This is a genomic window from Streptomyces sp. NPDC021224 (assembly GCF_044332905.1).
GTDB lineage: Bacteria > Actinomycetota > Actinomycetes > Streptomycetales > Streptomycetaceae > Actinacidiphila.
Window position 1 is genome coordinate 207,333 of sequence record NZ_JBIRPW010000007.1, and the last position, 54,283, is coordinate 261,615.

Annotated in this window: 57 protein-coding genes and 2 pseudogenes (2 of these 59 only partly in view); 17 read left to right on the forward strand and 42 right to left on the reverse strand. The window is 73.3% G+C overall.

All coding sequences use genetic code 11. The annotated features are described in order from the left end of the window. Together ACH4PY_RS19690 and ACH4PY_RS19695 are read right to left on the reverse strand one after the other, a co-directional pair. Positions 1-472 carry the 5' portion of a zinc-binding dehydrogenase gene (locus tag ACH4PY_RS19690; RefSeq protein WP_398183990.1) on the reverse strand. 467 nt of this gene lie to the left of the window's left edge, so 472 of the gene's 939 nt are visible here — the first part of the coding sequence; it begins with the start codon at positions 470-472; its stop codon lies beyond the left edge, outside the window. A gap of 41 nt (positions 473-513) precedes the next feature. Then, entirely contained in the window at positions 514-1,323 is an 810-nt protein-coding gene (locus tag ACH4PY_RS19695) for a nuclear transport factor 2 family protein (protein WP_398183992.1), read from the reverse strand. Between the two features lie 149 nt (positions 1,324-1,472). On the opposite strand from ACH4PY_RS19695, the gene ACH4PY_RS19700 reads away from it, so the two are divergent. Beyond that, positions 1,473-2,372: a LysR substrate-binding domain-containing protein gene (locus ACH4PY_RS19700; protein ID WP_398183995.1), complete on the forward strand. Its 900-nt coding sequence runs from the start codon at positions 1,473-1,475 to the stop codon at positions 2,370-2,372. Between the two features lie 839 nt (positions 2,373-3,211). Here ACH4PY_RS19700 and ACH4PY_RS19705 read toward each other — a convergent pair. From ACH4PY_RS19705 to ACH4PY_RS19720, 4 genes are all read right to left on the reverse strand, one after another. Beyond that, positions 3,212-3,841: a response regulator gene (locus tag ACH4PY_RS19705; RefSeq protein WP_398184655.1), complete on the reverse strand. Its 630-nt coding sequence runs from the start codon at positions 3,839-3,841 to the stop codon at positions 3,212-3,214. 125 nt (positions 3,842-3,966) lie between these two features. Beyond that, positions 3,967-5,292: a sensor histidine kinase gene (locus tag ACH4PY_RS19710; RefSeq protein ID WP_398183998.1), complete on the reverse strand. Its 1,326-nt coding sequence runs from the start codon at positions 5,290-5,292 to the stop codon at positions 3,967-3,969. A gap of 43 nt (positions 5,293-5,335) precedes the next feature. Further along, complete coding sequence (locus ACH4PY_RS19715; protein ID WP_398184000.1) at positions 5,336-6,082, reverse strand: ABC transporter permease subunit; 747 nt, start codon at positions 6,080-6,082, stop codon at positions 5,336-5,338. Continuing rightward, a complete protein-coding gene (locus ACH4PY_RS19720) occupies positions 6,079-6,972 on the reverse strand; it encodes an ATP-binding cassette domain-containing protein (RefSeq protein ID WP_398184003.1) in 894 nt (297 codons plus the stop codon). Before ACH4PY_RS19720 ends, ACH4PY_RS19715 begins: the two co-directional genes overlap by 4 nt. Positions 6,973-7,529: 557 nt before the next feature. On the opposite strand from ACH4PY_RS19720, the gene ACH4PY_RS19725 reads away from it, so the two are divergent. Next, a complete protein-coding gene (locus tag ACH4PY_RS19725) occupies positions 7,530-8,507 on the forward strand; it encodes a YihY/virulence factor BrkB family protein (RefSeq protein WP_398184006.1) in 978 nt (325 codons plus the stop codon). A gap of 108 nt (positions 8,508-8,615) precedes the next feature. Here the strand turns inward: ACH4PY_RS19725 and ACH4PY_RS19730 are convergent, their stop codons facing one another. From ACH4PY_RS19730 to ACH4PY_RS19745, 4 genes are all read right to left on the reverse strand, one after another. Beyond that, the gene (locus ACH4PY_RS19730) at positions 8,616-9,620 is read right to left on the reverse strand and encodes an iron-containing redox enzyme family protein (protein ID WP_398184009.1); all 1,005 of its coding nucleotides are present in this window, start codon (positions 9,618-9,620) and stop codon (positions 8,616-8,618) included. Continuing rightward, positions 9,617-9,814, reverse strand: a complete 198-nt coding sequence (locus tag ACH4PY_RS19735; RefSeq protein WP_398184012.1) for a CDGSH iron-sulfur domain-containing protein — start codon at positions 9,812-9,814, stop codon at positions 9,617-9,619. The genes ACH4PY_RS19730 and ACH4PY_RS19735 overlap by 4 nt, the downstream gene beginning before the upstream one ends. 37 nt (positions 9,815-9,851) lie before the next feature. Next, complete coding sequence (locus ACH4PY_RS19740) at positions 9,852-10,535, reverse strand: HemK2/MTQ2 family protein methyltransferase (RefSeq protein WP_398184014.1); 684 nt, start codon at positions 10,533-10,535, stop codon at positions 9,852-9,854. A 789-nt stretch (positions 10,536-11,324) separates the two neighbouring features. Next, a complete protein-coding gene (locus ACH4PY_RS19745) occupies positions 11,325-11,849 on the reverse strand; it encodes a hypothetical protein (RefSeq protein WP_398184699.1) in 525 nt (174 codons plus the stop codon). A 477-nt stretch (positions 11,850-12,326) separates the two neighbouring features. On the opposite strand from ACH4PY_RS19745, the gene ACH4PY_RS19750 reads away from it, so the two are divergent. From ACH4PY_RS19750 to ACH4PY_RS19760, 3 genes are all read left to right on the forward strand, one after another. After that, positions 12,327-12,455 carry an LPFR motif small protein gene (locus ACH4PY_RS19750; protein ID WP_398184017.1) on the forward strand — a complete coding sequence of 43 codons (129 nt, stop codon included), beginning with the start codon at positions 12,327-12,329 and terminating at the stop codon, positions 12,453-12,455. A gap of 71 nt (positions 12,456-12,526) precedes the next feature. Beyond that, on the forward strand, positions 12,527-13,696 hold the full coding sequence (locus ACH4PY_RS19755; protein WP_398184020.1) for a glutamate--cysteine ligase: 1,170 nt from the start codon (positions 12,527-12,529) through the stop codon (positions 13,694-13,696). 386 nt (positions 13,697-14,082) lie between these two features. Further along, positions 14,083-14,937: an SDR family oxidoreductase gene (locus ACH4PY_RS19760; protein WP_398184023.1), complete on the forward strand. Its 855-nt coding sequence runs from the start codon at positions 14,083-14,085 to the stop codon at positions 14,935-14,937. 363 nt (positions 14,938-15,300) lie between these two features. Here ACH4PY_RS19760 and ACH4PY_RS19765 read toward each other — a convergent pair whose 3' ends face one another. The 13 genes from ACH4PY_RS19765 to ACH4PY_RS19825 form a co-directional block, all read right to left on the reverse strand. Beyond that, complete coding sequence (locus tag ACH4PY_RS19765; RefSeq protein WP_398184026.1) at positions 15,301-15,747, reverse strand: hypothetical protein; 447 nt, start codon at positions 15,745-15,747, stop codon at positions 15,301-15,303. Positions 15,748-16,015: 268 nt separating this feature from the next. Beyond that, positions 16,016-16,300, reverse strand: coding sequence for a gas vesicle protein K (locus tag ACH4PY_RS19770; RefSeq protein ID WP_398184029.1), 285 nt, complete (start codon positions 16,298-16,300; stop codon positions 16,016-16,018). Beyond that, a complete protein-coding gene (locus ACH4PY_RS19775; RefSeq protein ID WP_398184032.1) occupies positions 16,297-16,527 on the reverse strand; it encodes a gas vesicle protein in 231 nt (76 codons plus the stop codon). The genes ACH4PY_RS19770 and ACH4PY_RS19775 overlap by 4 nt, the downstream gene beginning before the upstream one ends. Further along, positions 16,524-17,387: a GvpL/GvpF family gas vesicle protein gene (locus ACH4PY_RS19780; RefSeq protein ID WP_398184035.1), complete on the reverse strand. Its 864-nt coding sequence runs from the start codon at positions 17,385-17,387 to the stop codon at positions 16,524-16,526. Before ACH4PY_RS19780 ends, ACH4PY_RS19775 begins: the two co-directional genes overlap by 4 nt. Further along, positions 17,384-17,755, reverse strand: a complete 372-nt coding sequence (locus ACH4PY_RS19785; protein WP_398184038.1) for a gas vesicle protein — start codon at positions 17,753-17,755, stop codon at positions 17,384-17,386. The genes ACH4PY_RS19780 and ACH4PY_RS19785 overlap by 4 nt, the downstream gene beginning before the upstream one ends. Then, entirely contained in the window at positions 17,752-18,825 is a 1,074-nt protein-coding gene (locus ACH4PY_RS19790) for an SRPBCC family protein (RefSeq protein ID WP_398184041.1), read from the reverse strand. The genes ACH4PY_RS19785 and ACH4PY_RS19790 overlap by 4 nt, the downstream gene beginning before the upstream one ends. Positions 18,826-18,831: 6 nt before the next feature. Next, complete coding sequence (locus ACH4PY_RS19795) at positions 18,832-19,395, reverse strand: hypothetical protein (RefSeq protein ID WP_398184044.1); 564 nt, start codon at positions 19,393-19,395, stop codon at positions 18,832-18,834. After that, a complete protein-coding gene (locus ACH4PY_RS19800) occupies positions 19,395-19,664 on the reverse strand; it encodes a gas vesicle protein GvpG (protein ID WP_398184047.1) in 270 nt (89 codons plus the stop codon). The genes ACH4PY_RS19795 and ACH4PY_RS19800 overlap by 1 nt, the downstream gene beginning before the upstream one ends. A 1-nt stretch (position 19,665) precedes the next feature. Then, positions 19,666-20,400, reverse strand: coding sequence for a GvpL/GvpF family gas vesicle protein (locus ACH4PY_RS19805; RefSeq protein ID WP_398184050.1), 735 nt, complete (start codon positions 20,398-20,400; stop codon positions 19,666-19,668). A 6-nt stretch (positions 20,401-20,406) separates the two neighbouring features. Further along, a complete protein-coding gene (gene gvpJ, locus ACH4PY_RS19810; RefSeq protein ID WP_398184053.1) occupies positions 20,407-20,904 on the reverse strand; it encodes a gas vesicle protein GvpJ in 498 nt (165 codons plus the stop codon). Positions 20,905-20,969: 65 nt separating this feature from the next. Continuing rightward, the gene (gvpO, locus tag ACH4PY_RS19815; protein WP_398184056.1) at positions 20,970-21,293 is read right to left on the reverse strand and encodes a gas vesicle protein GvpO; all 324 of its coding nucleotides are present in this window, start codon (positions 21,291-21,293) and stop codon (positions 20,970-20,972) included. Positions 21,294-21,588: 295 nt separating this feature from the next. Next, the gene (locus tag ACH4PY_RS19820; RefSeq protein WP_398184059.1) at positions 21,589-21,777 is read right to left on the reverse strand and encodes a hypothetical protein; all 189 of its coding nucleotides are present in this window, start codon (positions 21,775-21,777) and stop codon (positions 21,589-21,591) included. 196 nt (positions 21,778-21,973) lie between these two features. Continuing rightward, the gene (locus tag ACH4PY_RS19825) at positions 21,974-22,201 is read right to left on the reverse strand and encodes a hypothetical protein (RefSeq protein ID WP_398184702.1); all 228 of its coding nucleotides are present in this window, start codon (positions 22,199-22,201) and stop codon (positions 21,974-21,976) included. On the opposite strand from ACH4PY_RS19825, the gene ACH4PY_RS19830 reads away from it, so the two are divergent. From ACH4PY_RS19830 to ACH4PY_RS19840, 3 genes and pseudogenes are all read left to right on the forward strand, one after another. After that, entirely contained in the window at positions 22,124-22,492 is a 369-nt protein-coding gene (locus ACH4PY_RS19830; RefSeq protein WP_398184658.1) for a glycoside hydrolase family 15 protein, read from the forward strand. The genes ACH4PY_RS19825 and ACH4PY_RS19830 overlap by 78 nt on opposite strands. A 386-nt stretch (positions 22,493-22,878) precedes the next feature. After that, a complete protein-coding gene (locus tag ACH4PY_RS19835) occupies positions 22,879-24,471 on the forward strand; it encodes an amidohydrolase family protein (protein WP_398184062.1) in 1,593 nt (530 codons plus the stop codon). Positions 24,472-24,539: 68 nt separating this feature from the next. Continuing rightward, positions 24,540-25,268: pseudogene (locus tag ACH4PY_RS19840) on the forward strand (IS5 family transposase). Between the two features lie 69 nt (positions 25,269-25,337). On the opposite strand, the gene ACH4PY_RS19845 reads toward ACH4PY_RS19840, so the two are convergent. Then, entirely contained in the window at positions 25,338-27,539 is a 2,202-nt protein-coding gene (locus ACH4PY_RS19845; RefSeq protein ID WP_398184065.1) for a catalase, read from the reverse strand. A 686-nt stretch (positions 27,540-28,225) separates the two neighbouring features. Further along, positions 28,226-28,936: an HAD family hydrolase gene (locus ACH4PY_RS19850; RefSeq protein WP_398184068.1), complete on the reverse strand. Its 711-nt coding sequence runs from the start codon at positions 28,934-28,936 to the stop codon at positions 28,226-28,228. Between the two features lie 286 nt (positions 28,937-29,222). Between ACH4PY_RS19850 and ACH4PY_RS19855 the strand changes: the two genes are divergently transcribed. Continuing rightward, on the forward strand, positions 29,223-30,311 hold the full coding sequence (locus ACH4PY_RS19855) for an SDR family oxidoreductase (RefSeq protein WP_398184069.1): 1,089 nt from the start codon (positions 29,223-29,225) through the stop codon (positions 30,309-30,311). 28 nt (positions 30,312-30,339) lie between these two features. Here the strand turns inward: ACH4PY_RS19855 and ACH4PY_RS19860 are convergent, their stop codons facing one another. Beyond that, positions 30,340-31,311, reverse strand: coding sequence for a TIGR03557 family F420-dependent LLM class oxidoreductase (locus tag ACH4PY_RS19860; RefSeq protein WP_398184072.1), 972 nt, complete (start codon positions 31,309-31,311; stop codon positions 30,340-30,342). Between the two features lie 152 nt (positions 31,312-31,463). Between ACH4PY_RS19860 and ACH4PY_RS19865 the strand changes: the two genes are divergently transcribed. The 3 genes from ACH4PY_RS19865 to ACH4PY_RS19875 are packed head-to-tail and all read left to right on the forward strand — an operon-like array spanning position 31,464 to position 37,564. Then, positions 31,464-34,547, forward strand: coding sequence for an FAD-binding and (Fe-S)-binding domain-containing protein (locus ACH4PY_RS19865; protein ID WP_398184074.1), 3,084 nt, complete (start codon positions 31,464-31,466; stop codon positions 34,545-34,547). 51 nt (positions 34,548-34,598) lie between these two features. Then, complete coding sequence (locus ACH4PY_RS19870; protein ID WP_398184661.1) at positions 34,599-36,416, forward strand: thiamine pyrophosphate-requiring protein; 1,818 nt, start codon at positions 34,599-34,601, stop codon at positions 36,414-36,416. Further along, positions 36,413-37,564: an enolase C-terminal domain-like protein gene (locus ACH4PY_RS19875; RefSeq protein WP_398184076.1), complete on the forward strand. Its 1,152-nt coding sequence runs from the start codon at positions 36,413-36,415 to the stop codon at positions 37,562-37,564. Before ACH4PY_RS19870 ends, ACH4PY_RS19875 begins: the two co-directional genes overlap by 4 nt. Before the next feature lie 612 nt (positions 37,565-38,176). On the opposite strand, the gene ACH4PY_RS19880 is transcribed toward ACH4PY_RS19875, so the two are convergent. Continuing rightward, complete coding sequence (locus ACH4PY_RS19880; protein ID WP_398184079.1) at positions 38,177-38,764, reverse strand: hypothetical protein; 588 nt, start codon at positions 38,762-38,764, stop codon at positions 38,177-38,179. A 213-nt stretch (positions 38,765-38,977) separates the two neighbouring features. Here ACH4PY_RS19880 and ACH4PY_RS19885 point away from each other — a divergent pair, with 213 nt between their 5' ends. Beyond that, complete coding sequence (locus ACH4PY_RS19885; protein WP_398184082.1) at positions 38,978-39,259, forward strand: hypothetical protein; 282 nt, start codon at positions 38,978-38,980, stop codon at positions 39,257-39,259. Positions 39,260-39,479: 220 nt separating this feature from the next. Here ACH4PY_RS19885 and ACH4PY_RS19890 read toward each other — a convergent pair whose 3' ends face one another. Genes ACH4PY_RS19890 through ACH4PY_RS19905 form a run of 4 tightly spaced genes read right to left on the reverse strand, consistent with a single transcriptional unit; the run spans position 39,480 to position 42,112 of the window. Continuing rightward, positions 39,480-40,475, reverse strand: a complete 996-nt coding sequence (locus ACH4PY_RS19890) for an iron-containing redox enzyme family protein (RefSeq protein ID WP_398184085.1) — start codon at positions 40,473-40,475, stop codon at positions 39,480-39,482. Further along, positions 40,472-40,756, reverse strand: a complete 285-nt coding sequence (locus tag ACH4PY_RS19895) for a CDGSH iron-sulfur domain-containing protein (protein ID WP_398184088.1) — start codon at positions 40,754-40,756, stop codon at positions 40,472-40,474. Before ACH4PY_RS19895 ends, ACH4PY_RS19890 begins: the two co-directional genes overlap by 4 nt. After that, entirely contained in the window at positions 40,740-41,453 is a 714-nt protein-coding gene (locus tag ACH4PY_RS19900) for a HemK2/MTQ2 family protein methyltransferase (RefSeq protein ID WP_398184091.1), read from the reverse strand. Before ACH4PY_RS19900 ends, ACH4PY_RS19895 begins: the two co-directional genes overlap by 17 nt. A gap of 41 nt (positions 41,454-41,494) precedes the next feature. Further along, positions 41,495-42,112, reverse strand: a complete 618-nt coding sequence (locus tag ACH4PY_RS19905; RefSeq protein ID WP_398184094.1) for a flavodoxin family protein — start codon at positions 42,110-42,112, stop codon at positions 41,495-41,497. Between the two features lie 328 nt (positions 42,113-42,440). On the opposite strand from ACH4PY_RS19905, the gene ACH4PY_RS19910 reads away from it, so the two are divergent. Then, positions 42,441-42,911, forward strand: a complete 471-nt coding sequence (locus ACH4PY_RS19910; protein WP_398184096.1) for a DUF5709 domain-containing protein — start codon at positions 42,441-42,443, stop codon at positions 42,909-42,911. Between the two features lie 16 nt (positions 42,912-42,927). Here the strand turns inward: ACH4PY_RS19910 and ACH4PY_RS19915 are convergent, their stop codons facing one another. The 11 genes and pseudogenes from ACH4PY_RS19915 to ACH4PY_RS19965 all read right to left on the reverse strand — a co-directional run bounded on the left by ACH4PY_RS19915 (position 42,928) and on the right by ACH4PY_RS19965 (position 51,827). After that, positions 42,928-43,434: a GNAT family N-acetyltransferase gene (locus ACH4PY_RS19915; protein ID WP_398184664.1), complete on the reverse strand. Its 507-nt coding sequence runs from the start codon at positions 43,432-43,434 to the stop codon at positions 42,928-42,930. A gap of 300 nt (positions 43,435-43,734) precedes the next feature. Beyond that, positions 43,735-44,253, reverse strand: a pseudogene (locus ACH4PY_RS19920) (LLM class flavin-dependent oxidoreductase); the annotation flags it as partial. A gap of 120 nt (positions 44,254-44,373) precedes the next feature. Then, entirely contained in the window at positions 44,374-45,639 is a 1,266-nt protein-coding gene (locus ACH4PY_RS19925) for an MFS transporter (RefSeq protein ID WP_398184099.1), read from the reverse strand. Positions 45,640-45,733: 94 nt separating this feature from the next. Further along, on the reverse strand, positions 45,734-47,479 hold the full coding sequence (locus ACH4PY_RS19930) for a complex I subunit 5 family protein (protein ID WP_398184667.1): 1,746 nt from the start codon (positions 47,477-47,479) through the stop codon (positions 45,734-45,736). 121 nt (positions 47,480-47,600) lie between these two features. Beyond that, complete coding sequence (locus ACH4PY_RS19935; RefSeq protein WP_398184102.1) at positions 47,601-47,945, reverse strand: sodium:proton antiporter; 345 nt, start codon at positions 47,943-47,945, stop codon at positions 47,601-47,603. Continuing rightward, positions 47,942-48,724: an MnhB domain-containing protein gene (locus ACH4PY_RS19940; protein ID WP_398184104.1), complete on the reverse strand. Its 783-nt coding sequence runs from the start codon at positions 48,722-48,724 to the stop codon at positions 47,942-47,944. The genes ACH4PY_RS19935 and ACH4PY_RS19940 overlap by 4 nt, the downstream gene beginning before the upstream one ends. Beyond that, positions 48,721-49,032 carry a Na(+)/H(+) antiporter subunit B gene (locus ACH4PY_RS19945; protein WP_398184106.1) on the reverse strand — a complete coding sequence of 104 codons (312 nt, stop codon included), beginning with the start codon at positions 49,030-49,032 and terminating at the stop codon, positions 48,721-48,723. The genes ACH4PY_RS19940 and ACH4PY_RS19945 overlap by 4 nt, the downstream gene beginning before the upstream one ends. Further along, a complete protein-coding gene (locus ACH4PY_RS19950; protein ID WP_398184108.1) occupies positions 49,029-49,379 on the reverse strand; it encodes a monovalent cation/H(+) antiporter subunit G in 351 nt (116 codons plus the stop codon). The genes ACH4PY_RS19945 and ACH4PY_RS19950 overlap by 4 nt, the downstream gene beginning before the upstream one ends. Next, positions 49,376-49,660: a monovalent cation/H+ antiporter complex subunit F gene (locus ACH4PY_RS19955; protein WP_398184111.1), complete on the reverse strand. Its 285-nt coding sequence runs from the start codon at positions 49,658-49,660 to the stop codon at positions 49,376-49,378. Before ACH4PY_RS19955 ends, ACH4PY_RS19950 begins: the two co-directional genes overlap by 4 nt. Next, on the reverse strand, positions 49,657-50,163 hold the full coding sequence (locus tag ACH4PY_RS19960) for a hypothetical protein (RefSeq protein WP_398184114.1): 507 nt from the start codon (positions 50,161-50,163) through the stop codon (positions 49,657-49,659). The genes ACH4PY_RS19955 and ACH4PY_RS19960 overlap by 4 nt, the downstream gene beginning before the upstream one ends. A gap of 530 nt (positions 50,164-50,693) precedes the next feature. Further along, the gene (locus ACH4PY_RS19965; RefSeq protein ID WP_398184117.1) at positions 50,694-51,827 is read right to left on the reverse strand and encodes a cation diffusion facilitator family transporter; all 1,134 of its coding nucleotides are present in this window, start codon (positions 51,825-51,827) and stop codon (positions 50,694-50,696) included. 134 nt (positions 51,828-51,961) lie between these two features. Between ACH4PY_RS19965 and ACH4PY_RS19970 the strand changes: the two genes are divergently transcribed. The 3 genes from ACH4PY_RS19970 to ACH4PY_RS19980 form a co-directional block, all read left to right on the forward strand. Then, positions 51,962-52,528, forward strand: coding sequence for a DJ-1/PfpI/YhbO family deglycase/protease (locus ACH4PY_RS19970; RefSeq protein WP_398184120.1), 567 nt, complete (start codon positions 51,962-51,964; stop codon positions 52,526-52,528). A 12-nt stretch (positions 52,529-52,540) separates the two neighbouring features. Continuing rightward, positions 52,541-54,124: an MFS transporter gene (locus ACH4PY_RS19975; RefSeq protein ID WP_398184123.1), complete on the forward strand. Its 1,584-nt coding sequence runs from the start codon at positions 52,541-52,543 to the stop codon at positions 54,122-54,124. A gap of 68 nt (positions 54,125-54,192) precedes the next feature. Next, positions 54,193-54,283: the start of an AAA family ATPase gene (locus ACH4PY_RS19980; RefSeq protein ID WP_398184126.1), read on the forward strand. 542 nt of this gene lie beyond the right edge of the window; only the first 91 of its 633 coding nucleotides appear in the window; it begins with the start codon at positions 54,193-54,195; its stop codon lies beyond the right edge, outside the window.

Sequence of the window (54,283 nt, forward strand, 5' to 3'; positions counted from 1 at the left end):
GCTCGGTGACGTAGTGCCCTACCCCGCCGCTGGCCCCGGTGATCAGCAGCCGGAGGCCTGCGAGCGGTCCGGCGGCGCGCAGCAGCCGCAGCGCGGTGATGCCGGCGAGCGGCAGTGCGGCGGCGGTGACTGCGTCGACGTTGTCGGGCAGTTCGGCGAGGTCGGCGGTCGGCACGGCGACCCGCTCGGCCCAACCGTAGGCGGGCGGGTGGCCGACCACGCGGGTGCCGGCGGCCGGCCCGCTGCCGTCGGCCGCGGCCCGCACCACAGTGCCGGCGACGTCCTTGCCGGGCCGCCATCCGTTCCAGCGGCGGGCCAGGCCGCCGTCGAGCTGGAAGGTCTCGCCGCGGTTGACCGAGAACGCCTCCACCGCGACCACCGCTTCGTCGTCGGCGGGTTCGGGCTCAGGGGCCTCACCGAGGGTGACTGGCTCGTCGGTGTCGCCGGCCGCGCCGGGCAGTATCGCCTTCATGTTCCTGCTGTCCTCTCAAGTGTGCTGACGGCGGGCCGGTTTCAGGCGACGAGCGCTTGGTGCCAGTGCTGGGTGTCGGCGTACTCGCGCATGTTCGTGATCTTGCCGTCGCGGACGGTGAAGACGCCGACGTTGTTCTCGCGGTACGGGCGGCCGGTCTTTCCGGTGGCCCAGGAGTCCCACTCGACCAGCACCTGCTCGCCGGCCCCGAAATGGTTGGTGACCTTGATGCCGATCTCCAGCTCCGGGTCGAGGTGGGCAAAGGCAGTGGCGAGGAAGCCGTCGATCACCTGGTCGCGGCCCTGCCAGGTTCCCGAGATCGGCAGATCGCCCCCGTACCAGCAGCTGCCGTCCGGGGCCCAGGAGTCACGGATGACATCCTGGTCACCGGCCGCCAGAGCCTCGAAGTAGCGCAGCACCACGGCGCTCGGATCAGGCTCGGCGAAGACGACGGTCTTGGCATGCAGGGTGTCGAAGTACTCCCGCACCGCCGCGATCTTGCCATCGCAGATGGTGAAGACGGCCAGGCAGTGCTGGTCGTAGCGGCCGCCCGTCCTGGCCTGGGCGACGGTGTTCCATTCGGCGAGCACCTTGTCGCCCTCGGCGATCACGCCGTCGAAGCTGAACTCCATCGTCTCCGGCCGCAGCCGGGCCACCATCTGCGGCACGAACTCCTCCAGGATCTCCACCGGCCCGGTCCAGGTGCCGGACAGGGGCAGGTCGCCGGCGAGCGTCCAGGTCGATTCGGCGGTGAAGAAGCCGCGCAGGGCGTCGATGTCGCCGGCCGTCAGGGTGTCCATGTATGCCTGGACGACGGCCTTGCTGGTGGCGGTCAGTTCCTGGGTGCTCATCGTTTTCTGCCTTCTGAGGAGGTGTTTCTTCCGTTGCCTCGAACTTAGGCCCGCCGCATTGCCGAGCGGAAAGACCTGTTTTGGCCGACCCGATACCAGGACGGCATAAGCCCAGTTCAAGCCGGGGCGTAGGGCGTAGGATGCGTCGCATGGCAGAACTTCGTCGTCTTCGCTACTTCCTGGCGGTGGCAGAGGAGCGGAGCTTCACCCGTGCCGCCGCCCGGCTGCTGACAGCCCAACCCGCTTTGAGCCGCCAAATACGCGAGCTGGAGAAGGAAATGGGTGTGCGGCTGCTGGAACGCACCACGCAGTACGTGGAGCCGACCGAGGCCGGTCGGATGCTGATGGAACGCGGCCAGGCCCTCGTCGACGAGGCGGACCGGCTGTGGCGCGAGGTGCGGGGTTTCGCCGCCGGCGCCCATGGGAGCTTGTCCTTCGGCTACAGCGCCGGCACCGGCTACGAGACCGCCCCGGCCCTCCTGGAGCGGCTGGCCGAGACCAACCCCGGCATCACCGTGGACGCCACGCTGTTGTCCACCGCGGAGCTCCTGGCGGCCGTCGCCGACGGCACCCTGGATGCCGCCCTGCTGCGCTGCCCGCCACCCACCCCGCAATTGGTACGCACCCTCGTGCGGCTGGAGCCGCAGGGCGTGCTGATGCACCAGGGACATCCACTCGCCGCCCGGAGCGATCTGCCGGTGGCCGCACTGGCCAACGAGGCGATCCTGCTGCACCCGCGGGAAGCCAATCCCGGCCACCACGACGCCATCACCGCCATCTTCCAGCGCGCCGGCATCAGCCCCGAGTTCCTGCCGCGTCGCCTCTTCGACACCGCGCACACCCCGGTGGCACAGGGCAAGGCCGTCACCGTCGTCGGCGCCTCCACCCTTCCCAGCCTGCCCACCGGCCTGGCCTGGCGCCCCCTCAGCCCCGCCGAGACGATTGAGATCTGCCTGCTGACCCGCGGCAACACCCCACGCCCCGCGGTGGCCCACCTGCTGCACGCCACGGCGGCAGTCGCCCGCGAGCGCGGCTGGCTGCGCGTCTGAGCCAGCTGAAGGTCCGCTCGACGGCCCGGCGTCGCGGGATCACCGTGAAGCCCTTTGGGCGGGGTCGCGGCACTTCTGACCCAGGTGCGGCGGGGCGGCTCGACGCGAGCGTGTCGGCTCTGGACTACCGGCGGATCATGAAGGCCCTTGGCGGGGCGGGCGGAGAAGCGATGGACTCCGGGCAGCTCGCGGCCGTACTCGGGCTCGTGCCGGTTCCGTAGCCGCCGTCCGCCCAAACCCGCGTGAGCCGTCGGTGCCGGTGCCGCAGCTGGGCCAGGAGCGTCCGGGCTGCGTCGCGGTCGGTTCCGTATCCCGGTCGGCTGCCTGCCGGACACGGCCACCCGGCCTGTCGTACAGTTCGCCGGTCAGTCCCGAGGACGACAACGCCACCGGCGACCAGGGCCGCGCACTCATGCAGCGCCCCGGCATCCCGCCGCTGATCACCCGGCCCGACGCCGCTGACACGGGGGACGCCGAAGGCGGCACCTCTGGCATATCGGTTCCGCCCGCCGTCCGCTCCGACCCGGGAGCGATGGGGCCGTCCGCTGAATCCTGACCGGCCATCCGTCGGGGGGCGGGCAGCACCTCCTGAACTGCCGTCCGCCCCCTTCCCCCCGCACCCCACCGGCAGGTCCGGCCACGCAGCCGCCTCGCGCGACCCCCACGCCCCCTAGAACCGCCGCCCCTCCCACGGATGGCCCGGCGACGCCGGGCGCCACACCGCGTCCAGCTTCATCGCCTGCGCCGCCGACAGCCGCGCCGTACGCCGCAGATACCGCAGCCGGCCTGCGGCATCCGCGGTGGTCGCGGAAGTGAGCGCGGATCGCGGGGCCCCGGTGTCAGGTTCCTTCGGGCTCGGTCAGGCCGGACTGGTACGCGACAATGGCTGCCTGCACGCGGTTGTCCGCCCCGAGCTTCATGAGGATCGCGCTGACGTGGATCTTCACGGTGCCCTCGACGAGGTGGAGGCGGCGGGCGATCTGGGCATTCGACAGACCGTGGCCGACCAGGACCAGCACGTCCCGCTCCCGCGCGGTCAGCGACTCGACGGCGCGGCGGGCCGCGGCATGCCGTTGCAGCCGACCGCGGTCGAGCGCGTTGAGGACGCGTCGGGCCACGGTCGGCGACAGGGCCGTGCCGCCGGCCACAGCCGCCTTGACGCCGCCGATCAGGTCGTGCGGGTCGGCTGACTTGAGCAGGAAGCCGTCGACGTTCAGCTCAACCGCTCGAGCGATGTAGCCGTCGTCGTCGAAGGTGGTGACCATCACGACGCGGACGTTCGGGTGCCCGGAGCGGACGTTTGCCGCTGCGGCGAGCCCGTCGGTGCCCGGCATCTGGATGTCGAGCAGCACCACGTCCGGCCGGTGCCGTGCCACGGCCTCCACCGCGGCGCGGCCGTCGCCCGCCTCGGCGACCACCTCGATCGTGCCGTCGGCCTGCAGGATCGTCCGAAGGCCGACGCGCACCATCGGCTCGTCGTCGGCCACCACGACCCGGATCGGCCGCCCGGGTGTGCCGGGCAGCGCACCGGCCGCACCGGCTGTGGAGGGCGCCGCGGCGCCCGGTCGGGCGGGGATCGATCCTGGCGTTGGCATCACGGGCTCTTCTCCTCAGGGCCGCTGATGGAGCTGATACGCCCGTCGCGGAAGCAGATGCGGTAGTTGCCGTAGGCCAGAGGGTAGTTGCCGTCCGTGTAGTACCTGCAGTCGCCGCCGGTCCGCTGCCCGAACCACACCGGGGACTGACGCTGCGGCAGGATCTCGTCGGCGGCACTCTCGCTCATTCCGACGTGGAGCCGGGCGAGGTCGCGGTACTCGATGGTCGCGCCGTGCACCGACCAGGCGTAGAAGCCGCTGGCCAGCACGACGAGCACCGCTGGTGGGGCGAGCACGCTCGCGAGCAGAGCCGTGCGCGCCCGCCGGCGGCGGAGCCGGTACTCAACGGCGACCTCCGGGTCCGCGCCGGCAGCGACCACCGGGGCCGCCTCGGCCCGGCGGGGCAGTCGGGCCTCCAGTTCGAACCGGCCCCCGCGCCGCTCGGTACGCAGCGAACCGCCGAGCAGGCGCAGCCGCTCCGCCATCGCCGCAAGGCCGGTCCCGGGTCGCGGCGACGGCGGCCTGAGCGGGCACGCGTTGGTCACCCGGACCGTCACGACGTCGCCCGGCGCCCGGCGACCGCGTGGCGTCGTGCGACCGCCCGTCACGGTGCCGTCCCGCTCCGCGCCGCCGCCCGGCGCCTCCAGTTCGATGCTGACCGCCTCGCCCGGCGCGTGCTGCGCGACGTTCGCGAGCGCCTGCTGCACGACGCCGTGGACGGCCCGACGTGCGGCGGCGGATGTGTCCGCCGGCAGGTCTCCATGAAGGGACACCGCCGTCCCGGCTGCGCGGTGCCGGGCCACCAGCTCCCCGAGGTCCGCTCCGGCGGAGGGGTCCTCCCCGAGCAGGTCGACGAGCCTGCGCACCTTCGTGATCGCCTCGGCGGCACCCGCCCGCAGCTCCGAAGCCTGCTCGCGGACCGCCGGGTCGGTCGCGGTGACCTGGATGCCCCCCGCGCGCAGCGCCAGCAGGCTCAACTCGTGGCCGAGGGTGTCGTGGATCTCGGCTGCGATCCGGGCCCGCTCCCGCAGCCGGGCCTCGGTCTGCGCCGCGCCCGCCCGGGACCAGCCCTGCGCGGTCAGTTCGTGGCGCAGCCGACGGTACGATCCGGCCAGCGCCCCGAACACCCCACAGGCCACGATCACGACCTGGTCGACCAGCCAGCCGAGCGTGTCGTGCGTGGTCGCCACGGCGACGGTGCTCGCCGCCTCGCACAGGGCAAGCAGCACCGTCACCGCCCAGGTCGCACCGCGCCGCCCGAGGACGTACGAGACGACCGCGAGGGCCGACGCAGGCAGCAGGTACCACTGCCCCCATCCGTGCATGCCGCCAGCCTAGTTCCGCCGCTCAGGGGCAGGCCAGCACACCTCAGGCGTCCCGTCGGCTGAGCAGCACCATCGCCGCGGTCTGCGCCACTGCCGCCCAGCCGAGCATGACCAGTGCGCCGACCCAGGACGGGTACTCCGAGGCGTCGCCTGCCACGAACGCCGTCGCGGCGCCCGCCGGCATGTACGCGCCCACCGGATTGCTGAGCACGCTGAGCCCCACCAGCAGTACGAACGCGACGGTCAGCGCGCCCGCGCCGCTGCGCACCACCGAGGAGATCGCGGTGGTCAGTACGCACCCGAGGGCCACCGTCACGGCGACCCGCGCGACGACCTCGGCAGCCGGCGAGGTGTTCGCTGCGTGGCTGCCGAGGGCGAGCTCCGTCGACGCCCAGCCGGCGGCACCGAGCGCCGCGCCCGCGACCAGGCCGACCAGGCCGGTCACGACCGTCTTGCCGGTGAGCACATCGGCGCGCTGCGGGCGGGCGAGCAGGGTCGAGCGGATCGTTCCGGTCGCGTACTCCGACGTCACGACGACCATCGCGAGCGCGAACAGGGCGAGCTGCCCAAGCTGCACGGCGGGTCCGAGCGCGTCGGTGACCTGCATCACCGCACCGGCCGAGTGGTGGCCGTTGCGGACGTCCAGGACGAAGTCGTTCCCGAGCGAGGAGGCTACGGCGGCCGTAAGCAGCACCGCGCTTGCCACGCACCACCAGGGGGCACGCAGCGACCACGTCTTGCCCCACTCCGCCCGGACGGCCTCGCTCCACCGGATCGGCAGCGCCGTCATACCGCCACCTCCTGCTGCCGGCTCGGTGCGACCGTCCGGAACTCGACGTCGTCGCGTACCAGGTCCATGTACGCCTCCTCCAGGCTCACCCGGTTGGTGTGCAGTTCGTGCAGGACCACTGCCGCCTCGTGCGCCTGCTGCCCGATCAACGCGGCGACCGCGCCGGGCACGCGCAGCCGGCGCGGTCCGAGGCGTATGACGCCTCGTGCTGCGACCACGGCCACCAGGCGGGCGCACCCGGCCTCGTCGGCGGCCTCGACCTCCACGTAGGAGTCGTGGCGGGCGGTCATCTCCTCCAAGGGGGCGTCGGCGAGCAGCTTGCCGCGGCCGATCACCACCACGTGGTCCGCAGACACCGCGATCTCGCTCATCAGGTGGCTGGAGATCAGCACCGTACGGCCTTCGGCGGCCCAGCGGCGTGTCAGGTCGCGGACCCAGCGCACGCCGTCCGCGTCGAGGCCGTTGACCGGTTCGTCCAGGATGAGCGTCTGCGGGTCGCCGAGCAGCGCCGCTGCGATGCCCAACCGCTGGCCCATGCCCAGCGAGAAGCCGCCGGCCCGGCGGCTGGACACCTCGGCGAGCCCGGTCTCGGCCAGCACCTCCTCGACCCGCCTGCGCCCGATACCGGAGTAGCGGGCGAGCGCGAGCAGGTTCGCGCGGGCGGTGCGCCGCGGGTGGAACGCCCGCGCGTCCAGGTGCGCGCCCACGGTGCGCAGCGGGTGGCGCAGCGAGCCGTACGGACGGCCGTCGATCAGCGCGGTGCCCGACGTGGGGTGGTCCAGGCCGAGGACCATCCGCATCACGGTGGACTTCCCTGCCCCGTTCGGGCCGAGCAGCGCCGTGACGCGCCCCGAGGCGATGGTCACCGACAGCTCGTCCACCGCTGTCATCGGGCCGAACCGTTTCGTAAGGCCTACGACTTCAATCATGTGACCAGCATCGACGCCCGGCGGCCGCGGTACATCGGTCGATGGCAAGCGGGTGGCTATGCCTTTGGGCATAGCCACCCGCCAGGTCGGGCTGCGCGGGGACGAACTCCATCCCGGTGGATTGGAAACGACGCATACAACTTGCTGACTTTTCCCGGAAGCATAAATTTACGGATACGCGGCAGCAGCTTCCATGCAGGTCAGGGTAGGGTAAACGGCGAATTGCCGCTTCTGTAGTGATTGCACCGGGGCGACCCATGCGAACCCCCGGGAGCGACGCGGCGGCGACCCGGGGCGCCTGCGCGGTCGGGCGGAAAGGGTCCAGCACACCTCCCCGCCGTCCGGGCTGCGGAGTCCCGGGGGGTGGCTCCGGTGGCCGACCGCGGTTGCGGGGGTTCGGTCCGCCACTGTCTGATGAGAAGGAGCGGCGTCGCCTGTGGGTCGACGCATGCAGCAAGTCGTCGGCCACCTGACGGCTCAGGTGGGCTCGGAATGCAGGTGCCCCAGGAGGGTGAACGATGCCCGAGGACAGCCCGGAGCACGGTGACGGTGCTCCCGAAGGTGCGCATCGTGCGGAGCCTGTACCCGCGAAGCCGTCAAATCTGCCGAAGGGGGCCTGGCGGGGGATCGTGCGTCGCACCCTCAAGGAGTACAAGGCCGACAACCTGGCCGACCTGGCCGCGGCGCTCACCTACTACGCGGTACTGGCGATCTTTCCGGCGACACTGGCGCTGGTGTCGATCGTGGGGTTGCTGGGCCCCTCGGCGGTCAGGTCGCTGACCGACAACATCGCCACCCTCGCGCCGGGGCCGGTTCGCACCGTCCTGACCAGCATCGTGAAACAGGTGCAGAACAACCAGGGGTCGGCAGTGATCGCCTTGGTCGTCGGCATCGTCGTCGCACTGTGGTCCGCCTCCGGTTATGTCGCGGCCTTCATGCGAGCCGGCAACGCCGTGTACGACATCGGCGAGGGGCGCCCGGTATGGAAGACGCTGCCGACTCGCTTCGCGATCACGGTGTTCATCGTCGTCATGCTGGCCGCCATCTCGGTGGGCATTGTCTTCACCGGAAAGCTGGCCCGCAGGACCGGAAGCGTCCTGGGCCTGGGCGACACCGCGGTCACCGTATGGAACGTCGCCAAATGGCCCGTGATGGTCGTCCTGTTCGCGCTCGTGGTCGCCGTCCTGCACTGGGCGGCACCGAACGTCCGGCACGGTTTCAGATGGGTGACCCGAGGCAGCCTGCTGAGCGTCGGCCTCTGGCTCGTCGCATCCGCTGCCTTCGCCGTCTATGTGGCCCATTTCAGCAGCTACAACAAGACGTACGGCACCTTCGCCGCCATCATCATCTTTCTCGTCTGGCTCTGGATCTCCAACATCGCACTGCTCCTGGGCCTGGAATTCAACGCGGAGATCGAACGCAGCCGGGCCATCGAGGGCGGCCACCCCTCCGGAAAGGAGCCGTACGTCGAGCCGCGTGACAACCGCGAAATCTGAGATCCGCGCCAGAGCGTCATCTTGTTCAGCCCGTACTGTGCCTGGGGCACTGCAGGTACCCCGGCTGGGGCCGGCACGGGCACCGCTTTCGGGCCGCCGCCCTGCGGATCAGGCGCCCCGAAAGGCGGACCGGCCCGCCCGCCAGGCGTTCAGCAGGTGGGCCCCGAGCCGGTCCTCCAGGAACACGGTGGCGTCCGCGCCGAAGGCGACGTCAGGCTCCAGGTGCGGTTCGTCGGCGAGCAGGCCGCCGATGACCTCTCGGCGTACGACCTGCTCGTGCACGGCGTCGGCCTCGACGTGCTCGGCGTAGAAGTGTTCGGCGGCAGCCCCTGCCCCGGTGCGCCGCATGGCCGCGGCAAGGCGCCGGGAGCCGGGCGATGAGGTGACCTCGACGCACGCGAAGTGCCCGACGAGCGCCCCGCGCAGCGCCCGCCGCAGCCCGAACAGCGTCATCATGTTGACGGTCGCGAGCGCGGCCGCGGGCGCTGCTTCCAGGTACTGCCCGTATTCGGCGTCCAGGCCCAGGTCGGTCATCAGGTCGGCGAAGAGCTGGGCGTGGATGTTCTCCGCCCTCCCGGCGCCGAACTCGTCGTACTCGATCGCCACCATGCCTGCCTTGGCCCGGCCGCGTAGCCGCGGGATCACCCAGGCGTGCGGGTCGGCCTCCTTGAGGTGGTAGAGGGAGCGCAGGGCCGCGTACTCGCGCAGTTGCCACAGCTCGCCGTGGTGCTCCAAGTAGTAGGCGACGCTGCCCTCGTGGTCGGTGGACTCGACCAGCAGCTCGCCGAAGGCCTCATCCGTGCTCCGGCCCGCGGGGACATCGGCTCGCAGGGCTCGCAGGAAGCGGTCCTCCATCTCTCGGCGCAGCGGCATCAGCGCGGGATCCCATTCGCGGTCCTCGGCCACTCCCGCGAAGCCGCGGTAGTGCAGCTCGTAGCACAGATAGAGGGCCAGCTGGAGGTCCTCGCCGTACGGATCCGCCGCGACGACTTCGAGCGGGTCGGGGGCGGGACAGCCCTCGGAGGTGAGGGCTGCCACGAGGCCCGCGGACAGCGGCCCGCGCGGCGCGGGCAGGACGGGGTCTGTGCGCAGGCCGGTGGCGGTCGTCGTCATGTCCGCTCCCCGGGCCGCGGCTCGCCGCCTCCATGGCGTTCAGCAGCCGAGGGCCTGGTGCGGGCGCGGTGGCTGGTGTCGCACCACGGGTAGGTGCGGCTGCGGCGGCAGGTGCACAGGGCGACCACGAACCGGTCGGAGGTGGTGACCGTGCCGTCGTCGGCGACGACCTCCACCGGCCCCTCGATCAGCACGGGGCCGTTTCGGTCGACGGTGACACGTCGGCGGCGATCAGCTTCGTTCGGCACGGATGACCACCAGCTCTTCCTTGTCCTCGTGGGCTCCTATCAGCCCCTGGGCACGCAGCCATGGCAGCCGCCCGGTGAGCACCCGGCCGAAGGGCACGTATGCCCGGTCCGTGATCGAGCAGGTCAGCCCGGCCGCGGTCAGATGCCGAAGGGTCGTGTCGGCGTCGCACAGGCCGGAGTGCACCATCAGCAGTACCCCGTGCGGCCGCAGAAGCGAGGGGGCGTGCGCGCAGATGCGGTCCACGACGTGCCTGCCGTCACGGCCTGCGTCCCAGGCCCGCGCCCGTCCCCACAGTGGGGGCCGGGTTCCGCGGGCGGGGATGTAGGGGGGATTGCTCACCACCATGTCGAAGGTCCGGCCGCCCCACGGAGCCGACAGGTCGCCGCGCCGCACCTGAACGCGTTGTCCGGCGCGGGCCGCGTTGAGCTGGGCAGTGATCACTGCGCGGCGGGAGATGTCGGTGGCCGAGACGCGGGCCCCCATGCGCGCGGCCAGCACAGCCAGCGCGCCGCTGCCCGTACAGACGTCCAGGACGTCCATGTCCGGCGCGATGCCTTCGGCGCGCAGGGCCCGGGCGAGCAGGCGGGTGTCCGCCTGGGGGGTGTACACCCCGGGCAGGGTCCACAGGGCACCCAGGTCGGGGGGCCGTCTGGCAGCAGTCGTCACGGGTACCTCCGGCGAGAAGCGCAGTTCAGCGGCGTGATCGTTCCGCCAGGCGCTGGACAGCCCCCCTCCAGCCTCGGTGCACCCGCGGTCCGCCGCCACTGGGGCGGCGATCACCGTGCCGCCTGCCCCCGGCTCGACCTTCCATGTCGCGCGACCCCACGGTGTGAGCCGACATGCGAAAACCGCCGCCCTTCCGGTACGCGATCCCCACCGAATCCGACGAATCAACCTATTGGCGCAAGTATCTACGCGCCCACGTATGGCTTCTCTCACGCTGGAGCCGCCACGGACGGGGCGCGGACGACTCCGGTGAGGGAGGTGGCAGCATTCGCAGGCCTGCTGGACATGGCGCGTCCTGGGGTGCTCCGGGCGGATGCTGCCTCCCGGGCGGGCGCGGAGACCGGCAGTCTCGAAGCGGCTCAGATGCTGGCACCGCTGGTGGACCTGAGCCGCGTTCTCTCTCGCCGGGGCCGAGGCACCACCCTCGTCTGCAGCGCCGACAGCACCTGGGGGGCCAGGACCTTGATCGTGGGGTTGGCCCAGGAGGCCGCGGGGCGGCTCGGGGACGTCAAGGCGGTCCAGCATGCGCATCCACAGCACGCCCTGCGTCTCGGCGACGTTGTGGCCGAACAGGGCCGGGGTGTCGGCTGGTCAGGTATCGACACGCGTCGGCCATCGCCGCCTACCCACCGCCCTTGCCTGGCGTGTGGCGGCCGACATCGGTGTGGTCGCTCAGGTCCTCGCCGGGCCGCGAGGTCCCGCTCTGCCTGGCTGACGGGCCGATGGCGGTCAGGTCGGCTCGACGTGCTGGACGTCGGTGATCACGAATCCGCTGTGCGGGCGGGCGGGAATGCGGCGCAGGGAGATGTCCGGACGCTGCTGTGGGACGCGGTCACCCAGGCCGGCCAGCCGGACCACCAGGGCTTGCGCGGCGAAGGCGACGAACCAGCTCACCGCGACGGTAGGCCGGATGATGTTGAGCAGTTCCACGGCAGCCGTGCGCTCGTCCAGCAGGCGGTCACGGTGGTCGAGGTGGCCGGCCACCACCGCCGACACGGCCCCCTCGGCCGCCTCGACGGTCCCGCCGCGCACCCCCTTCACCAGGTCCGTCAGCCGTGCCTCCTGGCGCCCCCGGGCCAGGCGCGCACGCCAGTGCCGTGGGCCGAGCGTGGCGAAAGCGTCCACCATCGCGACCAGGTCATGGGCGACCTTGCCGAACGGCGTGCCCACCACGGGTTCGGGAACAGCCTGGTGGCGGCGCACATACTTCTCGTCGTAGAAGAAATCCACCGCATCCGGGCCCCGCAGTCCCACCGCCCTCCTGCCCATGAGCCGCGCCTGCGCCGGCGAGCCGCCGTCGGACCCGGCATCAGCGCGGTCACGCTCACGCCTGTGTCCTTGAGGTCGTTGTCCAACGCGAGTGCGAAGGACTGCAGGAACGACTTCGAGGCGTTGTAGACGGCCTGGAAAGGCCCCTGGCACCGTCGCGGCGATCGACGAGGTGATCAGGACGGCCCCCTCGTTGCGGGCGGCATGTCGATGCCGCTCGACGCCCCGGTGACCAGGGCCAGCGGCCGCTGTACATCTGCCATCTCAGTCCATGACGTCGGCTACCCGTTCCGGACCGAGCTACGGACGCATCGGACACGAGCCGAGCGCCCCTCGCCGGCATCGCGTCCGCACGATGATCGAATGTGCGGCTCATGTCCGGCCCCTTTCCGGGTACGCGAAGGGAGAGCGGCGCTCAGCGGGCGCCGGGAAAAGCCAGCAACCGCGGCGGAAGGACAAGCTGTGTTCAAGGCCATCGCAGATGTACTGGGCAAGGTCGGCAGTGCGCTCGCCACGGTAGTGACACTGCCGTTTCGCGCTGTTGCCCGCCTCTTCGGCGGCGCGTCCGACACTGCCCGTGGTCACCACTGACTCCCCGGTCCAGCTGCATCCCGGACAGCGTGCAGGGCTTGCCCGGCGACGAGGCGAATCAGGAGTGACTGGTGGCTACGGTGCCCGCTGCCACCCTCGGGGTGGAAGAGGAATTCCTGCTGCTCGACCGCCGGACCGCGCTGCCGGCACCGCGCGCCGGTCAGCTCCAGATGGCGGCGGATCACGAACCGCGGTTGAAATGCGAGGCAGTCGACAGCGAACTGCTCCAGGCGCTGGTGGAGGTCGCGACTCCGGTCTGCTCCTCCCTCGAGCAGGTCGCCGCGCACCTCACCAGTTTCCGGCGCTCCGTGCGAGCCGCGGCACACCGCGTGGACTGCCTGCTGGCTTCGACGGGCGGCGCCCCCCTGATGTCCGAGGCGACAGTGCCCGTGACGGGTACGCAGCGCTACCTGGAGATGCGCGCGGATGCAGCGCAGCTTGTCGATGAGCAGCTGATCTGCGGCATGCACGTTCACGTCGCCGTCCCCGATCGCCAGGCCGGAGCCGCCGCGCTCGGCCGGTTGCGCCCCTGGCTGCCCGTTCTGGTTGCCCTGGGCGCCAACTCGCCGTTCTGGGGCGGCCACGACACCGGGTTCGCCAGCTGGCGCACTGTGGTCTTCGGCCGCTGGCCGGTCAGTGGCCCTCCCCCGTTTCTCTCCGGCGCCTCCCACTACGAGGAGCGGGTCACCGCTCTGCTGGGCACCGGCGTGATCGCCGACCGCCGCCAGGTCTACTGGCAAGCCCGGCTGTCCGACGACTACCCCACCCTGGAAGTCCGCGCGCCCGACGTACAGCTGGACGTCGACAGCGCCGTCACCATCGCCGGAATCACCCGCGGCCTGGTGGTGACCGCCCTGTGCGAAGGCCGCCGCGGAGTTCCCCCGCTGGATCCACCGACCAGCCTGCTGCATGCCGCGGGCTGGCACGCCGCCCGCCACGGGCTGACCGCCGACCTGGTCGACCCGCGCACGGACACACCCCTCCCGGCAGCCGACGTTGTCGGCGCCCTGCTCGACCGCATCACACCCGCACTCAAGGAACTCGGCGACGTCGACCGGGTGACAGCGGGCGTGCAGCAGCTGATCGTCGGCGGGACCGGGGCCGCCAGGCAACGATCCGCCCTCGCCCGAGGCGGCACGGAGGGGCTGCTCGACCTCATCGCCCCCCGGCATCCCGAGCCGGAGGCGGTCGCACCGGGTGGTTCACCGTCGTCGGGGCAGACGCAACAACGCGACCGCTGATGGCGTAACCCGCTTCCGCGTGGCGACCCGCTGTACAACCGACGGCGGGCGCCGCCCGAGATCCGAAAGGATCACCATTCCCCTCAGGGCGCGGGCGTTGGGCGCCGGAGCGTCCGCGATCGCGGGATCCCTCCCGGGCCGTCGGCGAATTCGAGAAGGCGCCCGGCACCGGCCCGGGGCGCTCCCGGTCGATGGGTTCAGCTTGGCCCGTGTGGGCAGCAGCGGTGAAGGAAGCCCTGGGTGTGCCGCTCAGAGCCTCGCGATTCCAGGCCGGCGCCCGCAAAAGAATTCAGGAAGCAACCGGGGCCTCCGCTCGCCCAGACCCGCGCCGACATCGCTCGATCACACGGCGTACGGCGCCCGCAACCGAAGGAGGCACGGGAATCATGACGCAGCCCGCGCAGGAGCAGCAGCCGCCTGGCACCGAATCGCAGATGGAGCCGCGCCCGAACCACGGCGAGCACAGCTACCAGGGCTCCGGCCGCCTGGCCGGGAAAGCCGCCATCATCACCGGCGGCGACAGTGGTATCGGGAAAGCCGTGGCCATTGCCTTTGCCCGCGAAGGTGCGGACGTGCTCATCTCCTACCTCGACGAGCACGACGACGCCCGCGATACCGCGCGGTGGGTGGAGGACGCGGGGCGCAAGGCCGTGCTGGTCCCTGGTGACCTCTCCGAGCCCTCCCAGTGCCTGGCCGTCGTGGCCGAGGCCGTCGTGGCCGAGGCCGTCGAGGCCTTCGGACGGATCGACGTCCTGGTCAGCAACGCCGCTTACCAGATGACCAGGACTTCCCTGGAGGAGATCCCCGACGAGGAGTGGGACCACACCCTGGCGTTGAACCTCAGCGCGCTGTTCCACCTCACCAAGGCGGCGCTCCCGCACATGCGGCCCGGCTCGTCGATCATCGGCTCGTCCTCGGTCAACAGCGACCAGCCCTCCCCGACGCTGCTGCCCTACGCCGCCACCAAGGCCGCCATCGCCAACATGATTGCCAGCCTCGCCCAGCTGCTGGCCGACCGCGGTATCCGTGCCAACAGCGTGGCCCCCGGACCGATCTGGACCCCGCTCATCCCGGCCACGATGCCCGCCGAACACGTCGAGAAATTCGGCTCCAACGTCCCGCTGGAACGCCCGGGCCAACCCGCCGAGGTCGCCCCCGTCTACGTCCTGCTCGCTTCCGACGAAGCCTCCTACGTCTCCGGCGCTCGCGTCGCGGTCACCGGCGGCAAGCCGATCCTCTAGCGGCGCGGCCCGGGAGCCTTGTCGGTGCTTGGAAGCGCCGGGATTCGTCCCCGGGTGAGTGCCCGAGGAGACTGGCTTCGTCTGCGGCGGTGTCCCGCCACTGCACCGGCCGCGCAGAGTCCTTACCGGCCGCGATGGCCAGGGTCGTCACCCGCTGGGCTGGCTCGCGACAGCTACCGCCTCCAGCCGCTCGTGGTCCGGGTCGAGCGCCCGAGCCTGCTCCGGGACACGCCACCGGACGCGGTGCAGCGGACAACTGGCGCCGCCGGCAATGGCTCTTCTCGTTCTGCCGAGTCACCGAGCGGCGGGGAGTCGGCCGCGCCCGCTACCTGGGCGGCCGCCCCGATGGGAGTAACTCCGAACTCAGCGCAGGGCGTTGACGACGTCGTGCGCCAATCGGCGCGTCGCCTCCGGTTGGTTCAGGATGGCCACGTCGATGATGCCCGTCCGAGGCCCGGTGGCGACCTGCAGCTCCCAGTCGCGGGAAGATGCGAAGCTGGCGCGCAGGCCGTCCACCGGGTCGGTCTTGTTCTTCCTGCCGACGGAACTGTTGTCACGGCCTGCCCGTAGAGAGACCGATATGCTCTCGTACGGGTCGGCGGAAGGATCTGACTCCCACTCGCAGTAGGAGATGCCGCCCACGTTGGTGTCGAGCTTGGTCCGGGACACGTCGTAGGTCTTCAGTTGTTTCTTGGTGAGCAGCCTGCACGCCTTCACGCCGTCGAGCTTGACGGTCGGGCCGTCATTTCCTGAAGAGCAGCCGATGAGCGTTCCCGTCGTTGCGAGGGCAAGGCAGGCCGACACGACCACCCGCGCACCCAGGGGCTTCAACGGGGTGCAGCGGGACAGCACGAGTCCTCCGGAAGGTGTGCTTCTCGCGCGGTGCGACGCCCTTGGCGCAGAGCGGTGTGGGGGCGTGTTCAAGGCCAGGTCCTGCCGGGTGTACGCGGTTCGTCCGGTCCGACGAGAGCGGCGGAGCGACACCGCGATATGCCACCGTGCCCACACGGTAGTCGGCGACCGGGCCAGCTCGCAGGTTTTCCGGCACCCTGCGGCTTTCAGGGGTGCACGCCCGCGTCTACCAGGAATGCTCGGCCAGCAGCGGTCCGAGGGGGCCGAGATGGAGGTTGAGCTCCTCGCGGCGCAGTCCGTGGTGGGCGCAGAGGTCGTTCATCGCGCCGTCGAGGTGCATCAGGGCGGTGCCGAGGCGCTCCTCCTGCTCCGGCGTCAGGTCGGCCTGGTCCAGACGGCGGATCGCCTGCCGTTCGAGGAGCTGGCGGACCAGCTCGACCAGGGTGAGGACGAGGGAGACCAGATCGCGGGCTGCGTTGTCGGGGTCGAGGTCGACCCGCCCGCCGGTCACAGCGGGCCTCCGTCGCTCCAGGGAGCGGGGACGCGCTCGCTGACCGAGGCGAGCAGCGCGTGCAGCGAGAGCCGGACCAGCGGCACGTCGGCGATGGCGATGACCAGGTCGCCGCTGATGACGACGCCGGTGGCGAGGACCCGGTCCAGCAGGTCGACGAGCGGCACGCCGAGCGGTGCCCCGCTGTCGGGTCCGAGCCAGGGGACGACGTCGGCGGAGGCGGTCACAGGGCGGGCTCCCCGCCCGCGGTGTCGGCCTCTGCCTCGCCGGTGAAGGAGTACGGCACCCAAGGACCGGACACGTCGACGTGCACACCCAGCCCACCGCGGTCCCCGGCGAGCTCCCGGACGGCGGCGACCAGGTCCGCCGCCCTTACCTCGTCGACGAGGTAGGCGGCGTTGAGCACCTGGCGGCGTTCCCGGCCGGTCACCGCGGCGCCGTGCGGGGGACGGCGTACGGAGGCTGCCGCGAAGGACAGGGCCGTCGCGTGGACGCGACGGGTCACCTGCCCGATCGCGTCCTGCCGGGACCGGCGCTCGCGCTCCCGGCCGCGCACCCGGGCCAGGTAGGCCGCGCCCGTCCCGGCGTCGGGGCCACTCCCCTCCCCCGTGTCCGGACTGGCCAAGGCCTGGGTCACGTGCACCTTGACCGCCCACTCGGCCCGTCCGGCGACCCGGTCCAGGGCGGCGGCGAAGCGCGCCTCCTGCCCGGCGAGAGCGACGGCGGCACGGGAGTCTCCCGTGAAGAGGGTGGCCAGGGGCAGCGGTACGACCGGGCCGTGCGCGGCAGCCGCGGTGACCACGGCGTGGTGGATGCGCGCACACGTCTCCAGCTCCCGCGCGTCCGCGAGCCGGCGGCGCAGCGCCTCCTCGGTGAAGTCGGCGGCGGGCACGGCCTGGACGACCGCCGCGAGCGCGGTGCCGGGAAGCGCCAGCAGGCGCAGCGGGCCGCCGCCGGGCAGCCCCTGTGTGCCGGGGGGCTGGTCCGCGGCGCCGGACCGCCGCACCGCGAAGACCACGGTCGCCGTGGTCCCTGCGGGCGGGAGCGCGGGGAGGGCCGTGAGCACCGGCGGGTGCGCGGCCGTCATGCGTCGTCCCTCCGTACTCGGTCGCGCTTGGGCGTACGCGTCCGGCCGCCGCCCTCCAGCTCCGCCAACCGGTCACGAAGGTCGCGGTTCTCCTGGGCGAGGGCGTTCTCGGCGGCGCGGGAGGACAGTGCCGGGTCGGTCTCCCACCAGTCGATCCCGGCCTTCTTGGCCGTCTCCACGGAGGAGATGAACAGGCGCAGCCTGATGGTGAGCAGCTCGATGTCGAGCAGGTCGATCTTGATGTCCCCGGCGATCACGATGCCCTTGTCCAGGATGCGCTCCAGGATGTCGGCGAGGTTCACCGTGGAGGGCGTCTGGTCGCGGTCGTAGGAGACGGCGGTGGTCTCCGGGAAGCCGAGCGCCGTCATCGGCGACCGCTCGCGCGCTTGCGGGGGGTTTCCTCTTCTTCCTCGCCGTCCTCCTCCTCGTACGCGTCCTCGGCGTCCTCGGCGTCCTCGGCGTCCTCGGCGTCCTCGTAGGCGTCGTCGGCGTCCTCCCCGCCGTCCTCCTCGTAGCCCTCCTCGTCCTCGTCCTCGTCGAAGTCCTCGGCGTCCTCGGACCCCTCGCCGTTCTCCTCGTCGTAGCCCTCCTCGTCGTCCTCCAGGCCCTCCTCGTGGGAGCGCACGACCTCGCCCTCACGGACCTCGCCGCGCCAGCCCTCCAGCTCGTCGTCCGCGTGCAGGGTGATGTGCCGGCCGAAGTGCTTGAGGTCGAGGCGCAGACGCCTGCCCTGGGCGCGCCAGAGGTTGGCGGTCTTCTCGAAGAAACCGGCCGGGCGGTACTCGACCACGACCAGGACCCGGGTGAGGCTGGGCCCCAGCTCGTGGAAGCTCACACAGCCGGTCGTGCTGGCCTTCTCGCCCTCGGAGGTCCACACGATCCGGTCGTCGGGGACCTGCTCCTGGATCGTCGCCTTCCAGCTGCGGCTGGAGGGGCCGATCTTGGCGTTCCAGGTGGTCGTGGTGTCGTCCTCCTGCGAGACGCCGCGTACGCCCTTCATGAAGTCGCTGAAGTCCTCGAACTGCGTCCACTGGTCGTACGCGGTGCGCCTGGCGACCCCGACGTCGAGGGACTCGACGATGTTGACGGCCTTGACGTCACCGCCCTTCCCGGCCCCGCCTCCGCCACCTCCGACGGCGTCCTTCACCTTGCCGACCACCTTGTCCTTGGCGTCCTTGGTCTTCTGGCCGACCGCCGCCTTGAGTGGCGAGTCGCCGTGCAGCATCCGGCTGCCGATGCCGAGCATGCCGCCGCCGCCGTCGCCGCCGCCCTTGCCCTCGGCGACGTCGCTCAGCCGGTCGGTGAGGTCGGAGACCCTGCCGCTCGCCTTGTCGATCCACCCCTGTGTCAGGTCGCCGACGAAATGCTGGAACTGCTCGCGGAGGTCGTCGAACCCCGAGCCCGTCTCCGGCTGCTCCTTCTCCTTCTGCCTGGCCATGTCGGGTTACCTCCCTCGTCCGCTCGCCGTGGACCGCGACCGCTTCGCGGCCGTCTTCTTCGCGGCCGTCTTCTTCGCGGCCGTCTTCTTGGCCGGACCCGGCCTACCCTCGGCGTGCTTCTTGGCGGGGGCCTTCTTCCTGGCCGCCGCCCGTTTCGCGGGGGCGTTGCCGTCCTCACGGCCGGAGCCCTGCCCACCGGACGGGGACTCCTCCTCGGCCTCGTCCTCCTCGGGGGCCTCGTCCTCCGGCTCGCCGCCCGCCATGTCCTCCTTCACCCGGTCGCGGAGCGTCCCGGCGAAGGCGGCGAAGCGGCGGTCGGCGGACGTCGAGGCGGCGGCCCGTGCGGCGTCGAGGAGATCGCCGCCGATCTGCTCGCGCAGCTCGGCCAGCTGGGGGCTCTCCCGGAGCTGGCGCAGACCTTCGGCGGCGATGGCGGTCGGCGTGAGACCGAACCGGCGACCGGCGAGGAAGGTTCCGATGGCGAAGGCCATCTTCGCCTTGCGCGTGCGGCCGAGGACGTAACCGCCCGCCACCGCCGCGGCGATCGCGGTCCTGCATGAATTGTTCATCAGCGAGCACCTTTCGAGGGGGGATGCGTCGTCGACCGTGGGTGAGCGGGCCGGTCGAGCAGGTCCAGCAGGTGTTCCTCCTCCGCCTCGAACCGCTCGTCGTCGATCTCGCCGTCGTCGTACGCGCGGTGGAGGACGGCCAGTCTGGCCCGCAGCACCCCCGGGTCGTACATCTGGGAGAGCGCCTCGTCCTGCATCACGCCGGAGATCCAGCAGACTCCGCGGACGGGAGCGAGGGGGAGCAGCAGCAGTCCCGAGAACAGGCCCATGTCAGGCGCCGGCGGGGGCGGGGGCGGGGAGCGCGGAGAAGCTGTAGCAGGGCAGCGGCCCGGTGAGCCGGAGTTCGGCGCGGTCGGCGAGCCGTCCGGCCAGCCCGTCGCAAAGAGCGTGGCATTCGGCCGCGCGCCCCGCGGGGACGAGGAAGGAGACGTTGAGGACGCAGCCAGGCACCTCGGGGCCGGGCTGCACCCCGGCGGCGAGCGCGCCGACCGCCTCGACGGCCTCCCGCCCGGCCTCGGCGGCCCTGCGCCGCAGCCCGTTGACGACCGCCTCGCCGAGCCGGATGCTCAGGTCGTATCCGGGGCGCTGCCGGCTCTCCTGCCGGAGCCTGCGCACCTGCGCGTCCTCGCGCAGCAGGTCGGCGAGACCCGTCTCCACCGGGGAGGCCTTGAGGTTCATCTCGCAGTGGCCGTCCACCCGGTCCAGGGCAGCGGCGTAGCCGCCCGCGTCGGCGTGCAGCCGTTCGGTCACGGCCTCCTCGTCCGCGGCGACGACGCCGAAGCGGGTGGGCAGCAGCGGGCCCGCCGCCGCGACCGCGAGCAGCACTTCCTGATGGGCCTTCAGGTCCCTGCGGCGGGCCCGCAGTCCTTCGGGGGCGGTACCGACGACGGCGGCCAGCTCTCCCACGGCCGCCGTACGGACCCGGCCCGGCGGGTCACCGACGCCGCGGATGCCGCGCGGCAACTGCACCCCGGCACGGGTGACCCCGTAGAGGTAGACGCTCACGGGCGGTCAGTCCTCCTCGTCGCGGCGCCGGGCCCGGCTGCCGTTGTGGCTGCCCGAGCCGTTGTGGGCGGCGGTACGGGACCGGGTGCGCTTCTTCGCGCCGCTCTTCTTCCCGTCCCTGTCCTCGTCCTCGTCCTCGTCGTCGTCGCCGTCGTGCCCGTCCCCTATCCCGAGTGCGTCCTTGACCTTGTCACCGACCGAGTGCGCGGCCTTCTTGCCGCCGGCCCGGGCCATCGCCCCGGATGCGCCGCCGAACAGCTCGGGGACGGTCCGGCTCGTGGAGTCGTGGTCGAGGTCGAGCCGGTTGCAGATCTCGGCGAAGCGCAGGTACGTGTCCACGCTGGCCACCACGATGCGGGCATCGACCTTGAGGATCTCGATCCCGACGAGGGACACCCGCAGAAAGACGTCGATGACCATGCCGCGGTCGAGGATGAGGTCCAGGACGTCATAGAGGGTTCCCGCGCGGGGGGCGCAGACGACGTCTTCGGCGATGACGGTCATGGGAGCACGCTTCTTCCTGGGTTCGGGGTCTCGGGGCCGGCCGAGGGCGGCCGCGCCGGGTCGTCTCAGACGTCGGCGGCACCGCGCCGGTAGCGGCGCACCCGACGGTACGAACGGAGCGTCCCGTCACCGGCGAGGTCCACCTCGTACGTCGCCAGCAGGCTCGTGGTGTCGGGGATGCGGGGAACCTCCACGACGTCCACGCACACGTGCCAGCCGTCGTCGTCGGCAGGGGTGACTCCCGAGCAGCCGTCGGAGGTGTGGCCGATCAGCCGGCTCAGGCTGTGGGCCGCCCGCAGGGCCGCGTCCTCGGCGTTCTTGACGGGAGCGGTCCGCGTACCCGTGCGGCGGGTTGCCGTTCTGGACGGCCGGGAGCGTTCTTCTGCCATGCCCTCAGCCTCCGGTGCCCCGGCGCGATCCGCACGCGCGCTTGGACCATGCGGGATCCCCATCCCCCGACCGGCGCCATGCTCAGGGCACGCGGACGGCCGGCGGCACGATGTCGTCGTCCGCGTCGGTGCCCGGCCCGCGACCGCTCGGCCTCTCACGTCCCCCGGTGAGGAGGGCGTCCACACAGGTGGCGGTGGTGGATCACCGCCGTGGTCCTCGTCTTCCGGGCGGCGGAGGGCGGGGACGCCGTCGCCGGTACCGGTGGTGACCTTCGGCGAAGGCCCCGCGGTCCCGTCACCGGGCGGGAGGCCGTGGGGCCTTCCCGCGCCCGCGGGCGGTCCGGGGCCGCGCGGCGGCGGGGTTCGCGGCGCCGGGTTCGGCGCGCGGCTCGTCCGAGCGCGGGCCGCCCTGCCCCGCGAGGTCGGGAGTGCTCACCCGCGGCGGGAGGTCGGGGGTCATGTGGGTGTCGTCGGAGCTGTCCACTGCCGCCTCCTCGCCGTTCACCGGTCCCGGCGGCCGGGCCGCGCGGAAGTACGGGAGGGGCCGGTGGTGTCGGGGTTCTCCGCGTGAGGGGTGCCGGGCATACGGGTTCGACCTCCGTGGTCGTGGGAAGTTGGCCTTGCCCTACCGGGTACCCGCTGCGCGGCGGCGCAAAGAGGTGTCGCCCGTGGGCCGCCGCTCATCCGGCCGTCAGGCCGCGCTGGGCGCGGTTGAACAGGGCGTTCGCCGGGGGCAGCGACAGCGCCGGGGGCGCCGTGCACCGCGCCGCGGGGTGAGCGGAGGACGAGACCAGGAGGACGTAGGGGGTCTCCTCTCGGACCTGCGGCAGTTGACGGCCGGCGCGGGGCCACAGGCTGGTGAGCACCTGCGGCGCGAGGGTCTTGATCATGGTGTTGGTCCACCGCATTTCGCCTACCGTTTCCGGCACGACGAACGCCCCCTCGCCGAGGCCGAAGGGGCCTTCGTGATGTGCGGCTTCATGGTCGCGACGGCCGAGCACCGACGCGGCAGGACCGGCGCCGCCCACCGCTGGTTCGAGCGCCACCGTGCGGCGTGCGGCCGCGCGGGCCTCTACGCGGAGGAGTACGACGTGGCGCAGCGCGAACAGCGCGGGAATCTCCCGCAGGCCTTCGTGCACGCGCTGATGCTTGAGGCCTCCGCCCGCCTCGCACGGAAGGAGGGAGTCCGGGCCGCCTAACTGATCGTTTCAGAATGATCGGGCGGTCGAGGGGCGGGGTCCTCCGTCGTCTTGACGCCGCGGTGGAGCCGGTGAGGGTGCTGTCCGTCGACCTGTTACGGGCTCTGGGACGGGGAATGGGAGTGCCCGGCTTCGCCCGCCCCGCCGTTCCGCCCCGGTGGGCCCGGTTGCTGTGCGGTTTCGGCGGCTCCGTTCGGACGGCGGTGGGCTGCGTTCCCTGGCCGGTCCCGGCGAGGCCGGAGGCGATGTGATCGCGGACGGCTGCGTCTTCCGCGGGCCGGCTGCTCCCTACGGGTGAATGCGGGCCGTGGGCGGACTACGCGAGGGCCGAGGGGCTGTCAGTCTTGCTCGGGTACGAAGTACCAACAGTGAGCTGGGAAGTGCAGATGCCCGAGAACCCGCAGGAAGCCCTTGCCGGACGTCCCGTGCGGCCGAACGAGCCGGGCCCGTACGACGTCGTCATCGCCGGGGGGCGTGTGGTCGACCCGGAGACGAACACCGACGAGATCCTGAACGTGGGGCTCAAGGGAGGGAGTATCGCGGCGATCTCCGACGGGCCGCTGGAGGGTGGGACGGTGATCGACGCCGCGGGCCTGGTCGTCGCTCCCGGGTTCATCGACCTCCACGCGCACGGCCAGCAGCTGCCCGCCGCGTGGATGCAGGCGTTCGACGGGGTGACCACCGCGCTGGAACTGGAGTCGGGCCTGCTGCCGATCGGGGAGTTCTACGAGACGGTGGCCGCCGAGGGCCGCCCGATCAACTACGGCGCCTCCGCCGCGTGGACGTACGCGCGCATCGCGGAGAAGGAGAAGGACATGGCGCCCCCCAAAGCGGACCTGACCTGGTTCCAGAAGGCGTTCGAGCGCAACGGCTGGCAGAAGAGCATCGCCGACGAGGAGGAGACGGCACGCATCATCGCCGACGTCGAGCGCGGGCTGGAGGAGGGCGGCCTGGGGATCGGCATCAACGGCGGCTACGCGCCAGGCTACGGGCGCAAGGAATATCACGCGCTCGCGAAACTCGCCGCGAAGTACGAGGTGCCGACCTTCACGCACATCCGCTACCTCTCCGTCCAGGAACCGGACAGCGGCTTCGAAGGGCTCGGCGAACTCATCTCCCTCGCCGCGGCGACCGGCGCGCACATGCACATCTGCCATCTGAACAGCGTTGCGGGCCGGGACATCAGGGCCTGCGTGGAGCTGGTCTCGGAGGCACAGGAGCGCGGTGTGCCGATCAGCGTCGAGGCGTACCCCTACGGTGCGTGCTCCAGCACCGTAGGTGCCGAGGTCTTCCGGGAGGACTGGCTCGGCCGCTGGGGCGTGGACGATGCCTCCGCGATGGAGTACAACGGCGAGAAGCTGACCCAGGAGAGGATCGACGAGCTGCAGGAGACGGACCCCGGCGCCGTCATCGTGATGCACTTCCTGCACCCGGACGACAACGACGAGGACGCCGAACTGCTCGACCTCTCCGTGCTGCACCCAGGGGCCGCAATCGCCTCCGACGCGATGCCGTGGGTGCGGGCGGACGGCTCGCTCGTCGAGAAGATGGACGACTGGCCGCTGCCCGAGGACGCCTTCGCCCACCCGCGTTCGGCCGGCTGCTTCGCCCGCTTCCTCGCCGGCTGGGCCCGCGGGGGCCCCGAGCGCACGAAGCCCAAGCTGACGCTGGTGGAGGCGATCCGCAAGACGAGCCTCATCCCGGCGCAGATCCTGGAGGACTCGGTGCCGCAGATGCGCGACAAGGGCCGGATCCAGGTCGGCGCGGACGCCGACATCGTGGTGTTCGACCTCGCCACCGTGCAGGACAACGCGACCTTCACCAAGCCCGCGCAGCGATCCACCGGCTTCCAGCACGTGATCGTGAACGGCACCCCCGTCATCCAGGACAGCAAGGAGATCCTGGAAGCGCGCCCCGGCCGTCCGATCCGCCGACCCCACACGACCACCCGACCCGCGGCACCGCTCGCGTCGGTGTAACCGAGCGCCCCGGACCGAGTCGAATCGCATGCCTTGCACTCGGCGATCTTGGTCGGCAGGGTGTCCAGGTGTGCTCTGATCTTGTTCCGGATGACCTGTGGGAGCGGGTGGCGCCGTTGCTGCCGCCCGCTCCCGAACGCCGCCACCGCCATGCCGGGCGGCTGCGCGTTCCCGACAGGGCAGCCTTGGCCGGCGCCGGCTGCGGGACTGGGCCGAGGCCGGCGTCCGGCCCCGCCTGCACGCGGCGCTGCTGGCCGAACTGCGCCGCGCGGGCCTGCTGGATCTGGATGACTGCGCTGCTGGACGGCTCGCATGTCCGGGCGCTCAAAGGTGGGATCATGTCGGCCCCTCGCCCGTTGACCGGGCTCGACCCGGTTCCAAGCACCATGCGATCGTGGACCGTTGCGGTACCCCGCTCGTTGTGACACTCACCGCGGGCAACCGCCACGACGTCACCCAGTTGCTGCCCCTGCTGGACGCGATTCCGCCGATCCGGGGACTGCGAGGACGGCCCGCGGCGCAGGCCTCGGCGGCTGTTCGCCGACCGGGGTTACGACTTCGACAAGTACCGCCGCCTGCTGTGGAAGCGCGGCATCAAACCGATGACCGCCCGACGCGGCATCGCCCACGGCTCCGGACTCGGCAAGGTCCGCTGGGTCGTGGAGCGCACTTTCGCCTGGCTCCACCAGTTCAAGCACCTCCGTACCCGGTACGAGCGACACGCCGATCTCCACCAGGGACTCCTCGACCTCGCCTGCAGCATCATCTGCCTTCGACGCCTTCGAAAGTCATTCTGAAACGATCAGTAAGGGCACCCGTCCGCCCAACGGGGGCGCCGCCCGGCGGCGCCCCCGTTGCCGTGCGGTTCAGCTGCCGAGGACAGGGGGAAAGCGGTCCCACACCCGATGGGCCCGCAGCAGCGGGATCAGCCGCTCCAGGGCTTCGGCGCCGCCCGAGGCCGTGACCACGCCGGGATCCGAGACGGTGAGTCCGGCCGCGTCGAGCAGCGCCTGGCCGTCGCCGTACGCGGCCACGGCTTTGCCGTGCCGGTAGGCCTCGGTCAGCAGCAGCAGGACGCGCGAGTCGACGTCCGTGACGGCGTCGGCGTCCTCGGACACCTTGGCGTCGCGGACCCCGTGGGCGTCGGCGGCTGGCTGCGGCGCCGCGGCCAGCACGAGGGCGTCGTACTCGACGGAGCGCGCGGTGGCGAACGTACGCTGGACGCCTTCGCCGCCGGTCGGGGCGATCACCAGCGGCACCATCCCCGCGGCCAGCGCCTCCTGCCGCGCTTCGGTGACGTCCTGCGCGGCATCGCCGACGACGATGCCGACGACCCGGCCGTCCACCGGCCACTCCTGGCCGAGCTGCGACAGCGCCGCGCTGGGTTCGGGGTCGGCGAGCGCGACGGTCGGCTCGGGCGCGGGCAGGCCGAGGCCCGCCGCGACCGTGCGGCACAGCTCACCGTCGATGTTGGCCAGCACCTTCAGGCCGCGCTCCTGGACCGCGGTCTCGTAGCACTTGCCCAGCTCGAAGGCGTACGCGGCGGCGATGTGCTCCCGCTCGGGCGCGGTCATGCTGCGCCAGAACAGCCGGGGCTGGCTGAAGTGGTCGTCGAACGAGGCGGCGGCGTCGCGCACCTTGCGGGAGGCGGGCACCTCCACCGGCGCCTCGATGTACGCGCCCGTGTCGGCCCCGGCGGTGAAGGGGCAGCCGCCGTCGAGGGAGTTGGGGCGGTAGGGCGCCACACCGCGGTGCACGGCGGTCTGGTGCATGCCGTCCCGCAGCATGTCGTTGACGGGGGCGTGGGTGCGGTTGATCGGCAGCTGCGGGAAGTTCGGGCCGCCGAGCCGGGTGATCTGCGTGTCGACGTAGGAGAACAGCCGGCCCTGCATGAGCGCGTCGTTGGTGACGTCGACGCCGGGGACGAGGTTGCCGACGTGGAAGGCGACCTGCTCGGTCTCGGCGAAGTAGTTCGACGGGTTCGCGTCGAGCGTGAGCAGCCCGACCGGCTGCACGGGCGCCAGCTCCTCGGGCACGATCTTGGTCGGGTCGAGCAGGTCGATGCCCTCGAACATCTGGTCCTTGGTGTCCGGGAAGGTCTGCACGCCCAGCTCCCACTGCGGGTGCGCGCCGGACTCGATGGCGTCGGCGAGGTCCCTGCGGTGGAAGTCGGGGTCCACCCCCGAGGTGATCTGCGCCTCCTCCCACACCATGGAGTGCACGCCGAGCCGCGGCTTCCAGTGGAATTTCACCAGCGTGGTGGCCCCCTCGGCGTCCACCAGCCGGAAGGTGTGGACGCCGAAGCCCTCCATCATCCGGTACGAGCGCGGGATGCCCCGGTCGGACATGTTCCAGAGGGTGTGGAAGGTCGCCTCGGTGTGCAGGGTGACGAAGTCCCAGAAGGTGTCGTGCGCGCTCTGCGCCTGCGGGATCTCCCGGTCGGGATGCGGCTTGCCGGCGTGGATGACGTCCGGGAACTTGATGGCGTCCTGGATGAAGAACACCGGGATGTTGTTGCCGACGAGGTCGAAGACACCCTCCTGGGTGTAGAACTTCGTGGCGAATCCGCGGGTGTCGCGCACCGTGTCGGCGGAGCCGCGTGAGCCGAGGACGGTGGAGAAACGCACGAAGACCGGGGTGCGGACGCCCTCGGCCAGGAAAGCCGCGCGGGTGATGCGCGCGGCCGTACCGTAGGACTCGAACACACCGTGCGCCGCGGCGCCACGGGCGTGCACCACACGCTCCGGGATGCGCTCGTGGTCGAAGTGGGTGATCTTTTCCCGCAGGTGGTGATCCTGGAGCAGCACCGGACCCCGCGGACCCGCCTTGAGCGAGTGGTCCGTGTCGTACAGCCGCGCGCCCTGGGCGGTCGTCAGGTACGCGCCGCGCTGCGCGACATCGGCCCGGTCAGCGCCGGTCGGCTGCCCGGTGGGACTGACGGTCTCGGGTCCGCGCTGGTCGGGTTTCGGCGGCAGCGGCTCGCGGGGCGTCGTGGGCTCGTCCACCGACGGCGGCTCGGGGGCCGGGGCTCCGGGGATCTCGTTGCGCTGGTGGTCGGTGCCGCTCACGGCAGCTCTCCTCACGGTTGCGGACGCCTGGCGGCCCCCGCGGCCCTGAGACAGCGCCGGGCCGCGAGGGCGGGGTGGTCGAGGCGCCGCGCCCGGCAGCCGGGCGCGGCGCGCGGTGGCCGGTCGGCGAGTACCGGCCGAGTTCCGGGTTCCCCGCATCACCGCAGGGAATCGCGCTGAACCGGTGTTTGCCCCGAACGGACCCACAGCCCGCAGTTTCTCGGCGAGGCCTCGGTGGGCCCGTATCTCCCGCGTGGCATCCGGGTGGCGCTGCGCGGCAGGAGCCGTTTGGGGCGGATGGGACGGGCACGCGCCGTACGGTTTCCGGGACGGCGGACTACGGTGTTCCGGCCCCGCACCCGCTCCGCATCCGAGCCACGGGCCTGTTCCCCACTCCGGCGAGGGGAGTGCCTCATGCCCTCCACTGCGTTCCCCGTCAGTACGCCCCACAGCCATGACGAGCCGGCCGGCTCCGACCAGTTGCTCCGGCAACTTCAGGAGACCAGGCCCCTCAGCGAGCGGAGCACGCTGTGTGAGCGACTGGTCACGGCGTGGCTGCCGATGTCCGAACGCCTCGCCCGCCGCTACCGAGACCGCGGCGAATCCCTCGACGACCTGCGCCAGGTGGCCGCCGCTCGGGCTGGTCAAAGCGGTCAACCGCTTCGACCCGGGCCTGGGCTCGCCGGTCAGCCGGGGCTCTTCCCCGCGGCGAGCGCGCCGATCGGGCTGTCGTCGAGCCGTTCGAGCAGGTCGGCGGGCGAGCGGTAGACGCGGGCGGCACCGGCCTCCAGCAGCTCCTCACGGGAGTAGCCGCCGCCGGTGAGCACACCGAGGCCGGTGACCCCGGCCTTCCCCGCGGACTGCAGGTCCCACACCGCGTCCCCGACGAACACCGCCCGCCCGGGGGCGACGTCCGCCCGCTCCAGCGCCCGCCGCACCACGTCGGGCGCGGGCTTGCCCGCCTCGACGTCGTCGGAGGTCGTCACGGCATGCACGGCATCCCCGGCACCCAGCGCACCGACCATCACCTCCGCCTCCCTCCCGGACGCCGACGACGCCAGGACAACCCGCAGCCCACGGGCCGCACAGGCCCGCACCAGGTCGGCGGCACCCTCCAGCGGAGCCAGCCGCGACCAGAACTGCGCGTAGACCGCGTCGTGCGCGCCCTTGAGCCCGGCGTCGCCCCCACGGTCACGGTCCCCGCCCACCAAGGTGTCGAGCAGATGCGTACCGTCCATCCCGACCGCCCGCTGGATATCGGTCATCGCGACCGTCCGCCCGCTCTGGCGCAACGCCTCCCACCAGGCGACGGTATGCAACGGGACAGTGTCCATCAGCGTGCCGTCGACGTCGAAGAGCACGGCCGCGTAGCGGCCGTCCTGCCCGCTGCCCGTCATACGCACCTCCTCAAACGGTGCCCGCGGTGGCGGCCCCACCACTCCCTCCCCGCCGACTACCCGATACGGAAGAACACATTCCAGCCGCTCACCCCGGCCGAGACACCCAGCCGGGCCGTCCCCCTCGCGGTCGCCCGGCACCCGCACGCGTACGTCGCGTCGGCCGGCGCCCGGCCACGGTGCGGTACGCCCCACGGCCCCCGGACGGCAGGCGGTCGCATGCCGGGCCCGCCACGGGGTAACCGCAGGCAGCACCACTTTGCGTACGGAAAGGAGACGCGCGGCGATGAGCGACGCACCGAAGGACGGCGAGGGCACGGACGACAGTGCCGACGGCCGGCGTGACCGGAAGGCCGGGCGGGCGCGCGCACGGCGGCAGACGGTGGTCGTCACCGGCGCGAGCGGCGGCATCGGACGCGCGGTGGTGAGGGAGTTCGCGCAGCGCGGGGCCCGTATCGGGCTGCTGGCGCGCGGACGGGCCGGGCTGGAGGCGGCAGCGGCGGAGGTGCGGGAGCTGGGCGGCGAAGCGCTCGTGGTGCCCACCGACGTGGCCGACCACCGGGCCGTGGCCACGGCGGCGGACGCGGTGGAGGAGGCGTTCGGGCCGCTGGACGTGTGGGTGAACGTGGCTTTCACCTCGGTCTTCGCCCAGTTCACCGACATCTCGCCGGACGAGTTCCGGCGGGTGACCGAGGTGTCGTACCTGGGGTACGTCAACGGCACCCGCGAGGCGCTGGCCCGTATGGTCCCGCGCGACCACGGCACAGTGGTGCAGGTCGGCTCGGCGCTCGGGGCCCGGTCGATCCCGCTCCAGTCGGCCTATTGCGGGGCGAAGCACGCCGTGAACGGCTTCACCTCGTCGGTGCGCACCGAGCTGATGCACCGCGGAAGCAACGTGCACGTCACGGTGGTGCAGATGCCCGCGGTCAACACCCCGCAGTTCTCCTGGGTGCTCACCCGGCTGCCACGGCACCCGCAGCCCGTGCCGCCCATCTACCAGCCCGAGGTGGCCGCGCGGGCGGTCGTCCACGCCGCGGCCCACCCGCGCCGCAAGCAGTACTACGTGGGCGCCTCCACCGTGGCCACCATCCTGGGCAACAAGGTCGCGGCCGGCCTGCTCGACCGCTACCTGGCGCGTACCGGTTACGACTCCCAGCAGACCGCGGAGCCCGCACCGCCCAACCGGCCGCACAACCTGTGGCAGCCCCTGGACCGGGCGGGAGGCCATGACTTCGGTGCACACGGCGCCTTCGACGACCGGTCCCATGCGCGCTCTCCCCAGGCCAGGGCGGCGCGGCACCCCCGCCTCGGGCTGGCCGCCGCCGCGGCAGCGGTCGCGCTGGGCGCGGCGGCGACGCGTCGCCGCAGGGTGTAGCGCCGCCGTCGCGGACAGCGGCGGGGGCTCAGGCGGCGCGGGCGGGGTCCTGGAGGGCGGGGAGCACCTGGCTGCGGTAGGCGTCGAAGAACTGCCGCTGATCGGGGCCCACCTGCCCGATGTACACCTCGTCGAAGCCGGCCTCCACGTACTCGCGGACGGCCGCGATGTGCTCGTCGGGGTCGGCGCCGAAGGTGCCGGCTGCCGCCGTGGTGTCCCGGCCGACCAGGGTGCGGGCCTGCTGGAAGTGCTCGGGCGTGGGAAGGATCTGGTTGATCTCGCCGGGCAGCTGTTCGGTGGCCCAGAGCCGGTGCACGGTGTCCACCGCGCGGTCGCGGTCGGTGTCCCAGCACACCTTCAGACCACCGACGACAGGCTTGTCGCCCCCACCGCCGCGGCGGAAGGCGCCCACCAGCTCGGCGTCGGGTTTCATGGTCACGAAGCCGTCGCCGATCCGTCCCGCCATGGCTGCCGCCAGTGGGCCGAAGCCGGACACGTACAGCGGCGGCGGCTCGTCGGGGAGGGTGTAGAGGCGGGCGTTCTCCACCGTGTAATGCGGGCCGCGGTGGGTGACCTGGTCGCCGGTGAAGAGCTCGCGGATGATCTGTACGGCCTCCTCCAGCATCCGCATACGGGTCGGCGCGTCCGGCCAGTTGGCGCCGGTGACGTGCTCGTTCAGCGCCTCGCCGGTGCCGATGCCGAAGCGGAAGCCGCCGTCGAGCAACGACGCCGCGGTGGCCGCCGCCTGCGCGTTGACCGCCGGGTGGATCCGTACCGTCGGGCAGGTCACGAGCGTGGTGACCGGCAGGGAGGTGACCTGGGAGAGCGCGCCGATCACCGACCAGACGAAGGCGCTCTCCCCCTGCTCCCCGGTCCAGGGGTGGAAGTGGTCGGAGATCGCCAGCCCCGTGAAGCCGGCCTGCTCGGCCATCCGCGCCTGTTCCAGCAGCTCGCGCGGGGTGAACTCTTCGCAGGACAGGAAATAGCCGTAGCGCGTCATGGAGCCCTCCGTGAGCATGGTTCCCGGTCGGTGCCCCCTGCGGCTGCCCGGTCGGCGGACGGTCATGCGTGCCGGTTACGGCCCGCCCGTGCGACACGCCGGGCGCCGGGACCCGCCGAATACGCCGCGGGCGAGCGGGCACCCGAACTCGCATGAGCACCGTCGAACGCCCGACGTCCGAGGAATCCCCCGACACGCTCGACCTGGCCGCACTGGAAGACGCCCTGCGCGCCGAGGTGGACGGCGAGGTTCGCTTCGACGCCGGCAGCCGCGGCGCCTACGCCACGGACGGCTCCAACTACCGGCAGGTTCCGCTCGGGGTGGTGGTGCCGCACGACATCGAAGCGGGGGCGGCCGCCGTGGCGGTCTGCGCCAGGTTCGGCGCCCCGCTGCTGTCCCGCGGCGGCGGGACGAGCCTGGCCGGGCAGTGCACCAACACCGCCGTCGTCGTGGACTGGACGAAGTTCTGCGACGGCCTGGTGTCCGTGGACCCGGACAACAGGACCTGCGTCGTCGAACCGGGCATCGTGCTGGACGAACTGAACCGGCAGCTCGCGGCCTGCGGGCTGCGGTTCGGTCCAAAACCGTCCACGCACAGCCACTGCGCGCTGGGCGGCATGATCGGCAACAACTCGTGCGGCGCCTCGGCGCAGGCGTACGGCAAGACGGTGGACAACGTGCGCCGCCTGGAGATCCTCACCTACGACGGGACGCGCTGCTGGGTGGGCCGCACCCCGCCGGAGGAGTACGACGCGATCACCGCGCAGGGCGACCGGCGGGCCGAGCTCTACGCGGGCATGCGCCGGATCGGCGACCGCCACCTCGCCGACATCCGGCGCGGCTTCCCGAAGATCCCGCGCCGGGTGTCCGGCTACAACCTCGACGACCTGCTGCCGGAGAACGGCTTCCACGTGGCGCGCGCCCTCGTCGGCAGCGAAGGGACCCTCGCCACGGTGCTGCACGCCGAGCTGGACCTGGTGCCGGCGCCCGCCGCCGACGCGATGCTGGTGCTCGGCTACCCCGACATCTGCGCCGCCGCCGACGACGTACCGCGCATCCTCGAACACAGCTCGCCCGCGGAGCTGGAGGCACTGGACGACCGCATGGCGCAGCTGATGCGGGAGGAGGGCAGCCACCTGGAGTCGCTGCGGTCCTTCCCCGACGGCGGCAGCTGGCTGCTGCTCCAGTTCACCGGCGACGACCAGCGGGCGGCCGACTGGCAGGCGGAGGAGCTGCTCGCGGCCCTCGGCAGAAGCACTGACGACCCGGACGTGGCGCTTTCCGACGACACCGCCCGCGAGCAGCGGATGCTGAAGGCCCGTGAGGCGGGGCTCGGCGTGACCGCCCGGCCGCCGGACGAGCGCGAGACGTGGGAGGGCTGGGAGGACTCGGCGGTGCCGCCCGACCGCCTCGGCGACTACCTGCGCGACCTCAAGGCGCTCTTCGCGCGCTTCGACTACGACCACCCCGCACTGTACGGCCACTTCGGGCAGGGCTGCGTGCACACCCGCATCCCGTTCGGGCTGCGCACCGCGGAGGGGGTGGCACGTTTCCACGACTTCCTGCGTGCGGCGGCCGAGCTGGTCGTCTCCTACGGCGGTTCGCTGTCCGGCGAGCACGGCGACGGGCAGGCCCGCGGCGAGCTGCTGCGCACCATGTACGGCGACCGCCTCATGGGCGCCTTCGAGGAGCTGAAGGCGCTGTTCGACCCGGACGACCGGATGAACCCGGGCAAGGTCGTGGCCCCGCACCCGGCGGACGCCGACCTCAGGCTGGGACCCGCCTGGCGGCCCCGCGACGACTCGGACGCGTACTTCGGCTACCCGGAGGACGGCCACTCGTTCAACCAGGCCGTGATGGGCTGCGTGGGCGTCGGGAACTGCCGCAGCCACGAGGGCGGGGTGATGTGCCCGTCCTACCGGGCGACCGGCGAGGAGGAGCACTCGACCCGGGGCCGGGCCCGGCTGCTGTTCGAGATGATCGGCGGCCACGACGACTCGCCGGTCACCGAGGGCTGGCGCTCCCCCGAGGTCCGTGACGCCCTCGACCTGTGCCTGTCGTGCAAGGGCTGCAAGTCCGACTGCCCGGTGGGCGTGGACATGGCCACGTACAAGGCGGAGTTCCTCGCCCACCACTACCGGGGGCGGCTGCGCCCGGCGGCGCACTACGCGCTCGGCTGGCTACCGCTGTGGGCGCGCGGCGCGCAGGTCGCGCCGGGCGCGGTGAACGCGGCACTGCGGGCGCCGGGGGTCGCCGCGCTGGGCAAGCGCCTGGCGGGGGTGGCCGACCGCGAGGCGCCGCTGTTCGCGGAAGAGTCCTTCCTGCGCTGGTGGCGGGAGCGGGGCACGGCGCCGCCGGAACCCGGGGACCCGCGGGCGGTGGTGCTGTGGCCCGACACGTTCAGTACGTACTTCCACCCGTCCGTGGCCCGCGCGGCGGTGAAGGTGCTGGAGGACGCGGGATTTCGGGTGGCCGTACCGGAAAAAGGTGTGTGCTGCGGTCTGACCCTGATCTCGACCGGCCAGCTGGATCTGGCCAAACGGGTGCTGACGCGGACGGCGGCGGTGCTGCGGCCGTGGATCGAGGCGGGTACGCCCGTGGTGGGCCTGGAGCCGTCGTGCACGGCGGTCTTCCGCGCCGATGCGACGGAACTGCTGCCCGACGACCAGGACCTGCGGCGGCTCGCCGGGCAGTTCCTGACCTTCTCCGAACTGCTGCTGCACAAGGCCCCCGAGGGGTGGACCCCGCCGGTGCTGACCCGCGCGGCCACCGTGCAGACGCACTGCCACCAGCACGCCGTGACCGGCTTCGACGCCGACCGCGAGCTGATGCGCAGGGCGGGTCTGGACGCGAACGTCCTGGACGAGGGCTGCTGCGGCCTGGCCGGCAACTTCGGCTTCGAGGCCGGGCACAAGGAACTGTCCGAGGCCATCGGTGAGTTGGGCGTGCTGCCCGGTGTGCGGGCCGCGGCGCCGAGCGCCCTGGTCGTCGCCGACGGCTTCAGCTGCCGCACCCAGATCGAGCAGGGCGGCACCGGGCGCGGCGCCCTGCACCTCGCGGAGGCGCTGGCGCTCGGCCTCGACGGGCCCGCGCCCGCCGACCACCCGGAGAAGGCCGCCGAACGCCCCGCCCCGCCGAGCGCCGCCGGCGCCCGGCTGGTCACCGTGGCTGCGGCCCTCGCGGTCGCCGCCCCGGCCGCCGGCCTGTACGCGGTGCTGCGCCGACTGTGGCGCTGAGCGCACGGCTCCCCCGGAAATCCCCGACGACGAGAGGAACTTCCCGTGTCGATGAAGGTGTCCGACTACGTACTGCACCGCCTGCGCGAATGGGACGTCGAGCACGTCTTCGGCTACGCGGGCGACGGCATCAACGGCCTGCTCGCCGCCTGGGGCCGGGCGGGCGACAAGCCGCGCTTCGTCCAGGCGCGGCACGAGGAGATGGCCGCCTTCGAGGCGGTCGGCTACGCGAAGTTCTCCGGGCGGGTCGGGGTGTGCGCGGCCACGTCGGGCCCCGGCGCCATCCACCTGCTCAACGGCCTGTACGACGCGAAACTCGACCACGTGCCCGTCGTCGCGATCGTCGGCCAGACCAACCGCAGCGCCATGGGCGGCAGTTACCAGCAGGAGGTGGATCTGGCGAGTCTCTACAAGGACGTCGCCGCCGACTTCTGCGAGACGGTCACGGTGCCCGAGCAGCTGCCCAACGTGCTGGACCGGGCGCTGCGCACCGCGTACGCCCGGCACACCGTCACCGCCGTCATCATCCCGGCCGACGTGCAGGAGCTGGACTACAGCCCGCCGACGCACGCGTTCAAGATGGTGCCCTCCAGCCTGGGCGTCGCGCACTACGCACCCGTGCCGTCCGACGAGGATCTGCACCGGGCGGCGGAGGTGCTCAACGCGGGGAAGAAGGTCGCGATCCTCGTGGGGCAGGGTGCGCGGGGTGCCCGCTCCGAGGTCGAGCACGCCGCCGACCTGCTGGGCGCGGGCGTCGCCAAGGCGCTGCTGGGCAAGGACGTCCTGCCCGACGACCTGCCGTACGTCACCGGGTCGATCGGGCTGCTGGGTACCCGCGCCTCGTACGAGATGATGCGGGACTGCGACACACTGCTCGTGGTCGGCTCCAGCTTCCCCTACACGCAGTTCCTGCCGGAATTCGGGCAAGCACGGGCGGTGCAGATCGACGCCGACCCGTTCATGATCGGACTGCGCTACCCCTTCGAGGTGAACCTCGTCGGAGACGCGGCCGGGACGCTGAAGCGGCTGCTGCCGCAGCTGAACGCGAAGAAGCACGGCACCTGGCGCAAGGACATCGAGAAGAACACCGCCCGCTGGTGGGAGGTCATGCAGCGGCGGGCCGCCGTGGACGCCGACCCGATCAACCCCGAGTACGTGGTGCACGCCGTGGACGAGCTGCTGCCGACGGACGTGATGCTCTCGGCGGACTCCGGCTCGGCGGCCAACTGGTACGCCCGGCACCTGCGGATGCGCGGCGCGATGCGCGGGTCGCTGTCCGGCACGCTGGCCACGATGGGACCGGGTGTGCCGTACGCCATCGGCGCGAAGTTCGCACACCCCGACCGGCCCGCGCTCGCCGTCGTCGGGGACGGGGCCATGCAGATGAACGGCATGGCCGAGCTGATCACGGCGGCCAAGTACTGGCAGGACTGGACGGACCCGCGGCTGGTCGTCGCGGTGCTGAACAACCACGACCTCAACCAGGTGACGTGGGAGATGCGCGCCATGGAGGGCGCCCCGCAGTTCCTGCCCTCGCAGTCCCTCCCCGACGTGCAGTACGCGGGCTTCGCGCGCTCCATCGGCCTGGAGGGCGTCCGGGTGGAGGAGCCCGGTGGTGTGCAGGACGCGTGGCGGCGGGCGCTGGCCGCGGACCGGCCCTTCGTCATCGACTTCCGCACCGACCCCGCCGTGCCGCCCATCCCGCCGCACGCCACCTGGGACCAGATCGAGGCGGCGGCCTCGTCGCTGCTGCACGGCGACCCGGACCGGGCGGCGATGGTGCGGCAGGGCGTGAAGGCCAAGCTCCAGGAGATGCTGCCGGGCCGCAGGCACCGCGAGGACCGGCCGGGCGCCGGCGACGAGGGGTGAGCGGCGGCCCCGGGCGGGACGGCGGTGCGGGCGGTACGGCCGCGGGCGGCGCGCCGCTCGTCCGCGAACTGCGCACCGCCGTGTACACCGTACCGACCGAGAGCCCGGAAGCCGACGGCACCCTGGCCTGGTCCGACACCACGCTGGTCGTCGTGCACGCGGAAGCGGCCGGTGCCACCGGCCTCGGCTGGACGTACGCCTCGCCGGCCGCAGCGGTCGTCGTCGAGGAGCACCTCGCTCCCGTCGTCACCGGGCGCCCGGCGTTCGACGTGCCCGCGGCGAACGAGGCGATGACCCGCGCGGTGCGCAACGCCGCCCGTCCCGGCATCGCGGGGCACGCCGTCTCGGCGGTGGACATCGCGCTGTGGGACCTCAAGGCGCGCCTGATCGGGCTGCCGCTGGTGACCCTGCTCGGCGCGGCCCGCACGCGGGTGCCCGTCTACGGCAGCGGCGGCTTCACCACGTACGACGACCGGCGGCAGGACCGGCAACTGCGCTCCTGGACCGAGGAACTGGGCATCCCCCGGGTGAAGATCAAGATCGGCGAGTCCTGGGGCACGGCGGAGACACGGGACCGGGAGCGGATCAGCCGCGCCCGCCGCTCGGTCGGCGACGCCGAACTGTACGTCGACGCGAACGGCGGCTACGGCGCCAAGCAGGCACTGCGGATGGGCAGCCACCTGGACGCGGAGGGGGTCACCTGGTTCGAGGAGCCGGTCTCCTTGGGCGACCTGCCGGGCCTGGCCCGGGTACGAAACGGCGTGCGGGCGGACGTCGCCGCCGGGGAGTACGGCTCCACGCTGGGCTACTTCGAGCGGATGCTCGCGGCGGAGGCGGTGGACTGCCTCCAGGTGGACGTCACGCGCTGCGGCGGCATCTCGGTGTGGCTGCGTGCCGCGGCCCTGGCGGAGGCCCGCGGGCTCCAGGTGTCCGGCCACTGCGCCCCGCATCTGCACGCGCACGCCGCGGCAGCGGTCCCGAACGTGCGGCACCTGGAGTGGTTCCACGACCACGTACGCATCGAGCAGGAGCTGTTCACCGGCACCCTCGACCCGGCCCGCGGTAGGGTGCGCCCGGGCGCGGACGGCGCGCCGGGCCACGGCCTGACGCTCCTCACGGAGGCCGCGGAACGCTGGCGAAGGCACTGATTCCCCGACCGCCATGTGCGGGAATCACCCCCGGCGCGCCCGGCCCGCGCGAACGACTGCGGCAGCTGCCTCGCCACTCCACCGGTGCCGTTTCCGGGGCACCGCGAAGCCGCCCGCCCACCAGCATCCTCGGTCGACGCCGTGCGGCACCTCTCACCTCATCTCGTCGGTTGAGGCTGCCGCGTGTGCACCGGTTGCGACATGCCCTTTTCGCTCGGGCCTGTACGTGCAGGCCAGAAGCACGTTCGAGCTCTACTCCGACCTTAGGATCGGGGCCTATGACCCCCCTCGGTGGCGGCCACGGGGACCCTGGTCATGAGTCCGCCGGCGGACGCATCCAGCGTGACAATCGGACGATTCACGACGGCGGCGAGCAGCGGACAACGGATGGCGGCTTTCGTCGATCCGCGCTTGCCCAGCCCCGATGATTCTGCGTCCTCAGCTCGGCAGGTATCCAGCGCCGATCTGACAGCGGTACACCATTGGCGTCACGCGCAGAGCTACGCTGCGGCAAATAGCGCAGTTCATCAAAGAGGGACAACGCCGAAACGCTCTGAGTCGCTTGTACGAACCGCGCGGGCACGGGCCGTGGTGCGTCCGGCCGGGTCGGAGTCAGGGGATGTACGTGGCCGCGCTGTAGGCGGGCGTGCTCACGCCGGTGGTCCCGTCGGGGAAGGTGACCGCGGCCTGGGCACCGGTCTGCCACGTCCAGCCCGGGGTGTACGCGTACTCGGTGTCGGCCGCGCCCTGGAGGGTGGAGTAGGTGAACGTCTCGTTCGAGGCGACCGCCGTATTGCTCCTGAACAGCACCACCAGCAGGTCGATGGTGTTCACGACCTGGTCGCACGTGGTGTGTGCCAGGCCCTCCACGCCGCTGCCGCTGGGGTAGTGGACGGGGCCGCCGTAGAAGCGGAACGGGCTGGAGGCCGTCACCTGGCAGTTGATGGTGACGGCGGGCGAGACCTTGGGCGAGCGCGTGACGGTGACGTGGGCGCCGCCGGCCGTGGCCTGGTAGGTCGTGACCCCCGGCGGGATGGAGAAGGTCGTGCTGGTCTCACCTCGTGCGAGGTGGGAGGCGGTCGGCGCGGCCGCCTGGGCCGCGGGGACCGCGACCAGGGTTCCGGCGGCGGCCAGCACAGCGACGGTGGCGGCGCCGAGAGCGCGCCCGCGGGGCGTCGTGGTTCCTCTGTTGAATATCACACTGTCTCCTCGGGCTCTTCGCTCGAATCTTCGCGGGATTTCCCCGCGTTCGCATTGCCCCGTGCATGCGGGCGTTTCGAGGCAAACGGTATGGCCCTGGAATGGTGTGGCGACGCCGGTTACCGCGTCAAGGACGACATATGCACATGTCCGGAAAACGGCCCCACGGACCGCGGGACCAGCGGCTTCCCGCGCCGCCACTATCGGCCAGAGATGATCAACGCCGAACTGGCCGACAGCAGTGTGAGCGTCACGGCGGCGCATCCGGGGCTGATGCGGACCGGGTCGCACCTGGCCGCGGAGTTCGGCGGGCAGGCGGACCGCGAGTTCGGCTGGTTCTCGGCCGTGACGGGCAGCCCGCCGGTGCCGACGGACGCGGGGCGCGCCGCCGACCGCATCGTCAGCGCGCTGGACGGCGCCGAACCCGGGTCGTCCTCACCCCCGCCGCGAAGGCCGCCGGCCTCGGCCACGGCCCGGCCCCGGCCCTCACGGTGAAGCTCACCTCCCCGGCCGCCCGGCCCTGCCCTCGGCCCCGCACGACGCCGTACCCCCGTCCCCCGTCCCCGGCCGGAACGTCGAGCCGACGGCGGACCGCGACCTGCCCCCCGTACTACGCAGACCCCGCACCTGGGGCAGCGCCCTCAACGACCACGCGTCAGCCCGCCTGAACCAGCACCGCAACCACCCGCGCCCGACCGGCTGACCCCGCACGGGCTCAGCGCAGGGCTGAGCGGCCCGAGCGCCACGCCGTCAGCAGGTGGGCGGCGAAGCGGTCCTCGACGAAGGTCGTGGCGTCCGCGCCGAAGGCGACGTCCGCGGCGAGGCCGGGTTCGGCGGCCAGCAGGCCGTCCACGACCCGGTGGCGCACCACCTGCTCGTGGACGGCGTCGGCCTCCACGTGCTCGTCGTAGAAGCGCTGGGCGGCGGGCCCGGCACCCGCCCGGCGCAGGCCCGCGGCCAGTCGCCGGGAGCCGGGCGAGGAGGTGACCTCGACCCAGGCGAAGTGGCCGACCAGCGCGCCGCGCAGGGCGCGGTGCAGGCCGAGCAGCGACATCAGGTTCACCACGGCGAGCATCTGCGCCGGGGCGCGGTCGAGGTAGCGGCCGTAGGACGGGTCGAGGTCCAGGTCGGCCATGAGGTCGGCGAACAGCCGGGCGTGCACCTGGTCGGCCCGCCCGGCGCCGAACTCGTCGTACTCGATCGCGGCCATCGCCGCCTTCGCCTCGCCGTGCAGCCGCGGCAGCACCCAGGCGTGCGGATCGGCCTCCTTGAGGTGGTACAGGGAGCGCAGGGCGGCGTACTGGCGGAACTGGTCCAGGTCGCCGTGGCGCCGCAGGTGGTGGGCGACGGAGCCGGAGGTGTCGGCGGGCTCGACGAGCAGTTCGGCGAGGACCTGCGCCGGGTCGCGCGGCCCCGGCACGTCGCGTCGCAGGGCGCCGAGGAAGCGGTCCTCCAGCGCGCCGCGGACGGCGAGCAGTGCGGGGTCCCACTCGCGGTCGTCGGCGACTCCCGCGAAGCCGCGGTAGTGCAGCTCGTAGAGGACGTGGAGGGCGAGCTGGAGGTCGTCGCCGTACGGTGCGGCCTCCGCGGCGCGCCGCGGCAGTCCGGCGACGGGGGTCCGGCCGGTGCGCAGCGCCTGGACCACACCGTGCGAGAGCGGCCCGCGGACGGCGGGAAGCGCGGGTGCGTACGGGAGCGCGGGCGCGGTCACGTGCCGCCGTCCCCGCGAGGGGGGCGCTCGTGCGCGCGGTGGCTGGTGTCGCACCAGGGGTAGGTGGCGCTGCGGCGGCAGGTGCAGATCGCGACGGCGAAGCGGTGCGAGACCGCCACCGTGCCGTCGTCGGTGACGACCTCCACGGGGTCTTCGACGACCGCGGGCCCGCCGCTCTCGACGGTCACCCGCCGTGCGGGCGCGCACGCGTCCGGCGGGGCATCCGCCGCGTCCTCCCGGGCGGTGCCCCGCACCGGGTCGCGCTCATCGGCGTTCGGCACGGATCACCACCAGCTCCTCCTGGTCGTCGGTCGCCGCCAGCAGGCCGCTGGCGTGCAGCCAGGGCAGCCGGGAGCGCAGTACGGGGCCGAGCGGGACGCGGGCCCGGGTACGGATCTCGGCGGACAGGCCGAGGCCGGTGAGGTGGTCCACGGTGCGCTGCGGCCCGCACAGCGCCGAGTGCACCATGAGCAGCACCCCCCGGTGGCGCAGCAGCCCGGCGGAGGCGGTGCACAGCGAGTCCACCAGCTGCCGCCCGTCGGGCCCGGCGTCCCAGGCGCGGGCCGCGCGGTGTGCGGTGGCGGGGCCGTCGGGCGGCGCGGGGACGTACGGCGGGTTGCTGAGGACCAGGTCGTAGGCGGGTGCGTCCGCGCGGTCGGCGAGGCGGCGGATGTCGCGGCGGTGCACCTCGATCCGGCGGCCGGCGCGCAGCGCGTTGACACGGGCGGCGGCGAGTGCCCGCCAGGAGACGTCGACGGCCTCGACGCGGGCGCCGAGCCGGGAGGCGTAGAGGGCGAGCGCGCCGCTTCCGGTGCCGACGTCGAGGACGTCGCTGCCGGGCAGCGACTCGCGGTGGAGTGCGGCGGCGAGCAGCGCGGTGTCGGCCTGCGGGCGGTAGACGCCGGGGAGGCGCCACACGCGGTCCAGCGCGGGCAACGCGTCCGGTACGGGGACGGTGGCGGTGACCTGGTTCGGCACGGCGGCTCCTGTCGGTCGGGGGTCGTGGGCACCCGGGCCGGTCAGACCGGCGGGTAGGGCGCGCCGCGCAGTACGCGCGCGAGGTGCGCGGTGGTGGCCGCGAGTGTCGCGGTGGTGGTCTTGACGTTGTCGGGCGTCTCCTCCAGGTCCTGGTAGTCGGTGCCGTGCATGGCCTCACCGACCCAGTAGGTGACGGCGTTGGGCGCGAGGGAGAAACCGACGTCGCCCAGCCCCTGGAAGAGGTCGGCGCTCACCTTGTGGGCACCGTCCTCGTTGCCGACGACGGCGACCGCGGCGGCTTTGCCGTAGGTGCGCATCCGGCCCTGCTCGTCGGTCTCGGACAGCTCGCCGTCGAGGCGTTCCAGCACCCGCTGGGCGACGCTGCACGGGTGGCCGAGCCAGATGGGCGTGGCCAGGACGAGGATGTCGGCGGCGAGCATCCGGGCGCGGATGCCCGGCCAGGCGTCGCCGCCGCCCGCCGCGCCGGCGGTCACGCCGGGCCGGACGTCGTGGTCGGCGATCCGCACCGCCTCCCCGCTGACGCCGTGCCCGCGCAGCGCGTCGAGCACCTGCTCGGCCAGCAGCTGGGAGCTGGACGGCGCGGGGCCGGGCTTGAGGGTGCAGACCAGGGCAAGTGCCCGCAATTCACCATCGGTCATACTCCGCGAATAACCCGGTGACCGGCCCGGAAACATTTGCGCGGTGCCCCTGGGCCCGCCGCAGGGCGCGGCGGGGCGAGAGCCGGTGGTCGTCGGGTCCCGCGACCGCGAGGACACCGGCGGCGAAGACCGCCCCGCCCGGCACCTTCCGCTCCCGCGGGTCGGACCTGCGGCCCTGCCGCCCGGCGGGGCGTCGCGGCGCAGATACTCCGGCGTGCGGGCCCGCACGCGCGCCGTTCCCCGGACGGCGGATGCCCGGCCGCGCATGCATGGCGGGACGATCAGCGGGCAGCCGCAGGCCACACCGCTTTGCGGAAGGAGTGCCGTCATGAGCGACGAGACGATGGGCGACGAGGTCTATCAGCCGACCGGTGACGAGGACGAGCAGGCCGACCCGCTGGACATGGAGGACGCCCTCGGCGAGGACGACTACGACGCCGAACTGGACAAGGGCTACTCCCCACCGGAGCGGCCCTATGCCGTGGAAGGCCCCGGCACCACCGCCGAGGAGCAGCGCGAGGGCGAGTCGCTCGACCAGCGCCTGGCCCAGGAGAGGCCGGACGTGCAGCCGGGCGCCGGTGACGGCATCGGTGACACCTCCGACACCGAGGGCGAGCCGGTGGACCCGGAGGCGGGTGACGCCCGCGCCGGGCGGCTCGTCGCGCCGGACCAGGGCATGGAGCGGGCCACCCGCGACCCCGTGACGGCCGAGGACGTCGGCGTGGACGGCGCGGCGGCGGGCGCGGAGGAGGCGGCGGTGCACGTGACGGAGGACCCGGAGAGCCCGGGACGCGAATGAGCGCGAGGCCGCCGGTCTACCGGCCCGAGGTGGCGGACGGTTCGGCGGGCGGGCTGAGGACGGCGCCGGTCAGCGGCCCGTACGCCGTCCAGCCCAGGTGCTCGTAGAGGGCGCGGCCCTCCGTGGTCGCGCCCAGCACGGCGGTGGGGGATCCGGCGGCGGCCGCCGCGTTGCACAAGGTGCGCATGACGAGGCTGCCGAGGCCGTGGCGGCGGTGGCCCGGCGCCGTCTCGATCTGGTCGATCACGGCGGCGGCGCCGGGTGCGGGGACGGCGATCTGGCCGCGGGCGGCGAAGGCGTGGTCGCCGGTGGTGACGAGCACGCGGGTGAGGCCGCCGTGGGTCCAGGTGCGCAACCGGTAGCCGCCGGGGCAGCGGGGCTCGGGCCCGGGGGCGAGCCGGGTGGCCATCAGGAAGCCGGGGGCGTCGATTTCCCAGCCCGGGGCGAGCCAGGCCGCGACGGTCTCCGCTTCCACGAAGCACTTGATCCAGGTGCCGGGCGCGGTGACGGTCCGCACGAACATGCGGACGAGCGCCTCGTCCGCGTCCGGCAGCACGTACCGCCGCACCTGCGGCACCAGACCGACGTCGACGGTGAAGCCCCACGACTCCTCGACCGGCGGCGCCGCCGCCCGGGAGACCACCCAGCCCTCGACCCACGCGCGCTTCAGCTCCGCCAGGCCGAGTCCGTCCGTGCTGCCGACACCTGATGAAGTAATGGTCCCTGTCACGGAGTGGACCTTACACAGGTGTGCTCGGCGCGTCAGCCCGTTTCCGGTCCCCGCCGGTCCGGCGGCAGAGGACCGGTGTGCTCGGGCCGACGCGTCCTGGAGGGCGGGCAGCCCCTTGCTGCGGTAGGCGTCGAAGAACTCCCGCTGGTCCGGGCCGATCTGGGCCACGTAGACCTCGTCGAAATCCGCCTCGGCGTACGCGCGGACCGCGCGGACATGGCTGTCCGGGTCGTCGCCGAAGGCGCCCGCCGCCTCGACCGCGTCCCGGGTGACGAGGGTGGACGCCTGCTCGATGTGGTCGGGGGTGGGCGGCACCTGGGCCAGTTCGCCGGGCAGTTGCTCGTTGGGCCACAGCCGGTGCACGGTGTCGATCGCACGCTCCCGCGTGTGGAGGCGGGCGTTCTCCACGGTGTAGTGCGGGCCGCGGTGGGTGACGCGGTCGCCGGTGAAGAGCTTGCGGACGACCTGGATCGCTTCCTCCAGCATGCGCATACGGGTGGGCGCGTCGGGCCAGGCACCGCCGGTGATGTGCTCGTTGAGGGCCTCGCCGGTGCCGACGCCGAAGCGGAAACCGCCGTCCAGCAGCGACGCGGAGGTGGCCGCGGCCAGTGCCTCCCTCGCGCCGCTTCCCGGCGGCTGCCCGATCCGGGCGGGCGCATGCACGACCGTGCGGAAGGAAGGGATCCGCGGGTCCCGGGTCCACCGCCCAGGGCCCGCCTCCCGGGGCCCGTCTCACGCCGGAACGGCGCCCGCCGTCTCCAGGCGGCCGGGAGCGGTCGCGGCGCCGGGCTCTTCGCGGGCCGTCCGGGTGCGTTCGGCCCAGCGGGCGGCCGGTCCCATGGCGTAGGCGGCCGCGGCCGTCAGCGCCCCGAGCAGCAGCCAGCCGGGCGTGCCCCAGTCCAGCAGCAGGGTGGTCAGCACCAGGGGGCCGAGCGTGCGGGCGACGGTCACGCCGGTGCCGAAGAAGCCCTGGTACTCGCCGATCCGGTGGGCCGGGGCCAGGTCGAAGGACAGCTGCCAGGACCCCGCGGACTGCTGCATCTCGGCGACGACCTGGAGCACCGCGCCGGTGACGAGGACGACCGCGGCCGGTCCGGCCGAGCGCCCCTCCGACAGGGCGAGGACGGCGCAGCAGGCGAGCATCACCAGGCCCGACAGCCGGACCGCCCGCAGTGCGCTGCCGATGCCGGTGACGCTGCGCGCCGTCCGCACCTGGAACAGCGTGACCGCGAGGGTGTTGAGGACGAACAGCCCGGACGCCAGCCAGGCCGGAGCCCCGGTCCGCTCGGTGATCCACAGCGGCAGCACCAGGCTGAGCAGCGGCAGGCGCAGCATCAGCACGGCGTTGAGCAGCGCCACCAGTGCGTACGGCCGGTCGCCCAGCACACCGGGCCGCCGGACCGGTGCCACGGCGGGCGCCGGGGCCGTACCCGTCCCGGGACCGGCCGCGGGAAGGCGCAGCAGGAGCAGCGCGCAGCCCGCGAAGCACAGCGCGTCCAGCCCCAGCGCGGCGCGGTAGGCCAGGCCCGTCCCGATGCCCAGCGCGAGCCCGCCGACGGCGGCGCCCACCGCGAGGCCCCCGTTGAGCGTGGCCTGGAGCCGCGCCAGCAGCCGGGTGCGGTCACCGGGCAGGACGAGGCGGGCCAGCAGCGCCTGCCGGGACGCCGCCAGACCGGACTGCGCCGCGGTGTAGACGCAGGCGACGGCGACGAACGCGGCGAAGCCCCGTACCAGGAGGAAGGAGCCCACCGCCGCGGAGGTGGCGAGCGCCAGCAGCACCGCGGTGCCGCGCGGCCCGCGCCGGTCGGCGAGCCGGCCGAGGGGCACGCCGACGAGCGAGCCCACGCCCCAGGCGAGGGTCAGCCCGAGTCCGACGCGCCCGGCGGACAGCCCGCAGGCGCGGGTGAAGTACAGCGCCGACGTCGTGCAGAAGGCGCCGTCGCCGACGGAGTTGGCAAGCTGGGCCAGCGCGAGTCCGCGCTGCGGAGGGGTCGTCACACGGACGACGTTACGGGGCGGGCGGGCCGGTGTTCAGGCCCGGTTCCGGCGTATTTTCCTGGCCCACTTCCGCCGTTTGCCGCGCGGTGTGCGCTCACAGCTGCGCGGCGAGCGCCACCATGAGCCCGGCCAGGCCCACCATCAGCCAGGCGACGTAGTCGCCGATGTGGCCGGAGTGCAGGCGGCGCAGGGGGACGACGAACCGCCGCTCGGCGGACCGCACCGCCGCACGCAGCGGGCGCCCCGCCGGGTACAGCGCCAGGAGCGCGACCGCCGCCGCGGCACCGGCGGACAGCAGGCCGAGCAGCACACCGGGCACCGTCCACGCGGCCTCGGGCGCCGCCGGGGGCAGCGGTACGGGCGCGCCGTGGACCTGCGCCAGGTAGCCGGTGCGGTCGGCGAAGGCGGCGGCCGCGGTGCCGAGCGACCGGCCGGTGGCGGGCCACAGGCCGATCGCGAGGGCGCCCAGCAGCAGGGCGGCGGGCACGGCGGTCATGGTGCGCGGCACCCTGCGGCGCGGGTCGCGCACCTCGGGCTCCTCACCCGAACCGCTGGTCTCGACGTCGGAGTGGCTCGGCTCGGGCCGCGGCCCGGCGCCGCGGAAGATACGCAGGCCCGCGCGCAGCACGGCGCCGCCGGTCAGCGCCGACACCAGGACGTAGAGCGCGGGGAGCCACGGCAGGTGCTCCCCCGCCGCGTGCTCGGCGACGGCCTTGCCGAGCGCGGTGCCGAACGGCGGGAGCCCGGCGAGCGCGAGGGCCCCGGTGAGGAACAGCGCGCCGGTGTACGGCGAGCCGCGCTCCGTGCCGTACAGGCCGTGCTCGTCGACCGAGCCGTGCCGGTCGAGCAGGACGCCGGTCAGGCCGAAGAGCGCGGCCTTGACCCCGGCGTGCCCGGCGACGTAGAGCGCGGTGCCCGCGGTGGCGTCCGCGCCGTGCAGGCTGAGGCCGAGCAGCCACAGCCCGGAGTGCGCGATCGTGGAGAAGGCCAGCATCCGCTTGAGGTGCCGCTGCTGCCAGCACATGACGGCGCCGGTCAGGGCGGTCAGCGCGCCGAGCGTGCCCAGGGTGCGGGTCACCGCTTCCGCGGGGATGCCGCCGGGGCCCGCGAAGACCGTGAGGTAGACGCGCGCGGCGCCGTACAGGCCCAGCTCGACCATGACGCCGGACATCAGCATGCACACCGGGGTGGGCGCCACGGCGTGCGCGTCCGGCAGCCAGAAGTGGAAGGGCACGATCGCCGCCTTGACCAGCAGCCCGGCCATGACGAGCACGAAGGCGGTGACGGTGAGCGCGTCGGCGCGGTGCCCGGCCAGCGCGGCGCCGGTCTGCGCCATGCCCAGCTCGCCGGTGCGGGCGTAGAGCAGTCCGATGCCGAGCAGCGAGCAGTACGCGGCGAGCGAGTTGACGACGCCGAAGGTGAGGGCGCCGTGCAGCGGGCGCGGGTCCTCGATGCGGAAGCCCGTCAAGGCGTAGGCGACGACGCCCATCAGCTCGAAGAACACGAACGCGTCGAAGAGGTCGCCGGTGAGCGCGAAGCCGCACATGCCCGCCTCGAAGAGCAGCAGCAGCGCGGGGAAGGTGCCGCGGTGCCGGGCGGGCGGCTCGTCGAAGTAGCGCCAGGAGTAGACGAGGACGGCCGTGACCAGCAGCGCGACGAGCAGGGCGAGGCCGGCGCCGAGCCGGTCGGCGACCAGGACGATGCCGACACTGTGCCCGCCGTGCGGCGTCCACCCGCCGGCCCAGGACACCACGCGCCCGCCGCGGTCGCCGATCCGCGCCCACAGCAGGGCGATCTCCGCGGCGGTCCCGGCGGCGAACGCGGTGGCGAGCGCGTCCATGGCGGTGCGCGGCAGCACCCGCCCGGCCAGCACCAGCACCGCGGCGCCCAGCAGCGGGAGCGCCACGGCGAGCGGCAGCAGATCGGCGGTTCCCCCTCCGGTGGACGGCACGCGGACGCCCTCAGCCCCTCAGGTCGGTGAGCGCTTCCGGGTCCACCGTCCCGGTGCGCTTGCGGATCTGGATGACCAGGCTCAGCAGCAGTGCGGTGACGGTCGCCCCCACCACGACGTCGGTCAGGACCAGGGCCTGCACCACCGGATCGACCACGGTCGTACCGACGGGGATGTCCGAGAAGACCGGGGCGGTGCCGCCGCGCCGGTAGCCGATGCCGAGCAGCAGCACGTACGTCGAGGACTGGGTCACCGCCAGGCAGCCGACGGCGTGCACCAGGTTGCGGCTGGTGACCATGCCGTAGACACCGACGAGGAAGATCCAGCCGGCCGCGAGAAAGGGCAGCACACTCACCGTTCGTCTCCTTCTTCGCGCGGGCCGCCGGGGGGTGCGGGTGGATGTGCGGCGGGCTCGTCGATCTCCACGGCCTGGTCCAGGAACTGCGCGACGAGCACGATCACGCCCGAGGCGACCTCCACCCCGACGGCGGCGTTCACCAGCGGCACCAGGCCGCCGGAGGCCAGCTGGTTGAAGGTGCCCAGCGGCAGCACGTTCTGCAGGAAGGCGCCGCCCGCGATGAGCCCGGCGAAGCCGAGCGCGGTGAACGCCCCCGCCCCGACCGCGTCCAGCGCGGCGAAGACGGCGAGCGGGCGCACCCGGCGCAGCACCCGGTAGTCGGCCGCCACGTACGCCAGGTGCAGCCCCGTCGCGAGCAGCACCCCGCCCTGGAAGCCGCCGCCGGGGCTGAGCTGGCCGTGCGCCACGACGTACCCGCCCACCAGCACCGTCACCGGCAGCAGCCCCGCACCGAGCAGCAGCGTGGACGGCAGGACGGGGTGCGGCGCGGGCTCCGCGCGGTCCTCGTCGCGCGCCCGGCGCAGCAGGACGAGGGAGCCGAGGACCGCGCCGAAGAGGATGGACTCCTCACCGAGGGTGTCCAGGGCGCGCTGGTCGAAGTTGACCGACGAGATCACGTTCGCGGTGTGCTGCCGCACCGACGCCGCGACCGCCCTGGTGCCGTACGGGTGGTCGGCGGTGCCGAAGTGCGGCAGGCCGGTGCACGCGAGGGAGAAGAAGACCGCGAAGACGGCGGCGGCCAGCAGGAAGACGATGCCGCGGGCGCGCCGGTTCACCGCCCGCTCCCCCGCTCGCGCCGCGCCGCGCCGCCGTCCCGCGGGCGGTCGCGCGCGCCGCGGCGCACCTTGCGGACCGTCAGCAGGATCAGCAGCGGGGTGATCGCGCTGCCCACCGCGAGCTGGGACAGGGCCACGTCGGGCGCCTGCACCAGCAGGAACAGCAGCGCCAGGCACACCCCGAGCGCCGAGAGCAGCACCGACTGGCGCACCGGGTCGCGGGTGAGCGCGGCGGCCGTCGCGGCGGCCACCACCAGGACGAGCGCGGCGCCGACGAGGAAGTCGGCTGCCGCGGTGGGGGTGTTCACGTCGGCGGCTCTCCTTCCGCCGCCCCGTCCTCGTCCGTCCGCGCCCCGGTCGCGGGGGCGGGCGCGGCGCCGGTGCGGATCATCGTGCGGCCGACGACGATCGTGACAACCGGCCCGGACACGGCGGTGAGCGCGCCGACGACCAGCAGCTTCACCGCCGCCCGGCCCGCGCCCGCGTCCACGGCGAGGCCCAGGCACAGCAGCGGGACGCCGAGGCCCGTCGCGGGCGCGAGCGCGTGCAGCCTGCCGTACGCGGTGGGCAGCACCGCGAGCGCCGCGGCGGCCAGCAGCAGGGCGGCCGCGCCGCACCACAGCAGCGCGAGCGCGAGGACGTGGGTCGCGCTCACCCCCGCTCCTCCGCCTCGTCCGAGCCGTCCGCCCCTCCCGCGAGGCAGCGGGCGTACACCAGCGTGGACGTCGGCGCGAGCACCGCCGCGACGAGGGCGACGTCCACGTACGACGAGCGGTGCATGCCGCGCGCGGCCAGCAGGAAGACGGCGACCGCCATGGTCCCCGCGAGGGAGGTCGCCGCGAGGCGCTGCGCGGGCGCGCCGCGGCACGCCCGCCACACGCACGGCCCCACCCCCGCGGGCAGCAGCACGCACGCGGCGAGCAGCCAGGCGTTCACTCCGGCCGCCGCACGCCGAGGGCCCGCTCGACCGGTGAGGGCCGCCGGTTCGTGCCGCCCAGCAGATGGACGGTCAGTTCCGGGGCCGGGCCCGGCGCGATGTCCACGACGCACGCGCCCGGCGTCGCGGACAGCAGCACCGCGACGACGGCGGGGTCGCCGCCCGCGGGGAGGCGTACGGCGACCGGGCCGTCGTCGGCGGATCCGCCGTCCCGGCGGAACAGGGCGCGGACGACGGCCCGGGCCAGCTCCGCCGTCTCGCGCAGCAGGGCCGCGGGCAGCGCGGCGAGCGCCGCGGCGGTACGGCGGTCGGCCCGGACCGCGGGCCGCTCCGCACGGCGGACGGCGTCCGCGGCGCAGCCGCCCAGCAGGGCGAGGCCGCCGCCGACGGCCCACTCCAGGGGAGTCACGGCCGAGATGAGGATCACGTAGAGAACGAGCAGGAGGCCCGTCCATGCGAGGACGGTGACGGCCGAGGCGAGCGCGTGGTGCGTCCTGCGCACTTCCTGGCCTCCCTCCCGCGTGTGCGCGGTGCGGCCGGGTCGGCCGCGCCTACGCATGGGCTACGCCATGGCCACCGTCTGTCCCGCGCGCCGCGCCGGAAACCCGGCGGGTGCCGCTCGTGCGGCGTAGGGGGCCTGGCCCGCTCCCGCGGGTTGGCTGCGCTTCTGGGGCGCTACGGGGTGCGCCTTGCGGTGGGCACCGCGGCCTTCCCGCCGCTGGGGGCTGGGCGCGCAGTTCCCCGCGCCCCTCGACGCCACCGGCTGCCCCTTGCGGCGGGTGCCGCGACCTTCCCGCCGTCGGGGTTGAGCGCGCAGTTCCCCGCGCCCCTTGGCGCCACCGGCTGCCCCTTGCGGTGGGTGCCGCGACCCTCCCGCCGTCGGGGCTGAGCGCGCAGTTCCCCGCGCCCCTGGGACGCTACGGGGTGCGCCTTGCGGTGGGCACCGCGACCTTCCCGCCGCTGGGGGCTGGGCGCGCAGTTCCCCGCGCCCCTGGAAGGTGCGCCCCCGGGGGGAGTGGGGCCTGGTGGGGGTCAGGGGGAGAGGTCCGTGTCGTCCTGGGCTGCGGCTGCGCGGTCGATCGCGTCGCGGTGGGCCGCGGCGCGGGCGCGGTCGGTGGTGTCGGCGTCGACGATGTCGAGGAAGATCTCGGTGAAGGCCGGGCAGCCGCGGTGGAGTTCGGCCTTGATGCGGACGCTGACCTCCTCGACCTGCTCGCTGTCGATGCCCGCGCGCAGGTCGACGCGGGCGGCGAGCAGCGCGGTGTCGACGCCGAGGCGCATGGTCTGGAGGGCGGTGACCGTGTCGATCTCGGGCTGTTCGGCGAGGATGCCGTAGGCCTGCCGCTGCTGGCGCGGGTCGGCGGCCTGGCCGACGAGCAGGTCGCGGGCGGCGCGCCCGAGGCCGTAGGCGACGAGGACCAGCAGGACGGCGATGGCCAGCGCGGCGGCGGCCTCCCAGCGCTGGGAGCCGGTGAGCTGGTGGCCGAGGACGCCCCCGGCGGCGAGCAGTACGCCGAGGACGGCGGTGGCGTCCTCGGCGAAGACGGTCCGCACGGTCGGGTCGTCGCTCGCGGCGACCTCACGGGCGAGGGTGCGGCCGTGGGACCGCGCGCGGGCCCGCAGCTGGGCGGCGGCGCGCAGCAGCGAGGTGCCCTCGGCGACGAGGGCGACGCCGAGGACCGCGTACGTGGCCACGAAGCCGCCGGTGGACTGGTGCTCGGGCGTGAACCAGGCGTGCAGGCCCTGGTAGAAGGAGAAGCAGCCGCCGGTGACGAAGATGCCGACCGCCGCGAGCAGCGCCCAGAAGTAGCGTTCCTTGCCGTAGCCGAAGGGGTGGAGGGCGTCGGGGCGGCGCCGGCTGCGGCGGACCGAGGCGAGCAGGAACACCTCGTTGAGGGTGTCGGCGACGGAGTGCGCGGCCTCGGCGAGCAGGGCCGGGGAGGCGGTGAGCGCTCCGGTCACCGCCTTCGCGAGGGTGATCAGCACATTGGCCAGCAGCGCGACGACGACGGTGCCGGTGGTGCGGCCGTCGTCGTCTGCCTGCCGCGGCGGGTCCGTGCCGTCGCCGTCGCCGGCAGTCACGGGCGACCGGGGCGCGCCGCGGGGGCGGCGGTGTCGGCGGCTTCGTCCATCGTGACGTCTCCTTGGCTCGTACGCGGTCGGCATTGTCCCTGGTCTGGCGCGTACCCGTCCTGTGCGGCGGCAATCGGCGGGGGTGCGGGACGGCTATGCATACCGGCGTTGCGGTCGGGCACGCGTGGGAGGACGGTGCGCAAGCACCCGGGAAAGGAGCACAGCCCATGGCCGGCAACGATCTCCAGGGGCGCAGGGTCCTCACGGTGGTCACGAACTACGGGGTCGAGCAGGACGAGCTGATCGTCCCCGTCGACCATCTGCGCGGCAACGGCGCCGACGTCGACGTGGCGGCGGTGTCCGGGGAGCCGGTGCAGACGCTGGTCGGCGACAAGGACCCGGGCCGCAGCGTCCCGCCGACGACGACGCTCGACGACGCCGATCCGGCGGGTTACGACCTGCTGCTGGTGCCGGGCGGCGCGCTGAACGCCGACCATCTGCGGATGGACCACCGGGCGGTGGAGACGGCCCGCGCCTTCGCCGCCTCGGGGCGGCCGGTCGCGGCGATCTGTCACGGCCCGTGGGCGCTGGTCGAGGCGGACGTGGTGCGCGGCAAGACGCTCACGTCGTACCCGTCGCTGCGTACCGACATCGGCAACGCGGGCGGCCGCTGGGTGGACCGCCCGGTGGTCGCCGACGGCACCGGCGGCTGGACGCTGATCACGTCGCGGACGCCCGACGACCTGGACGACTTCCTCCGCGAGGTGGAGGCGGCGCTGGTCACATCACCCTGAGAGGCAGGCACCATGGCGACCAGGGCCCAGACCCCCGCCGCGGCAAAGGCCGCACCCTCGGGCGGACAGGCGCAGCAGGGCGAGGTCCACCGCTGGTGGACGCTGACGGCGGTGTGCGTCGGCACGTTCATGCTGCTGCTGGACATCACGATCGTGAACGTCGCGCTGCCGGACATCCAGCGGGAGCTGCACAGCAGCTTCTCCGACCTGCAATGGGTCGTCGACGCCTACGCCCTCACCCTCGCCTCGACGCTGCTGACGTGCGGCTCGCTGGCGGACCTGTTCGGGCGCAAACGCGCCTACCTGGGCGGTCTCACCGTCTTCACGATCGCCTCGCTGCTGTGCGGGCTGGCCACCGGCACGCTCTTCCTGGAGCTGTCGCGCGGGCTCCAGGGCATCGGCGGCGCGGCGATGTTCGCGGTGTCGCTGGCGATCCTCGCCGAGACCTTCCACGGCCGCGAGCGCGGGCTGGCCTTCGGGGTGTGGGGCGCGGTCACCGGCCTGGCCGTGGCGGTCGGGCCGGTCGTGGGCGGCGCGCTGACCTCGGGGATCTCCTGGCGCTGGATCTTCTTCGTCAATGTGCCGGTCGGGCTGCTGGCGCTCGCGGTGACGTGGAAGCGGGTCCGCGAGTCGCGTGACCCGCGGCCGCGGCGGCCGGACTGGTGGGGCTTCGCGGCCTTCACCGGCTCGCTCGCCTTCCTGGTCTTCGCGCTGATCAAGTCCGGCGAGCGGGGTTTCACCGACACCCTCGTGCTGGAGTGCTTCTCCGCCGCGGCGCTGCTGTTCGGCGCCTTCCTGGCGATCGAGGTCGCCGGACGCCACCCGATGTTCGACCTGTCGCTGCTGCGCAAGCCCACCTTCTCCGGCGGGCTGGTCGCCGCCTTCACCATGTCCGCGTCGATCTTCGCGATGTTCCTGTACCTGACGCTCTACATCCAGGACGTGCTGGGCTACTCCGCCTTCGGCACGGGTCTGCGGCTGCTGGTGGCCTCCGGGCCGATCTTCGTGGTGGCCGCGGTCTCCGGGCGGCTGTCGTCGCGCGTGCCGGTGCGGCTGCTGATCGGGCCGGGCGGCATCGTGGTGGGCCTGGGCCTGCTGTGGATGCGCGGGCTGGGCGCGAGTTCGGACTGGACGCACCTGATCCCCGGCCTGCTGCTCGCGGGCGTCGGCATCGGCATGATCAACCCGCCGCTCGCGTCGACCGCGGTGGGCGTCGTCCCGGCCCGCCAGGCGGGCATGGCCTCGGGCGTGAACTCGACTTTCCGGCAGGTCGGCGTCGCGACCGGCATCGCACTGCTGGGTTCGCTGTTCGCCACCCGGGTGCAGTCGGTGGTGACGGAGCAGCTGAGCCGGATCCCCGGGCTCGGTCCGCAGGCCCCGCAGTTCGCGTCGGCGCTCACCAACGGCGAGTCCTCCGCCGCCATCGCGCACCTGCCGCCCGCGCAGCGCCCCGCGGCGGCCGCCGCGGCCCGCGCCGCCTTCACCTCGGGCCTGGACCACATCCTGCTGGTCGCGGCGGTCATCGCGCTGGTCGGCGGCGTGCTCTCGCTGCTGCTGATCCGCAGCCGGGACTTCGTCTCCCCGACGGAGGGCTGACCGCGTCGGCCGGCTCCCCCGCTCTCCGCCTCCGGCCGGGAGACGGTCCGGGCGCGTAGGGTCGGGGGATGCTGGTATGGATCAACGGGCCCTTCGGGGGCGGCAAGACCGCGACCGCGTACGAGCTGGCCAGGCGGGTCGCGGGCAGTGTGGTGTGCG

Bases quoted from the DNA above. Each gene is read 5' to 3' on its own strand.
- ACH4PY_RS19695 (WP_398183992.1), bottom strand. From the start codon at position 1,323: ATGAGCACCCAGGAACTGACCGCCACCAGCAAGGCCGTCGTCCAGGCA.
- ACH4PY_RS19700 (WP_398183995.1), top strand. From the start codon at position 1,473: ATGGCAGAACTTCGTCGTCTTCGCTACTTCCTGGCGGTGGCAGAGGAG.
- ACH4PY_RS19705 (WP_398184655.1), bottom strand. From the start codon at position 3,841: ATGGTGCGCGTCGGCCTTCGGACGATCCTGCAGGCCGACGGCACGATC.
- ACH4PY_RS19710 (WP_398183998.1), bottom strand. From the start codon at position 5,292: ATGCACGGATGGGGGCAGTGGTACCTGCTGCCTGCGTCGGCCCTCGCG.
- ACH4PY_RS19715 (WP_398184000.1), bottom strand. From the start codon at position 6,082: ATGACGGCGCTGCCGATCCGGTGGAGCGAGGCCGTCCGGGCGGAGTGG.
- ACH4PY_RS19720 (WP_398184003.1), bottom strand. From the start codon at position 6,972: ATGACAGCGGTGGACGAGCTGTCGGTGACCATCGCCTCGGGGCGCGTC.
- ACH4PY_RS19725 (WP_398184006.1), top strand. From the start codon at position 7,530: ATGCCCGAGGACAGCCCGGAGCACGGTGACGGTGCTCCCGAAGGTGCG.
- ACH4PY_RS19730 (WP_398184009.1), bottom strand. From the start codon at position 9,620: ATGACGACGACCGCCACCGGCCTGCGCACAGACCCCGTCCTGCCCGCG.
- ACH4PY_RS19760 (WP_398184023.1), top strand. From the start codon at position 14,083: ATGACGCAGCCCGCGCAGGAGCAGCAGCCGCCTGGCACCGAATCGCAG.
- ACH4PY_RS19780 (WP_398184035.1), bottom strand. From the start codon at position 17,387: ATGACGGCCGCGCACCCGCCGGTGCTCACGGCCCTCCCCGCGCTCCCG.
- ACH4PY_RS19785 (WP_398184038.1), bottom strand. From the start codon at position 17,755: ATGACGGCGCTCGGCTTCCCGGAGACCACCGCCGTCTCCTACGACCGC.
- ACH4PY_RS19790 (WP_398184041.1), bottom strand. From the start codon at position 18,825: ATGGCCAGGCAGAAGGAGAAGGAGCAGCCGGAGACGGGCTCGGGGTTC.
- ACH4PY_RS19795 (WP_398184044.1), bottom strand. From the start codon at position 19,395: ATGAACAATTCATGCAGGACCGCGATCGCCGCGGCGGTGGCGGGCGGT.
- ACH4PY_RS19800 (WP_398184047.1), bottom strand. From the start codon at position 19,664: ATGGGCCTGTTCTCGGGACTGCTGCTGCTCCCCCTCGCTCCCGTCCGC.
- gvpJ (WP_398184053.1), bottom strand. From the start codon at position 20,904: ATGACCGTCATCGCCGAAGACGTCGTCTGCGCCCCCCGCGCGGGAACC.
- gvpO (WP_398184056.1), bottom strand. From the start codon at position 21,293: ATGGCAGAAGAACGCTCCCGGCCGTCCAGAACGGCAACCCGCCGCACG.
- ACH4PY_RS19825 (WP_398184702.1), bottom strand. From the start codon at position 22,201: ATGCGGTGGACCAACACCATGATCAAGACCCTCGCGCCGCAGGTGCTC.
- ACH4PY_RS19835 (WP_398184062.1), top strand. From the start codon at position 22,879: ATGCCCGAGAACCCGCAGGAAGCCCTTGCCGGACGTCCCGTGCGGCCG.
- ACH4PY_RS19850 (WP_398184068.1), bottom strand. From the start codon at position 28,936: ATGACGGGCAGCGGGCAGGACGGCCGCTACGCGGCCGTGCTCTTCGAC.
- ACH4PY_RS19855 (WP_398184069.1), top strand. From the start codon at position 29,223: ATGAGCGACGCACCGAAGGACGGCGAGGGCACGGACGACAGTGCCGAC.
- ACH4PY_RS19860 (WP_398184072.1), bottom strand. From the start codon at position 31,311: ATGACGCGCTACGGCTATTTCCTGTCCTGCGAAGAGTTCACCCCGCGC.
- ACH4PY_RS19865 (WP_398184074.1), top strand. From the start codon at position 31,464: ATGAGCACCGTCGAACGCCCGACGTCCGAGGAATCCCCCGACACGCTC.
- ACH4PY_RS19870 (WP_398184661.1), top strand. From the start codon at position 34,599: ATGAAGGTGTCCGACTACGTACTGCACCGCCTGCGCGAATGGGACGTC.
- ACH4PY_RS19885 (WP_398184082.1), top strand. From the start codon at position 38,978: ATGATCAACGCCGAACTGGCCGACAGCAGTGTGAGCGTCACGGCGGCG.
- ACH4PY_RS19905 (WP_398184094.1), bottom strand. From the start codon at position 42,112: ATGACCGATGGTGAATTGCGGGCACTTGCCCTGGTCTGCACCCTCAAG.
- ACH4PY_RS19910 (WP_398184096.1), top strand. From the start codon at position 42,441: ATGAGCGACGAGACGATGGGCGACGAGGTCTATCAGCCGACCGGTGAC.
- ACH4PY_RS19915 (WP_398184664.1), bottom strand. From the start codon at position 43,434: ATGTTCGTGCGGACCGTCACCGCGCCCGGCACCTGGATCAAGTGCTTC.
- ACH4PY_RS19930 (WP_398184667.1), bottom strand. From the start codon at position 47,479: ATGGACGCGCTCGCCACCGCGTTCGCCGCCGGGACCGCCGCGGAGATC.
- ACH4PY_RS19965 (WP_398184117.1), bottom strand. From the start codon at position 51,827: ATGCCGACCGCGTACGAGCCAAGGAGACGTCACGATGGACGAAGCCGC.
- ACH4PY_RS19970 (WP_398184120.1), top strand. From the start codon at position 51,962: ATGGCCGGCAACGATCTCCAGGGGCGCAGGGTCCTCACGGTGGTCACG.
- ACH4PY_RS19975 (WP_398184123.1), top strand. From the start codon at position 52,541: ATGGCGACCAGGGCCCAGACCCCCGCCGCGGCAAAGGCCGCACCCTCG.